Source organism: Stenotrophomonas sp. CS3K5 (assembly GCF_059515225.1).
The window spans coordinates 1-55,347 of the sequence record NZ_JCAKRX010000014.1 but is presented as its reverse complement, the minus strand read 5'-3'; the positions used below and the strand labels follow the sequence as shown (position 1 = coordinate 55,347).

53 protein-coding genes and 1 tRNA gene (1 of these 54 only partly in view) are annotated in these 55,347 nt (G+C 66.4%); 33 read left to right on the top strand and 21 right to left on the bottom strand.

Annotated elements, in window-relative coordinates:
* Positions 1–520, top strand: the 3' end of a protein-coding gene (locus AC5YGJ_RS17940; protein ID WP_496187317.1) for a SulP family inorganic anion transporter. 1,091 nt of this gene lie to the left of the window's left edge; only the last 520 of its 1,611 coding nucleotides appear in the window; its start codon lies off the left edge, out of view; its stop codon occupies positions 518–520.
* A 107-nt stretch (positions 521–627) separates the two neighbouring features.
* On the opposite strand, the gene AC5YGJ_RS17935 is transcribed toward AC5YGJ_RS17940, so the two are convergent.
* Positions 628–1,338 carry a glutathione S-transferase gene (locus AC5YGJ_RS17935; RefSeq protein WP_496187316.1) on the bottom strand — a complete coding sequence of 237 codons (711 nt, stop codon included), beginning with the start codon at positions 1,336–1,338 and terminating at the stop codon, positions 628–630.
* A 162-nt stretch (positions 1,339–1,500) separates the two neighbouring features.
* On the opposite strand from AC5YGJ_RS17935, the gene AC5YGJ_RS17930 reads away from it, so the two are divergent.
* Positions 1,501–2,322 (top strand): DUF3014 domain-containing protein, encoded by an 822-nt coding sequence (locus AC5YGJ_RS17930; RefSeq protein ID WP_496187315.1) that lies wholly within the window; start codon positions 1,501–1,503, stop codon positions 2,320–2,322.
* 181 nt (positions 2,323–2,503) lie between these two features.
* Entirely contained in the window at positions 2,504–5,089 is a 2,586-nt protein-coding gene (gene clpB / locus AC5YGJ_RS17925) for an ATP-dependent chaperone ClpB (RefSeq protein WP_496187314.1), read from the top strand.
* 73 nt (positions 5,090–5,162) lie between these two features.
* On the opposite strand, the gene AC5YGJ_RS17920 is transcribed toward clpB, so the two are convergent.
* The 3 genes from AC5YGJ_RS17920 to AC5YGJ_RS17910 all read right to left on the bottom strand — a co-directional run bounded on the left by AC5YGJ_RS17920 (position 5,163) and on the right by AC5YGJ_RS17910 (position 8,127).
* Positions 5,163–5,963: a MipA/OmpV family protein gene (locus AC5YGJ_RS17920; RefSeq protein WP_496187313.1), complete on the bottom strand. Its 801-nt coding sequence runs from the start codon at positions 5,961–5,963 to the stop codon at positions 5,163–5,165.
* Between the two features lie 140 nt (positions 5,964–6,103).
* On the bottom strand, positions 6,104–7,393 hold the full coding sequence (locus tag AC5YGJ_RS17915; protein ID WP_496187312.1) for an ATP-binding protein: 1,290 nt from the start codon (positions 7,391–7,393) through the stop codon (positions 6,104–6,106).
* Positions 7,390–8,127, bottom strand: coding sequence for a winged helix-turn-helix domain-containing protein (locus AC5YGJ_RS17910; RefSeq protein WP_496187311.1), 738 nt, complete (start codon positions 8,125–8,127; stop codon positions 7,390–7,392). Before AC5YGJ_RS17910 ends, AC5YGJ_RS17915 begins: the two co-directional genes overlap by 4 nt.
* A 180-nt stretch (positions 8,128–8,307) precedes the next feature.
* On the opposite strand from AC5YGJ_RS17910, the gene AC5YGJ_RS17905 reads away from it, so the two are divergent.
* A complete protein-coding gene (locus tag AC5YGJ_RS17905) occupies positions 8,308–9,594 on the top strand; it encodes an O-acetylhomoserine aminocarboxypropyltransferase/cysteine synthase family protein (protein ID WP_496187310.1) in 1,287 nt (428 codons plus the stop codon).
* Positions 9,595–10,108: 514 nt separating this feature from the next.
* Here AC5YGJ_RS17905 and ybaL read toward each other — a convergent pair.
* Both ybaL and AC5YGJ_RS17895 read right to left on the bottom strand, forming a co-directional pair.
* A complete protein-coding gene (ybaL, locus tag AC5YGJ_RS17900) occupies positions 10,109–11,806 on the bottom strand; it encodes a YbaL family putative K(+) efflux transporter (RefSeq protein ID WP_496187309.1) in 1,698 nt (565 codons plus the stop codon).
* A gap of 167 nt (positions 11,807–11,973) precedes the next feature.
* Positions 11,974–14,361, bottom strand: a complete 2,388-nt coding sequence (locus tag AC5YGJ_RS17895; RefSeq protein ID WP_249843114.1) for a TonB-dependent receptor plug domain-containing protein — start codon at positions 14,359–14,361, stop codon at positions 11,974–11,976.
* Positions 14,362–14,698: 337 nt separating this feature from the next.
* Between AC5YGJ_RS17895 and AC5YGJ_RS17890 the strand changes: the two genes are divergently transcribed.
* The gene (locus AC5YGJ_RS17890) at positions 14,699–16,564 is read left to right on the top strand and encodes an ABC-F family ATP-binding cassette domain-containing protein (protein WP_249843115.1); all 1,866 of its coding nucleotides are present in this window, start codon (positions 14,699–14,701) and stop codon (positions 16,562–16,564) included.
* Between the two features lie 30 nt (positions 16,565–16,594).
* Here the strand turns inward: AC5YGJ_RS17890 and ampR are convergent, their stop codons facing one another.
* Positions 16,595–17,461, bottom strand: a complete 867-nt coding sequence (gene ampR, locus AC5YGJ_RS17885) for a LysR family transcriptional regulator AmpR (protein ID WP_249843116.1) — start codon at positions 17,459–17,461, stop codon at positions 16,595–16,597.
* A gap of 174 nt (positions 17,462–17,635) precedes the next feature.
* On the opposite strand from ampR, the gene blaL2 reads away from it, so the two are divergent.
* The 3 genes from blaL2 (at position 17,636) to AC5YGJ_RS17870 (ending at position 20,542) form a co-directional block, all read left to right on the top strand.
* On the top strand, positions 17,636–18,547 hold the full coding sequence (blaL2, locus tag AC5YGJ_RS17880) for a L2 family extended-spectrum class A beta-lactamase (RefSeq protein WP_496187308.1): 912 nt from the start codon (positions 17,636–17,638) through the stop codon (positions 18,545–18,547).
* Between the two features lie 85 nt (positions 18,548–18,632).
* Positions 18,633–19,847, top strand: a complete 1,215-nt coding sequence (locus AC5YGJ_RS17875; RefSeq protein ID WP_249843118.1) for a cation:proton antiporter — start codon at positions 18,633–18,635, stop codon at positions 19,845–19,847.
* Between the two features lie 53 nt (positions 19,848–19,900).
* Positions 19,901–20,542, top strand: coding sequence for a hypothetical protein (locus tag AC5YGJ_RS17870; RefSeq protein WP_496187307.1), 642 nt, complete (start codon positions 19,901–19,903; stop codon positions 20,540–20,542).
* Between the two features lie 133 nt (positions 20,543–20,675).
* On the opposite strand, the gene AC5YGJ_RS17865 is transcribed toward AC5YGJ_RS17870, so the two are convergent.
* Positions 20,676–21,419, bottom strand: coding sequence for a DUF3011 domain-containing protein (locus AC5YGJ_RS17865; protein ID WP_496187306.1), 744 nt, complete (start codon positions 21,417–21,419; stop codon positions 20,676–20,678).
* A 158-nt stretch (positions 21,420–21,577) separates the two neighbouring features.
* Between AC5YGJ_RS17865 and aspS the strand changes: the two genes are divergently transcribed.
* The 18 genes from aspS (at position 21,578) to queC (ending at position 37,709) form a co-directional block, all read left to right on the top strand.
* Complete coding sequence (gene aspS / locus AC5YGJ_RS17860; RefSeq protein ID WP_496187305.1) at positions 21,578–23,329, top strand: aspartate--tRNA ligase; 1,752 nt, start codon at positions 21,578–21,580, stop codon at positions 23,327–23,329.
* A 16-nt stretch (positions 23,330–23,345) separates the two neighbouring features.
* Positions 23,346–23,669 carry a DNA primase gene (locus AC5YGJ_RS17855; protein ID WP_249843122.1) on the top strand — a complete coding sequence of 108 codons (324 nt, stop codon included), beginning with the start codon at positions 23,346–23,348 and terminating at the stop codon, positions 23,667–23,669.
* A gap of 31 nt (positions 23,670–23,700) precedes the next feature.
* Positions 23,701–24,222: a GNAT family N-acetyltransferase gene (locus AC5YGJ_RS17850; protein WP_496187304.1), complete on the top strand. Its 522-nt coding sequence runs from the start codon at positions 23,701–23,703 to the stop codon at positions 24,220–24,222.
* 75 nt (positions 24,223–24,297) lie between these two features.
* The gene (locus AC5YGJ_RS17845) at positions 24,298–24,930 is read left to right on the top strand and encodes an esterase/lipase family protein (protein WP_107231776.1); all 633 of its coding nucleotides are present in this window, start codon (positions 24,298–24,300) and stop codon (positions 24,928–24,930) included.
* A gap of 176 nt (positions 24,931–25,106) precedes the next feature.
* Positions 25,107–25,838 (top strand): YebC/PmpR family DNA-binding transcriptional regulator, encoded by a 732-nt coding sequence (locus AC5YGJ_RS17840; RefSeq protein WP_496187303.1) that lies wholly within the window; start codon positions 25,107–25,109, stop codon positions 25,836–25,838.
* Positions 25,839–25,943: 105 nt separating this feature from the next.
* Positions 25,944–26,465, top strand: coding sequence for a crossover junction endodeoxyribonuclease RuvC (gene ruvC / locus AC5YGJ_RS17835; protein ID WP_249843124.1), 522 nt, complete (start codon positions 25,944–25,946; stop codon positions 26,463–26,465).
* Between the two features lie 13 nt (positions 26,466–26,478).
* Positions 26,479–27,072, top strand: coding sequence for a Holliday junction branch migration protein RuvA (gene ruvA / locus AC5YGJ_RS17830; RefSeq protein ID WP_010481591.1), 594 nt, complete (start codon positions 26,479–26,481; stop codon positions 27,070–27,072).
* Between the two features lie 49 nt (positions 27,073–27,121).
* On the top strand, positions 27,122–29,041 hold the full coding sequence (locus AC5YGJ_RS17825; RefSeq protein ID WP_249843126.1) for a potassium transporter Kup: 1,920 nt from the start codon (positions 27,122–27,124) through the stop codon (positions 29,039–29,041).
* Positions 29,042–29,393: 352 nt separating this feature from the next.
* Complete coding sequence (gene ruvB, locus AC5YGJ_RS17820) at positions 29,394–30,434, top strand: Holliday junction branch migration DNA helicase RuvB (RefSeq protein WP_107231780.1); 1,041 nt, start codon at positions 29,394–29,396, stop codon at positions 30,432–30,434.
* Positions 30,424–30,855 carry a tol-pal system-associated acyl-CoA thioesterase gene (gene ybgC, locus AC5YGJ_RS17815; RefSeq protein ID WP_309334290.1) on the top strand — a complete coding sequence of 144 codons (432 nt, stop codon included), beginning with the start codon at positions 30,424–30,426 and terminating at the stop codon, positions 30,853–30,855. Before ruvB ends, ybgC begins: the two co-directional genes overlap by 11 nt.
* Positions 30,856–30,865: 10 nt before the next feature.
* Entirely contained in the window at positions 30,866–31,645 is a 780-nt protein-coding gene (tolQ, locus tag AC5YGJ_RS17810) for a protein TolQ (protein WP_006438802.1), read from the top strand.
* A 24-nt stretch (positions 31,646–31,669) separates the two neighbouring features.
* Positions 31,670–32,098, top strand: a complete 429-nt coding sequence (gene tolR / locus AC5YGJ_RS17805; RefSeq protein ID WP_008265776.1) for a protein TolR — start codon at positions 31,670–31,672, stop codon at positions 32,096–32,098.
* On the top strand, positions 32,088–33,143 hold the full coding sequence (gene tolA / locus AC5YGJ_RS17800; RefSeq protein ID WP_249843129.1) for a cell envelope integrity protein TolA: 1,056 nt from the start codon (positions 32,088–32,090) through the stop codon (positions 33,141–33,143). The genes tolR and tolA overlap by 11 nt, the downstream gene beginning before the upstream one ends.
* 187 nt (positions 33,144–33,330) lie before the next feature.
* Positions 33,331–34,650, top strand: a complete 1,320-nt coding sequence (gene tolB / locus AC5YGJ_RS17795; RefSeq protein ID WP_057496973.1) for a Tol-Pal system beta propeller repeat protein TolB — start codon at positions 33,331–33,333, stop codon at positions 34,648–34,650.
* A 64-nt stretch (positions 34,651–34,714) separates the two neighbouring features.
* On the top strand, positions 34,715–35,233 hold the full coding sequence (gene pal, locus AC5YGJ_RS17790) for a peptidoglycan-associated lipoprotein Pal (protein WP_496187302.1): 519 nt from the start codon (positions 34,715–34,717) through the stop codon (positions 35,231–35,233).
* Positions 35,234–35,236: 3 nt separating this feature from the next.
* Complete coding sequence (ybgF, locus tag AC5YGJ_RS17785) at positions 35,237–36,055, top strand: tol-pal system protein YbgF (RefSeq protein WP_107231783.1); 819 nt, start codon at positions 35,237–35,239, stop codon at positions 36,053–36,055.
* 208 nt (positions 36,056–36,263) lie between these two features.
* Positions 36,264–36,965, top strand: a complete 702-nt coding sequence (gene queE, locus AC5YGJ_RS17780; protein WP_496187301.1) for a 7-carboxy-7-deazaguanine synthase QueE — start codon at positions 36,264–36,266, stop codon at positions 36,963–36,965.
* 78 nt (positions 36,966–37,043) lie between these two features.
* On the top strand, positions 37,044–37,709 hold the full coding sequence (gene queC / locus AC5YGJ_RS17775) for a 7-cyano-7-deazaguanine synthase QueC (RefSeq protein ID WP_014038216.1): 666 nt from the start codon (positions 37,044–37,046) through the stop codon (positions 37,707–37,709).
* 67 nt (positions 37,710–37,776) lie between these two features.
* Here the strand turns inward: queC and AC5YGJ_RS17770 are convergent, their stop codons facing one another.
* Positions 37,777–38,772, bottom strand: coding sequence for a DUF2268 domain-containing putative Zn-dependent protease (locus AC5YGJ_RS17770; protein ID WP_496187300.1), 996 nt, complete (start codon positions 38,770–38,772; stop codon positions 37,777–37,779).
* A gap of 168 nt (positions 38,773–38,940) precedes the next feature.
* Between AC5YGJ_RS17770 and AC5YGJ_RS17765 the strand changes: the two genes are divergently transcribed.
* A tRNA-Lys gene (locus AC5YGJ_RS17765) sits at positions 38,941–39,016 on the top strand.
* A 166-nt stretch (positions 39,017–39,182) separates the two neighbouring features.
* On the top strand, positions 39,183–40,160 hold the full coding sequence (locus AC5YGJ_RS17760; RefSeq protein WP_496187299.1) for a DUF2971 domain-containing protein: 978 nt from the start codon (positions 39,183–39,185) through the stop codon (positions 40,158–40,160).
* A gap of 54 nt (positions 40,161–40,214) precedes the next feature.
* Here AC5YGJ_RS17760 and AC5YGJ_RS17755 read toward each other — a convergent pair whose 3' ends face one another.
* Entirely contained in the window at positions 40,215–40,538 is a 324-nt protein-coding gene (locus tag AC5YGJ_RS17755; protein WP_496187298.1) for a tyrosine-type recombinase/integrase, read from the bottom strand.
* 196 nt (positions 40,539–40,734) lie between these two features.
* Between AC5YGJ_RS17755 and AC5YGJ_RS17750 the strand changes: the two genes are divergently transcribed.
* Both AC5YGJ_RS17750 and AC5YGJ_RS17745 read left to right on the top strand, forming a co-directional pair.
* Positions 40,735–41,010 (top strand): hypothetical protein, encoded by a 276-nt coding sequence (locus tag AC5YGJ_RS17750; protein ID WP_496187297.1) that lies wholly within the window; start codon positions 40,735–40,737, stop codon positions 41,008–41,010.
* Positions 40,994–41,362 (top strand): hypothetical protein, encoded by a 369-nt coding sequence (locus AC5YGJ_RS17745; protein ID WP_496187296.1) that lies wholly within the window; start codon positions 40,994–40,996, stop codon positions 41,360–41,362. Before AC5YGJ_RS17750 ends, AC5YGJ_RS17745 begins: the two co-directional genes overlap by 17 nt.
* Positions 41,363–41,381: 19 nt before the next feature.
* Here AC5YGJ_RS17745 and AC5YGJ_RS17740 read toward each other — a convergent pair whose 3' ends face one another.
* The 4 genes from AC5YGJ_RS17740 to AC5YGJ_RS17725 form a co-directional block, all read right to left on the bottom strand.
* The gene (locus AC5YGJ_RS17740; RefSeq protein ID WP_496187295.1) at positions 41,382–41,663 is read right to left on the bottom strand and encodes a hypothetical protein; all 282 of its coding nucleotides are present in this window, start codon (positions 41,661–41,663) and stop codon (positions 41,382–41,384) included.
* Positions 41,664–42,743: 1,080 nt separating this feature from the next.
* The gene (locus tag AC5YGJ_RS17735; protein WP_496187294.1) at positions 42,744–43,472 is read right to left on the bottom strand and encodes a DUF4760 domain-containing protein; all 729 of its coding nucleotides are present in this window, start codon (positions 43,470–43,472) and stop codon (positions 42,744–42,746) included.
* A 505-nt stretch (positions 43,473–43,977) separates the two neighbouring features.
* Positions 43,978–44,295 carry a hypothetical protein gene (locus tag AC5YGJ_RS17730; protein ID WP_496187293.1) on the bottom strand — a complete coding sequence of 106 codons (318 nt, stop codon included), beginning with the start codon at positions 44,293–44,295 and terminating at the stop codon, positions 43,978–43,980.
* A gap of 83 nt (positions 44,296–44,378) precedes the next feature.
* Positions 44,379–44,735: a hypothetical protein gene (locus AC5YGJ_RS17725; protein WP_496187292.1), complete on the bottom strand. Its 357-nt coding sequence runs from the start codon at positions 44,733–44,735 to the stop codon at positions 44,379–44,381.
* An 834-nt stretch (positions 44,736–45,569) separates the two neighbouring features.
* Between AC5YGJ_RS17725 and AC5YGJ_RS17720 the strand changes: the two genes are divergently transcribed.
* Positions 45,570–46,421, top strand: a complete 852-nt coding sequence (locus AC5YGJ_RS17720; protein ID WP_496187291.1) for an alpha/beta hydrolase — start codon at positions 45,570–45,572, stop codon at positions 46,419–46,421.
* Between the two features lie 86 nt (positions 46,422–46,507).
* The gene (locus tag AC5YGJ_RS17715) at positions 46,508–47,446 is read left to right on the top strand and encodes an alpha/beta hydrolase (protein ID WP_409460378.1); all 939 of its coding nucleotides are present in this window, start codon (positions 46,508–46,510) and stop codon (positions 47,444–47,446) included.
* Between the two features lie 47 nt (positions 47,447–47,493).
* Here the strand turns inward: AC5YGJ_RS17715 and AC5YGJ_RS17710 are convergent, their stop codons facing one another.
* Together AC5YGJ_RS17710 and AC5YGJ_RS17705 are read right to left on the bottom strand one after the other, a co-directional pair.
* Positions 47,494–47,916 carry a response regulator gene (locus AC5YGJ_RS17710; protein ID WP_496187290.1) on the bottom strand — a complete coding sequence of 141 codons (423 nt, stop codon included), beginning with the start codon at positions 47,914–47,916 and terminating at the stop codon, positions 47,494–47,496.
* Positions 47,917–48,008: 92 nt separating this feature from the next.
* Positions 48,009–48,776 carry a CPBP family glutamic-type intramembrane protease gene (locus tag AC5YGJ_RS17705; protein ID WP_496187289.1) on the bottom strand — a complete coding sequence of 256 codons (768 nt, stop codon included), beginning with the start codon at positions 48,774–48,776 and terminating at the stop codon, positions 48,009–48,011.
* Positions 48,777–48,926: 150 nt separating this feature from the next.
* On the opposite strand from AC5YGJ_RS17705, the gene AC5YGJ_RS17700 reads away from it, so the two are divergent.
* Positions 48,927–49,244 (top strand): TFIIB-type zinc ribbon-containing protein, encoded by a 318-nt coding sequence (locus AC5YGJ_RS17700; RefSeq protein WP_496187288.1) that lies wholly within the window; start codon positions 48,927–48,929, stop codon positions 49,242–49,244.
* Between the two features lie 118 nt (positions 49,245–49,362).
* On the opposite strand, the gene AC5YGJ_RS17695 is transcribed toward AC5YGJ_RS17700, so the two are convergent.
* The 5 genes from AC5YGJ_RS17695 to recQ all read right to left on the bottom strand — a co-directional run bounded on the left by AC5YGJ_RS17695 (position 49,363) and on the right by recQ (position 55,216).
* Positions 49,363–49,875 carry a GNAT family N-acetyltransferase gene (locus tag AC5YGJ_RS17695; protein WP_249843139.1) on the bottom strand — a complete coding sequence of 171 codons (513 nt, stop codon included), beginning with the start codon at positions 49,873–49,875 and terminating at the stop codon, positions 49,363–49,365.
* 81 nt (positions 49,876–49,956) lie between these two features.
* Positions 49,957–51,012, bottom strand: coding sequence for a copper resistance protein B (locus tag AC5YGJ_RS17690; protein WP_496187287.1), 1,056 nt, complete (start codon positions 51,010–51,012; stop codon positions 49,957–49,959).
* The gene (locus AC5YGJ_RS17685; RefSeq protein ID WP_496187286.1) at positions 51,009–52,808 is read right to left on the bottom strand and encodes a copper resistance system multicopper oxidase; all 1,800 of its coding nucleotides are present in this window, start codon (positions 52,806–52,808) and stop codon (positions 51,009–51,011) included. The genes AC5YGJ_RS17690 and AC5YGJ_RS17685 overlap by 4 nt, the downstream gene beginning before the upstream one ends.
* 75 nt (positions 52,809–52,883) lie before the next feature.
* Positions 52,884–53,267 carry a CopL family metal-binding regulatory protein gene (locus AC5YGJ_RS17680; RefSeq protein WP_496187285.1) on the bottom strand — a complete coding sequence of 128 codons (384 nt, stop codon included), beginning with the start codon at positions 53,265–53,267 and terminating at the stop codon, positions 52,884–52,886.
* Between the two features lie 143 nt (positions 53,268–53,410).
* Positions 53,411–55,216 (bottom strand): DNA helicase RecQ, encoded by a 1,806-nt coding sequence (gene recQ, locus AC5YGJ_RS17675; RefSeq protein WP_249843143.1) that lies wholly within the window; start codon positions 55,214–55,216, stop codon positions 53,411–53,413.
* Positions 55,217–55,347: the final 131 nt, after the last annotated feature.

The window sequence follows — 55,347 nt, the reverse complement described above, 5'->3', positions numbered from 1 at the left end:
GCTGGCGCCGATCATCGTATACGTGGCCATCGACATCACCACGCAGGCCTTCCAGGCCACGCCGCGCCAGCACGCCGGTGCGATGGTGTTTGGTTTCCTGCCGTCGGTGGCCTACCTGCTGGCGATCAAGGCACCGGGCTGGATCGCACCGGACCAGTTGCCGCAGCTGCTGACCAAGCTCGATGGGCATGGCCTGCCGGAACTGGCGGTGATCTTCACTCTCGGCAACGGCTTCATTATCACCTCGATGCTGTGGATTTCGGCGGTGGCGGCGATGGTGGACGGCCGCCTGCGCCGGGCCTGCGGCTTCCTGCTGGTGGCGGCGCTGCTGACCCTGTTCGGTCTGATCCATTCGGTGGACCCGCGCGGCGGCATCTACCTGCCGTGGGACCTGGAAGGGCTGGCGCGCATCATCAGCTGGCAGTTTGCCGGCGCCTATGTGGCGCTTGCAGTTCTGCTGGGGCTGCTGTCGTTGCAGAAGCAGCCGGTGAAGCCGCTGGGTGACGGCACCGATCATTGACCGGGGACGCCGGGCATGGCCCGGCGCTACCCCTCTCTTTCCGCCTCGGGCGTGTCGTAGAGCCGAGCATGGCTCGGTTCTACATAGGGACGTTGTATGCGGCGGTATCAGCGTTCGGCGTCCAGCTCCGGGTAGTGGCGGAAAATGCCATGGGTGTTGAATGCCAGGCGCCGTTCCGAGCCCAGGTAGGCGGCGATGTTCGGTCGTTTCGCCACCCGCTCCTGCACGGCACGCAGCAGGGGCAGGGTGGCTGCCAACGCCTGCATGCGGCGCGGAAACATGTAGTCCAGCCCGCTCATCAGCTGGAACAGCGACAGATCCACGTAGGAATGCTCGTGCAGTGCATGGCGGCCACCATTGGCTGCCAGCACCTGCTCGAAATAGCCCAGATACTTCGGAAGCCGTTCGCTGCGCAGCGATGCAGCCCGCGCCAGCGCCTCGCTCTTCTGATCCTCGTAGTACTTCGAGGCGGCAATCGGGTGATGGGTGTCGTGCACTTCGGCCACGAGGTCGGCGATGGTCAGCTGCAGCTGCAACGCCTGCATCCGCCGCGAGGCTGCCTGCGGTACCAGATCCAGCGTCGGGCCGAGGAAATCGAGGATGGCCGCGACCTGCGCGATCACCTGTCGTCCCGCCTTGAGGAATGGCGGCGCGAACGGTTGCGCGCCTTCGCTGCCACCGTCCAGGAACGGCTGCATGACCGCATCGCCGTGGACCCGCGCCATGTCCACGTAGTCGGCGCCTGCGTCTTCCAATGCCAGGCGCACGAACTCGCCACGGCCTTGGATGCCGGTCCAGTAATACAGCGCGTACTGCATGGCTGCGTCTCCACACGATGAGATCCACAGCCTCGCGCAGCCGGTGCAAAGCAGGCGTGAGTGCGCGGGCTGAACCCGAACGCCAGCAGAACACGCGGGGAACCGGCTGCCATCGGCAGGGTCACACCCTGTCCATGCAGGTGAAAAACGAGGGACTGCATCATGCAGAGTGGAAAGGCGATCTGGCCCTGGGTGCTGGGTGTGGTGGTGATCGGTGGCGCGGGTGGCTGGCTGTTCCGCGATCAGCTGAAAAGCCTGGCAGACGGTGTCCCGGTGCCGGTGCAATCGAGGCCTGCCTCTACCAGCGCACCGTCGCAACCGACGGCGGCCACAGAGACCACGCCAGCACCACCGCCGATCCGGCATCCGCTGGATACCGAGGCTGCCGCCGACCCGGCGCTGCCGAAGCTGGCTGACAGCGATGCCGCTGCCTGGGGCGCACTGAGCCAGCTGTTCCAGAGCGAGGGCCCGCTGACCCTGCTGCTGCGCGACCACCTGATCCAGCGCCTGGTCACCCAGATCGACAACCTGGACAAGCCCAGCGTGCCGCCGACCGCGCTGGCCGCGCGGCCGCTGCCGGGCAACCTGCAGGTCGAGCCCGGCGAGGGTGGCGAACGCATCGCCGCCAGCAACGCGGCGCGCTATGCGCCCTACGTGCAGGCCTTCACTGCGCTCGACCCGGCGGCCACGGCCACTGCGTACAAGCGCTTCTATCCGCTGATCCAGCAGGCCTACGTCGAGCTCGGCCGACCCGAGGGCTATTTCAACGATCGTCTTGTCGCAGTGATCGACCATCTGCTGGACACCCCGGACCTGGCCCAGGCGCCGACGGTGCAGCGCGATGAACGCGGCCGCTACCGCTTCGTCGATGGCGCCCTGCAGTCGCGTTCGATCGGCCAGAAGGCCCTGCTGCGCATGGACCCGGCGCAGGCCCGTGCGGTCAAGCAGCAGCTGCGGGCGATCCGCAGCGCGATCACCCATTGAGCCCCGCCGCCCGGGCGATCTGATCGGGATCAACGCGCCGACCACACCCGTTGCGGCATGCTGGCCGCAGGCTGACTGGCCTCGGGGTGCAGTCGCAGTCACCCTTGAAACGGGGTGGGGCAACCGCATCTTTCCAGCATCGCCGGCGCGGGCCGGCCCTGATGACCGATGAGGTTTCGCAATGCGGATGGACAAGCTCACCTCGCGTTTCCAGCAGGCGCTGGCAGACGCACAGTCGCTGGCCGTGGGCCGCGACAACAGCATCATCGAACCGGCTCACCTGTTCAGCGCGCTGCTGGACCAGCAGGGCGGCAGCACGCGCCCGCTGCTGGCCCAGGCCGGCGTGAACGTGCCAGTGCTGCGCGAGCGCCTGACCGAAGCGCTGGACGCACTGCCCAAGGTCTCGGGCCAGGCAGGCAACGTCTCGATGGGCAACGACCTCGGCCGCCTGCTGAACCAGACCGACAAGCTGGCCCAGCAACACGGCGATGCCTTCATTGCCAGCGAGTGGTTCGTGCTGGCGGCGCTGGACGATGGCGGCACGCTGGGCATGGCGCTGCGCGCCGCCGGTGCCGACAAGACCCGCCTGCAGGCGGCCATCGACAAGCTGCGTGGCGGCGAGAACGTGCAGTCGGAAAATGCCGAAGAGCAGCGGCAGGCGCTGGAGAAGTACACCATCGACCTGACCGCGCGCGCAGAGAGCGGCAAGCTCGATCCGGTGATCGGCCGCGATGAAGAAATCCGTCGCACCATCCAGGTGCTGCAGCGCCGGACCAAGAACAACCCGGTGCTGATCGGCGAGCCCGGCGTGGGCAAGACCGCGATCGTCGAAGGGCTGGCCCAGCGCATCATCAACGACGAAGTGCCTGAAGGCCTGCGCGGCAAGCGCGTGCTGTCACTGGACATGGGCGCGTTGATCGCCGGTGCCAAGTTCCGTGGTGAATTCGAGGAGCGCCTGAAGGGCGTGCTCAACGACCTGGCCAAGAGCGAAGGGCAGATCATCCTGTTCATCGACGAGCTGCACACCATGGTCGGCGCCGGCAAGGCCGATGGCGCGATGGACGCCGGCAACATGCTGAAGCCGGCGCTGGCACGTGGCGAACTGCACTGCGTGGGCGCCACCACCTTGGACGAGTACCGCAAGTACATCGAGAAGGATGCCGCGCTGGAGCGCCGCTTCCAGAAGGTGTTCGTGGGCGAGCCGTCGGTGGAGGACACCATCGCGATCCTGCGTGGCCTGAAGGAAAAGTATGCGGTGCACCACGGCGTGGAGATCACCGACCCGGCGATCGTGGCCGCTGCAACGCTGTCCAATCGCTACATCACCGACCGCCAGCTGCCGGACAAGGCCATCGACCTGATGGACGAGGCCGCCTCGCGCCTGCGCATGGAGATCGACTCCAAGCCGGAGGAACTGGACCGTTTGGAACGCCGGGTGATCCAGCTGAAGATCCAGCGCGAGATGCTGAAGAAGGAAAAGGACGAAGCTTCGCGCCAGCGCCTGGCCGACCTGGAGAACGAGATCGAAGCGCTGGAGCGCGAGTTCTCCGATCTCAATGAAATCTGGAAGTCGGAGAAGGCCGCGCTGCAAGGCGCAACCAAGATCAAGGAACAGCTCGAGCAGGCCAAGCTGGAACTGGAAGCCGCGCAGCGCCGCCAGGATTTCGCGCGCATGAGCGAGATCCAGTACGGCCTGCTGCCGCAGCTGGAAAAGCAGCTGGCCGCGGCCCAGGAAGCCGAGCACAAGGACTTCAAGCTGGTGCAGGACAGGGTGACCGACGAGGAGATCGCCGAGGTCGTTTCGCGCTGGACCGGCATTCCGGTCAACAAGATGCTCGAAGGCGAGCGTGACAAGCTGCTGCGCATGGAAGAGGTGCTGCACAACCGTGTGGTCGGCCAGGAGGAAGCGATCAAGGTCGTCTCCGATGCGGTGCGCCGCTCGCGCGCCGGCCTGTCCGACCCGAATCGCCCGGCCGGCTCGTTCCTGTTCCTCGGCCCGACCGGTGTCGGCAAGACCGAGCTGTGCAAGTCGCTGGCCGAGTTCCTGTTCGACAGCGCCGACGCGATGATCCGCATCGACATGAGCGAATTCATGGAGAAGCACAGCGTCGCCCGCCTGATCGGTGCACCTCCGGGCTATGTCGGCTACGAAGAAGGTGGCTACCTGACCGAGGCCGTGCGCCGCCGCCCGTATTCGCTGATCCTGCTCGACGAAGTGGAGAAGGCGCATCCGGATGTGTTCAACATCCTGTTGCAGGTGCTGGACGATGGCCGCCTGACCGATGGCCAGGGCCGTACCGTGGACTTCCGCAACGCCGTCATCGTGATGACCTCGAACCTGGGCTCGCACCAGATCCAGGACATGAGTGCCGACGACAGCCCGGAGGCCTACACGCAGATGAAGGCGGCGGTGATGGGCGTGGTGCAGGCGCACTTCCGCCCGGAGTTCATCAACCGCCTGGACGACATCGTGGTGTTCCACCCGCTGGACAAGCAGCAGATCAAGCAGATCGCGCGCATCCAGATGCGCGGGCTGGAGAAGCGCCTGGCCGAGCGCGGGCTGAAGCTGGCGGTCTCCGACGCAGCGTTCGACCTGCTCGGCAACGTCGGCTTCGATCCGGTGTATGGCGCGCGGCCGTTGAAGCGCGCAATCCAGGCACAGCTGGAGAACCCGCTGGCGCAGCAGATCCTGTCCGGCGCCTTCGTCAACGGCGATACCATCGAAGTCGGCAACGACGGCGGCCATCTGGTGTTCGCCAAGGCGTGACCCCCAACGGAGCGCTGCCTGAGCGCAGCGCTCCGTTGTTCGCGGGCTGCGCCGGGCCATGCCCGGCGATCACTCAGAAGCGGTGCGTGTAGCCGCTCATCAGTCCGAACTGGTTCGGCTTCTGTACGATCGGGCTGTCGGCGGCGTCACCGAGCAGGCGCGTGCCTTCGGCCGCGATGTACCAGTTGCCATTGCGACCCACGCGGTGGCTCCACTTCAGGCCGACACCCGCGCTGACCAGGCCGGCCTTCGGTGTGTGTTCGGCAAAACCGGTGCGCGCGGCCTGTTCCGGACTGACCCCGTACCAGGTCTGCATGTAGCCACGGTTGCCGTAATCGGTGGAGACGCTGCCGCTGACCACGCCACCGGCCAGGTCGAACAGCGGCATCGTCAGATTCAGGTGCACCTGCTGGGTGGCCAGACCGTTCTCGGCCTTGTCCTCATCCTTGCGGGTGAACTGCCAGGAGCCGCTCAGCACGGCTTCGCCCAGCGTATAACCAGCCGAGATGCCGACCAGGGGACGGGCATCGATGTCGCCCATGCCGCGCAGGAAGTCCGAACCACCGAGCAGCGAATCCTTGTCCTTGCGGACGCCGCTGGCACCGACATAGGCGCGCACGCGGGTGTGCTCGCCGATGGACGTGCCCCAGCCGATGCCGCTGGTGCCCAGAAACCAGCCACCCGGCGAGGTGACATCGAAGGACAGCATGGGCGATGCCTGGTACTCCTTGCTGCCACTGTAGCGCGGGGTCGCACCGGCGCCGGCGGCGACTTCGAAGGTCCAGTGGTCATCCTTGGCGTGGGCGATCGGGGCGGCGAACAACGGCAGCAGGGCCAGGCAGAGCAGGGTGGGGGAACGGCGAAGCTGGGACATGGAAACTCTCGGCAATGGGAGGAAAGCAGCGCGCGCATCCGGCGCGTGCTGCAGGGTTGCCAGCGTGGCGATACGCCGGCGACCGATCCGTCCGCAGTTGTGCGGGAGTTGTAAGCAACTGTAATCGCGCCCGTGGGCGTTCAGCTGGTAGCCAGCGGCCAGTGCATTTCCAGGCGCGCGCCGCCCAGCGTTGCGCGGCCGATGCGCAGCTCGCCGCCATGGCGCTGGGCGATACGGCTGACGATGGCCAGGCCCAGCCCGAAGCCACCGGTATCGCGGCTGCGGCTGTTGTCCAGGCGGGTGAACGGGCGCATCACCTTCTCGCGATCCGCTTCGGCAATGCCGGGGCCGTCGTCGTCCACGCGCAGGCAGGCGCGTCCGCCCACCCCCACCAGCGACACCTCCATCTGCGAGCGCGCATGGCGCAGGGCATTGCCGACCAGATTGCTCAGAGCCAGCTGCAGCAGGCGTGGCTCGGCCTCCACCCGCGGCAGTGCACTGGGCTGCACGCGCAGCACCAGGCCGGCACGTTCGGCATCACGGCGCGCATCGGCCAGGCAGGCCTGCAGCCAGTCGTCGGCTTCAATCCGCTGCATCGGCTCGCCCTCGCTGGGATGCTCCAGCCGTTCGTAGGCCAGCAGTTCGCTGACCAGCCGGTTGAGTTCGGCCAGGTCGCCGTGCAGGCCCTGTGCCAGCCGTGTACGGCGTTCGCGATCGTCACTGTCCTGCATCAGGTCCAGGCCGAAGGCCACGCGCGCGATGGGTGTGCGCAGTTCGTGCGAAATGGCATGGGTGAGGTCGCGCTGGCGCTGCACCAGTTCGGCCACGCGTGCGGCCATGCGGTTGGAGTGGTCGACAATGACCCGGATCTGCGAACGCGGCGAGACCTGCGCGCGTGCCTGCAGATCGCCGGCGCCGATGCGGTCGGCATGCAGGCGCAACGCTTCGAGATCGCGCCACAGCAGGCGCACCCAGGCATACAGGCAGGCACCGACCAGCAGCAGGATGCTGAGATAGGCCGCGATGGTCATGTACGTCGTCATCTGCACCGCGCCGGGCAGGCGCAGGTGCAGCCAGCGGCCGCCGATGCCGTCGATGGGCAGCAGCACCTGCTGGTACTGATCGCGCACGATGAAGCCATCGGCCTTCACGGCCGCCTGTTCCTGCGCGTCGAGTGCGGGAGGTTTGTCGAGCAGGGACAGGGCGATGCCGTAGTAGGGCTGCCACTGCTGGAGGCGCTCACGCTGCTGCTCGGCATCCAGGCCGGCCAGGCCACTGCGCAGGGCGTACACCTGACCACGCACCTGCTCGACGAAGACGCGATCCTGCACGGGCGTGTAGAGGCCGTCCAGAAGGTGGTTGAGGAAGAATACCGACACCAGGAAGCAGGCTCCGGTCACGAACCAAAGCCACAGGAACAGCCGCTTCATTCCGACCAGGCCGCGGGATTGAACTGGTAGCCACGGCCCCACACGGTCTTGATCCGACGTGGCTCGCGTGCGTCGTCGCCGAGCTTGCGGCGCAGCTTGCCGATGCAGACGTCGACGCTGCGGTCCAGGCCATCGAAGCCGATGCCGCGCACCGCCTGCAGGATCTGGTCGCGTGACAGGATCTGGCCGGGCTGGCTGGCCAGCAGCCACAGGATCTCGAATTCGGTGGTGCCCAGCTCGACCGGTTGGCCATGCAGCTGTACTTCGCGCTGCATGCGGTCGATCAGCAGTTGCCCATGCATCAGCCGGCACGGCGTGCCTGTGTTGCTGCTGCCGTGGCGGCGGCGCAGCAGGGCGCGCAGGCGGGCCAGCAGCAGGCGCGGCTCGATCGGCTTGTGCACGTAGTCATCGGCGCCCGATTCCAGGCCCAGCACCTGCTCGATATCGTCCTCGCAGGCGGTCAGCATCAGGATCGGCACATCGGAGAAGCTGCGGATCTGCCTGCACACGTCGATGCCACCCAGGCCGGGCAGCATCAGGTCCAGCACCACCAGCTCCGGCGCCTGCTGGCGGCAGGCCGCGCCGGCCAGGTCGCCACGGGCCACGTGCTGCACCGCAAAGCCATGTTCGCCCAGGTAGTCGCTGACCAGCTCGGCCAGGCGACGGTCGTCTTCGACAAGCAGCACCGGGGTGGGCGAGCTGTGGGTGGGGATGGTCCAGGGCAATGGCTGCATGAGCAGGGCTTCCGTGCCCGGGCAGGAGCGCCCGGCGGCGCAGCCTAACAACGGCCCATGATGGCTGCCTGAATCGCGGCCAACCTGATAACCGGCGGTACGTACGTCATCGCCAGTGGCTCTCAGTGCCAGGCCGTGGCTGGCCTATGGTGGCGGTTTCCCCGGATGGAGCCTGGTGCAATGAGCGACCCGCAGTGGCAACTGGAAACCCTGGCCGTGCACGGCGGCTACCGTCCCGACCCGACCACCCGCGCGGTGGCGGTGCCGATCTACCAGACCGTGGCGTATGCGTTCGATGACACCCAGCACGGCGCCGACCTGTTCGACCTGAAGGTGCCGGGCAACATCTACACGCGCATCATGAACCCCACCACCGACGTGCTGGAGCAGCGTCTGGCTGCGCTGGAAGGCGGCATCGGCGCGTTGGCGCTGGCCTCTGGGCAGGCCGCGATCACCTACGCGATCCAGACCATCGCCGAAGCCGGTGACAACATCGTCGCCTCCAGTGCGTTGTATGGGGGCAGCCTCAACCTGCTGGCGCACACGTTGCCGCAGTACGGCATCCAGGCGCGCTTCGCTGATCCGTCCGATCCGTCCGCGTTCGCCGCGCTGATCGACGCGCGCACCAAGGCGGTGTTTGTCGAATCGATCGGCAACCCGCGCGGCAACGTCACCGACATCGCCGCAATCGCCGAGGTCGCGCATGCTGCGGGTGTGCCACTGATCGTCGACAACACCGTGGCCACGCCGTTCCTGCTGCGCCCGTTCGAGCACGGCGCCGACATCGTGGTTCATTCGTTGACCAAGTACCTGGGCGGCCACGGCAACAGCCTCGGCGGTGCGATCATCGACTCCGGCCGCTTCGACTGGACGGCACAGCCCCAGCGCTTCGCCCGCCTCAACCAGCCCGACCCCAGCTACCACGGCGTGGTCTACACCGAAGCCCTGGGCCCTGCCGCCTACATCGGCCGCGCGCGGGTGGTGCCGCTGCGCAATACCGGTGCGGCGCTCTCGCCGTTCAACGCGTTCCTGATCCTGCAGGGCATCGAGACGCTGGCGCTGCGCATGGAGCGGATCAATGCCAATGCGCTGTCGGTGGCGCAGTTCCTGAAGGCGCACGCCAAGGTGGCGTGGGTGCGTTACGCCGGGCTGGCCGATGACCCCGAGCATGCCGCCGCGCAGCGCTACCTCGGTGGTCACGGCTCGGGCGTGCTGACCTTCGGCCTGCCGGGAGGGCGCGAGGCGGGCGCACGTTTCCTGGATGCGCTGAAGCTGTTCACGCGGCTGGTGAACCTGGGGGATGCCAAATCGCTGGCCACCCATCCGGCGTCCACCACCCATCGCCAGCTGGACGCGGCCGAGCTGGCCAAGGCCGGCGTCAGCGAGGACACCGTGCGGCTGTCGATTGGCATCGAGCACATCGGTGACCTGCGTGCGGATCTGGAGCAGGCGCTGGCCGGCGCCTGATAGCCGCGCGCTTGGTGCATATCGCTACAGGCGATCACCACCGGCCACGCGATGCGCTACGGTGGAACTGCCTCTCCAAGGCGTGGCAACGTGGCGATCCAGATCCCCGGTCGATGCGGGTCGACCGGGGATTTTTTTGTTTCCGGGGTCAGATCCGTTCTCCTGTGGAGAACGGATCTGACCCCATGTGCCGACGGTCGGCATCAATCCTGGTAGATCCACGCCATGCGTGGATGGATCACCATCGGAATCGAACATTCCGACAGTTCTTCAAACAGCATCCACGCATGGCGTGGATCTACTGCAGATCGCGGGAAATTGTCGAAGGCGGGGTGGGTCCGGTTGCGGGAGTGTCCGCGGCATGGATGCCGCGGCCAAGCCCCCAGGGACGGGTTTACGGCGTCTCCCGCTACCGGACCCGCCGCGCCATCCCACGGAATGCCAGCTTTTGCTTTTGCCGTTGCCGTTGCCGTTGTTTCGGCAGGGTGCAGGGCGCAGCCCTGCCGCACCACCCTCACACCACCGGGATGCTGTGCTGCCCCAGATTCCGGTACGGCGGCGTGGACATGATCATCTCCGCCAGCGAATAGGCCAGCTCGCGCTCGGCCATCACCGTGCCATCGGCACCATGCTCCAGCAGATGCTTCACTTCGGCATCGCTGTGCGCGCGCGCCAGCAGGGTCAGGTCCGGGTTGATCGCCCGCAGCTTGGCCAGCGCCTCACCGGCCTCCAACGGCTGCGGAATCGCCAGCACCGCGATCTTGGCGCGCTCCGGATGGGCCTCGGCCAGCACCCGGTCGGCAGCGGCGCTGCCGCGGATCGCCGCCAGGCCCTTGGCGTGCGCCTGCTCGACGTGTTCCTTGTTGTCATCGATCACCAGCACCGGCACGCCGCGATCACGCAGCACCTGCGCCAGCTCGCTGCCGACCCGGCCGTAACCGATCACGATGGCATGGTCATGCAGGTCGCGCGAGGGGCCGGTCGCCTCTTCGGGCTCGGCGGCCTGGGGCGACTGCTCCTGCTTGGCCTGCCAACGGTCGAGCAGGCCGAACACCAGCGGATTGAGCATGATCGAGACCAGCGCGCCAGCGAGCACCAGCGATTGCCCTTCCTTCGGCAGGATCTGCAGCGCTACGCCAAGGCCGGCGATGATGAAGGCGAACTCACCGATCTGCGCCAGGCTGGCCGAGATGGTCAGCGCGGTGCTGGTCGGGTGGCCAAACGCACGCACGATGAAGAACGCGGCCGCCGACTTGCCGAACATGATGATCAGCACTGTGGCCAGCACCTGCCAGGGATGCTGAACGAGGATGTTGGGGTCGAACAGCATGCCGACCGAGACGAAGAACAGCACCGCGAACGCATCACGCAACGGCAGCGAATCGTGCGCGGCCTTGTGGCTCAGCTCCGATTCGTTGAGCAGCATGCCGGCGAAGAAGGCGCCCAGTGCGAAGGACACACCGAACAGCATGGCCGAACCGAACGCCACGCCCAGCGCGATCGCCAGCACCGACAGGGTGAACAGTTCGCGCGAACCGGTACCGGCGATGCGCTCAAGGATCCACGGAATGACCCGGCGGCCGACCACCAGCATCACCGCCACGAACAGGCCCAGCTGCACAAAGGTCCAGCCGATGTCGGCCAGCACGCTGCCCAGCGAATGCGATTCCTTGGCCGCATCGGGGCCGAACACGCCGGCCAGCACCGGCATCATCACCAGTGCCAGTACGCAGGCCAGGTCTTCCACGATCAGCCAGCCGACTGCGATCTTGCCGCGCATGGTTTCCAGCAGGCGCCGTTCTTCCATCGCCCGCAGCAGCACCACGGTACTGGCGGTGGCCAGCGAGAAACCGAAGATCACGCCATGCAGGGCCGGCCAGCCCATCAGCCAGGCCACGCCCCAGCCAAGCAGGGTGGCCACGGCGATCTGGCCGATGGCACCGGGAATGGCGATGGCCTTGACCGCCATCAGGTCCTTCAGCGAGAAGTGCAGGCCAACACCGAACATCAGCAGCATCACGCCCAGTTCGGCCAGCTGGTTGGCCAGTGCCTGGTCGGCGACGAAGCCGGGGGTGAACGGGCCTACGCAGATGCCAGCAACCAGGTAACCGACCAGGGGAGACAAGCGGAGCTTGTTGGCCAGCGCGCCGAAGATGAAGGCGAGCCCCAGGCCAACGGCCACGATGTTGATCAGGTCGGTGTCATGGTGCATCGGCACTCGCAGGAAATCGGGGGTGTCCCGATTTTCACCGATGAGGCCAGATACGGCAAACCTTAAATGCGAATGGGGTCAGATCCCTTTTCCCGCAGGAAAAGGGATCTGACCCCACCAGGGAGTTGCCGGCCAGCGGCCGGCACTACCGAAGCGCCGGGCCCTGCTTACCAGGTGTACTTGATGCGGCCGTACACATAGGCGCCGTTGAAGCCGAACGGCGAGTAGTTGCTGTACGGCAGCATGCCGAAGGTGGAGTTCTGCAGGTCTTCGGTGCGGTCCGGGTACTTGTCCAGCAGGTTGTCGGCGCCCACGGTCAGCGTCCAGTTGCTGCTGGGCTTATAGCTGGCCGAGGCATCCACCACCCAGGCATCGCCGTAGGTCTGGTCACGCAGCGCGGTAGCCGAGTTGCGCACGGTGAACGTGCCGTAACGGGTAGCAGCCAGGCCCAGTTCCCAGTGGTCCGAACGCCAGGTGCCGCTCAGGATCGCCTTGTCGCGCGGGTAGCTGTCCTCGATGCGGCCGATCTCATCGCGGCCGATCAGCGACTGGGTCAGGCCCAGCGTGCCGAACACCGCCGGGGTGCCGCCGACGCGGCGCACTTCGGTGTCGTTGTAGCTGTAGGCCGCAGTCAGCTCCAGGCTGCTGGCCGTGAACGGCACGGTGTAGCTGGAGACGAAGTCCACGCCCCGCGTACGCGTATCCAGGCCGTTGGTGAAGTACGAGAACGCGGTCACCTGCGGCAGGCCCAGGGTGCCCAGCAGCGCGCTGGTGGCGGCATTGGTGGTGATGCTGGACGACAGCGCGATGCGGTCATCGATGTCGATCTGGTAGGCATCGACGGTGATGTACAGGCGGTCGACCGGCTGCAGCACCAGGCCCAGGCTGTAGGAGGTGGAGGTCTCGGCCTTCAGCGGCGAGGCACCCAGTGCCTGCGCAGCCTGGCTGGTGGTGGGGAAGGTACCGCGCTCGACGAATACGCCATTGAGGAACTGGCTGGTCACTGCCTGGTAGCCCTGCTGCGCCAGCGAGGGCGCGCGGAAACCACTGGAGGCGGTGGCCCGCAGCGCGACCTTGTCGGTGAACGCATAGCGCGCCGACAGCTTGCCGGAGAAGCGGTCGCCGAAGTCCGAGTAGTCCTCGTAGCGGCCGGTGATGCCGGCCGAGAACTTCTCGGTCAGGTCCGCTTCCAGGCCGGCGTAGACCGCGTAGTTGTGGCGGTCGGCATGCACCTCATTGGTGGGGGTGAAGCCGCCGAAGCCCTGCGCGCCACTGCCGGTATACGAGTTCAGTTCGCCCGGGTTCTGGTCCCACTTCTCCTTGCGGTACTCACCACCGAAGGACAGCGTGACCGGATAAGCCAGGCCCCAGTCCAGCGACTTGGTCAGGTCAGCATTGAAGATGTCCTGCTGGTACTTCAGCGTGCCGTCGTAGAACGAGCGCGGGCTGGTCGCGCCCAGGCTGTAGTTGATGCTGTTGCGGGTGTGGAAGTCCAGGGTGTTCTCGCCGTGGTTCAGGCTCAGGTCCCAGGTCCAGCCGCTGTCGGTATTGCCCTTGACCCCGGCCACCAGCGAGCGGTCCTTGGAATACTGGTTGATTTCCGGCACGTAGCCGTCCGGGTAGGTCTGCGCCAGCAGCGCGCTCTGCCCGCTGTGGTTGCGCGAGCGGTAGAACGCGAACGAGGTGATGTCGCGGTTGCTCAGCAGCGCGCTGGCATAGCCGGTTACGTGGTCGCTGAAATCGAAGCTGGCATTGGCCGACGCCGCCGTGGCATCCACGCGCGGATCGCCGACGATGAAGGTGGTCTGGCCGATGCTGGGGAAATTGCCGGTGTTCGGCGTGGTGCCGCGGTACGGGCCGGCGCGGTTGCTTTCGTCCTGCTGGCTGATCTGGCCGGCCACGTGCACGCGGCCACGGCCGTTGCCGAACTCGACGCCGGTATCGCCCGAGAGCTGGTACTTGTTGCCGTCGCCGGCCGAGTACTGGCCGTAGTCCACTGCCAGGCTGCCGCCGCTGCCGCTGCCCTTGAGCACGATGTTGATGACGCCGGCGATGGCGTCCGAGCCGTACTGCGCCGAGGCGCCGTCGCGCAGCACTTCCACCCGCTCGATGGCGGCGATCGGGATCGCGTTGATGTCCACCGCCGAGGAACCACGGCCGATGCTGCCGTTGACGTTGATCATCGCCGAAGTGTGGCGGCGCTTGCCGTTGACCAGCACCAGCACCTGGTCCGGCGACAGGCCGCGCAGCTGCGCCGGGCGCACGCCACTGGTGCCGTCGGTCAGGGCTGGGCGCGGGAAGTTCAGCGAGGGCAGGGCGCGCGACAGTGCGGTGGCCAGTTCGCTGGTACCGGTCGACTGCAGCACTTCGGGGGTGATGATGTCGATCGGCGACTGCGATTCGGCGACCGTGCGGTCGGCCACGCGGGTGCCGGTGACGATCACCGTATCCAGGGTATTGGCAGCGGTGCCGGCCTGCTGGGCAGCGGCAACGAACGAAGAGCCACCGAGTGCGACAGCGACGGCGGCGGCGATCAGGCTGGTCTTGCGGGTCATCGGGATGGGGCTCCGGTTGGCGGGGGTGGCACCGGAATCGACATCACGGGGGTGAGGCGGACGGCGGTTGTTGCGGTGCGCAATACAGGAATTAACGGGATATTCAGTGCCTGTCAAATGCCGGTCATCGGAAAAAACGTTGCAGCAGCAACCATTTAGCCGTGGCCGGCACTGACCTGGGGAGGGGGCCCGGGACGCGCGCGGTGAGGACGTGGGAGAGAGGAACGTCGGCCGCCGCGCATCCCGGGGCGCGTCAAGTATTCGTTAACGCTAGAATTGCGTCGCAGGAACAGTGCTCACCAGCACATTCCATCCGGTTATATGGACCCCACCCCCGATGATCTCCCTTCGTAATTTCGCCTTGCGCCGCGGCGAGCGGCTGCTGTTGTCCAATGTCGACCTGACCCTGCACGCCGGTTACCGGGTGGGTGTGGTCGGCCGCAACGGTGCTGGCAAGTCCAGCCTGTTCGCGGCGGTGAAGGGCGAACTGGAGGCCGACAAGGGTGACGTCGACCTGCCCGGCAAGGTCCGTATCGCCAGCGTCGCCCAGGAAACGCCGTCACTGCCGGACCCGGCGCTGAGCTTCGTGCTGGGCGGTGACATCGAGGTGGCCGCGGTGCTGGCCGCCGAGGCCGACGCGACCGCCCGCGAGGACTGGGAGGCGGTGGCCGAAGCCCATACCAAGATGGCCGAGCTCAATGCCTACGATGCCGAAGCGCGCGCCGGCAAGCTGCTGCACGGCCTCGGCTTCCCGGCCGAGACCCACCACCGCGCGGTGTCCTCGTTCTCCGGCGGCTGGCGCGTGCGCCTGAACCTGGCCCGCGCGCTGATGATGCCCAGCGACCTGCTGCTGCTGGACGAACCGACCAACCACCTCGACCTGGACGCGGTGTACTGGCTGGAACAGTGGCTGCTGAAGTATCCGGGTACGCTGCTGCTGATCTCGCATGACCGCGAGTTCCTCGACAACGTCGCCACCCACACCCTCCATCTGCACGGTGGTGGCGCCAAGCTCTACCCGGGTGGCTACACCGATTTCGAGCGCCAGCGCGCCGAACAGCTGCGCCAGCAGCAGATCGCGCACGAGAAGGAGCAGGCCGAGCGCGCCCACCTGCAGAGCTTCATCGACCGCTTCAAGGCGCAGGCCAGCAAGGCCGCGCAGGCGCAGAGCCGCATGAAGCGCCTGGCCAAGCTGGCCGGCACCGAAGCGGTGCGCGCCGAGCGCGAGTTCCGCATCGAGTTCGCGCCGCCGGCCAAGCTGCCGTTCTCGCTGATCCGCCTGAACCACGTCGAAGCTGGCTACGGCAAGGACGCGGTGATCCTGCACAACGTCGGCTTCGGCCTGGAAGCGGGCCAGCGCATCGGCCTGCTCGGCCCGAACGGCGCCGGTAAGACCACCCTGGTGAAGACCCTGGTGGGCGAGCTGGCGCCGATCGTCGGCGAGCGCATGGCGCACCCGGACCTGAAGATCGGCTACTTCGCCCAGCACACCGTGGAGTCGCTGCACGAAGGCCAGTCGCCGATGGAGCACTTCCGTGAGATCGCCCCGGACGCACCGAACCAGTCGTTCCGCGATTTCCTGGGCAAGTGGAACTTCCCCGGCGACCGCGCATTCGAGCCGGTCGATGGTTTCTCCGGTGGCGAGCGCGCGCGCCTGGCGCTGGCGCTGATCGCCTGGCAGCAGCCGAACGTGCTGCTGCTGGACGAACCGACCAACCACCTTGACCTGGAAATGCGCGAAGCGCTGGCCGAAGCACTGGCCACCTTTGAAGGCGCGATCGTGATGGTCTCGCACGACCGCCACCTGATCGGCCTGGTCTGCGATACCTACTGGCGCGTGGCTGATGGCGTGGTCGAGCCGTTCGATGGCGACCTCGACGCCTACGCTGCATGGCTGCGTACCCGCCCGCAGGCGCAGGGCACCAAGGCGCGCATGGAGCAGGTGGAAGAGCCGGTGGTGGTCAAGACCGCGCCGGTGGCGCAGGTGGTGCAGAAAAAGCCGGTGAACCCGCACAAGCTGGCCGCCGCCGAAGCCAAGGTGGCCGAGCTGGAAGGCGCCCTGGCCGAGCTGGACCGGCAGTTGGCCGACCCGGCCAATTACGCCGATGCCACCCGCATGGCGGTGATCGGTCGTGACCGCGAAACTGCCGCTGCTCAGCTGGAAAAAGCCGAAGCGGTGTGGATGGAACTGCTGGAATCCTGACCGGTAGTGCCGGCCCGCGGCCGGCACTACCTACGCGCCCTGGGCCTGCAACCATTCGCGGAAGCGCTTGGCCGGCTCACGCTCGGTCCGCGAGCGCAGCCGAGTCAACCAGTAGCGGCCCAGCTCCAACGTGGTGCCGAATGGCTGCAGCAGACGGCCTTCGGCCAGTTCCTGCTCGAACATGCGCAACGGCAGCAGCGCTACGCCGGCACCACCGGCGGCGGCCATTGCCACCGTCAACGAGGAATCAAATACCGGCCCGCGCGCTTCCACGCCGCTGACACCCGCCGCCTGCAACCAGCGTGGCCACTCGTCACTGCGGTAGGAACGCAGCAACGGCAGCGCGCTCAGATCGCGTGGCTGCTTCAGCCGTCGCGCCAGTGCCGGTGCGCACAGTGGCGCGAACGGCGCGTCGAGGATCGCGGTGCAGGCCTGGCCCTGCCAGTCGCCATCGCCGAAGCGGATCGCCAGATCCAACCCTTCGCCGGCCAGATCGATGCGGTTGTTGTGGGTCTGCAGGCGCAGCTCGATGTCCGGGTGCGCGGCCTCGAATGCGGCCAGCCTCGGCAACAGCCAACCGGTGGCGAAGGTGCCGACCACGCCAAGGGTCAGCACCTCACGCGCCGGGCCGCCGGTGTAGCGCGCGATGCTGGCCGAGATGCGCTCGAACGATTCGTTGAGCACCGGATACAGCGCCGCGCCTTCATCGGTGAGGGCAACACCGCGCGGCAGGCGATGGAACAGGCGGATGCCGAGACGGTCCTCCAGGCCACGGATCTGATGGCTCAGTGCCGCCTGGCTGACGCACAGCTCCAGCGCGGCGCGGGTGAAATTCTGGTGGCGCGCGGCGGCCTCGAAGGCGCGCAGGGCGTTCAGCGGCAGGGTAGGGTGCAGCATGGCGCAGTCGTGAGCTGGAATGATGGCTGATCGTAACGCGACAACGGGCAATTCCGGAAAATTAAGGGGTTGGATGCGACAGGCATGAATTCAATTAATGTCTGGCGCTGATTTTTTGCGCTGGTCGTCCCCGGAGGGGGCGCCAATAATCGATCGGTCCCCAGGAGAACCCCTATGCTCGCCCGCCGCCGATTCCTGCAGTTCAGTGGTGCCGCCGTTGCTTCCTCGCTCGCCCTGCCGTTGCTGGCACGCGCGGCGGCCGCGACGACTACCGCCACCCCGGCCGATGCCGCCATCAGTGCCGCCACTGATTTCGCCGCGCTGGAAAAGGCCTGCGCCGGCCGTCTGGGGGTGACCCTGCTCGATACCGCCAGCGGCCGCCGCGTCGGCCATCGCCAGGATGAGCGCTTCCCGATGTGCAGCACCTTCAAGAGCATGCTGGCCGCCACCGTGCTCAGCCAGGCCGAGCGCGCCCCCGCGCTGCTCGACCGGCGCGTGCCAGTGCGCGAGGCCGACCTGCTCTCGCACGCACCGGTCACCCGGCGCCACGCCGGCAAGGACATGACCGTGCGCGATCTGTGCCGGGCCACGATCATCACCAGCGACAACACCGCCGCCAATCTGCTGTTCGGCGTGGTCGGCGGCCCGCCGGCGGTCACTGCGTTCCTGCGTGCCAGCGGCGATACGGTCAGCCGCAGCGATCGGCTGGAGCCGGAAATGAACCGCTTCGCCGAAGGCGATCCGCGCGACACCACTACGCCGGCGGCGATGGCCGGTTCGCTGCAGCGTGTGGTGTTGGGGCAGGTGCTGCAACCGGCATCACGGCAACAGCTGGCCGACTGGCTGATCGACAATGAAACCGGCGATGCGTGCCTGCGCGCCGGCCTGGGCAAACGCTGGCGGGTGGGTGACAAGACCGGCAGCAATGGCGAAGACGCGCGCAACGATATCGCCGTGCTGTGGCCGCGTGCCGGTGGTGCGCCCTGGGTGCTGACCGCGTATCTGCGCGCCGGTCAGATCAGCTACGAGCAGCAGGCCGCGGTACTGGCGCAGGTGGGGCGCATCGCCGATCGGCTGATCAGGTGAGGTAACCGGGAGCCATTCATCGGCGGCTTGCCGGATCGGTCATGGACGCGCATCCTGCGCGCGTTCCAACCCCACGGAAGACCCCATGAGCCATGAACTGATCTACCTGCTGCTGATCTTCGCGCTGCTTGTGATCCCACGCGCATTGCAGCGTTTCAGCCTGCCTGCCCCGTTGACCTGCCTGTTGTTCGGCATCATCGGCATGCTCTGGCTGGGTGATCAGGCCCATGATGCGGTGATCGGACTACTGGCCACGCTGGGCATTTCCTCGCTGTTCCTGTTCGCCGGCCTGGAAGTGGACCTGCAGGCGCTGCGCCGGGGCATGTGGCCGCTGCTGGCGCATCTGGTGATCCGCAGTGCAACGTTGTTCGGCGTGGGCTGGCTGGCCTGGCGCTACGCCGGATTGCCCTGGCAGGCCGCCGGCCTGCTGGCCCTGGCGCTGCTGACCCCCTCCACCGGTTTCATCATGGATTCGCTGTCGCGGCTGGGCTTGAGCGAGGACGAGCGGTTCTGGGTCACCAGCAAGGCCATCGCCGGCGAGCTGCTGGCGCTGGCGGCCTTGTTCGTCGTGCTGCAGGCCGGCGATCCGGGCCACATGGCGCTGTCCAGCCTGGCCCTGCTGGCGATGATGATCGGCTTGCCGCTGCTGTTCATCGCGTTGGGCCGCTGGGTGGCGCCGCACGCGCCTGGTTCGGAGTTCTCGCTGCTGGTGATGGTGGGCATGGTGGCGGCCTACATCACCTACCTGCTGGGCGTGTATTACCTGGTCGGTGCGTTCATCGCCGGGCTGGTCGCGCGCCTGCTGCACCAGCGCATGCCGCTGCTGGCCTCGCACGAGAACCTGCATGCGCTGCGCCTGTTCGCCTCGTTCTTCGTGCCGTTCTATTTCTTCAATGCCGGCACCAAGGTGCCCAGCGAAGCGCTCAGCTTCGAGGCGCTGGGGCTGGGCATCGTGATCACCCTGGTGGTGCTGCCGCTGCGCATCGGTGTGGTCTGGCTGCAGCGCCGGGTGATGTTCGGCGAAAGCTTCCGCAGCAGCCTGCGGGTGTCGCTGGCGCTGGCGCCAACGCTGATCTTCACCCTGGTGCTGGCGGCGATCATGCGTGAGCGTTTCCAGATTCCGGCGGTGCTGTTCGGCGCGCTGCTGCTGTATGCCGCGCTGACCACACTGCTGCCGTCGCTGGTGTTCCGCACCCCGTTCGATGTCGATCCGGTGGAACAGGAGCCGGCGGGCGAGGGCGGGAGTGCGCCGGTAGCGGCCACCGAAGCATTGCCGGCAGCGCCGTCTGCCGACCGTTGATCGGGGCAGGGGCACGGTTTGCGCCCATCGGTCATGGCCGTTAGGGTTGGTGCATGAGACTCAATGCCGTTGCCTCCGCCGCCGTCCTCCTGCTCAGCCTTGCGGCCTGTTCGCAGCCTGCCGAGACGGTCACCCATGATCTGGCCACCGCGCCTGCCGATGCCTTCCTGGCGGCGATCGCCGCCCACTGCGGGCAGGCCTATGAAGGCAAGGTGGTGCAGGACACGCCCGCGCCGACCGGCAAGGATCCCTTCGCCGGCCAGCGCCTGGTCATGCACGTGCGCGGCTGCGCAGACCCGGCCCACGAGCTGCGCATCCCCTTCCATGTGGGCGATGACCACTCGCGGACCTGGGTGCTGACCCGCACCCCGGCCGGGCTGCGGCTGAAGCACGACCATCGCCATCAGGATGGCAGCGCCGACGCGATCACCCTGTATGGCGGCGACAGCACGCCACCGGGGACCGCCGGGCGCCAGCAGTTCCCGGCCGATGCCGATTCGGTGGCGATGTTCCGCAGGGCCGACATGCTGGCCTCGACCCACAACACCTGGGCGATGGAGATCGATCCGGACCAGACCTTCGTCTACGAGCTGACCCGTCCGGACGGCCGCCGTTTCCGTGTGCAGTTCGACCTGGCCAAGCCGGTCGACCTGCCGCCCCCGCCCTGGGGCGACGAGAAGATCCCCGCTCAATGAATTCACGCCGGGCGTGGGCGGGGCGTCTGTACGGGTAGCGCCGGGCCATGCCCGGCGGCCGTTGGTCAAACGCTGTGCTCGCCGGGCATGGCCCGGCGCTACCGATGGGAGGGGCGCACCCGCGCCCATTCCCTCAGCGCACGCCGAAGCGCGCGCGGCAACCGTTGCTCACCCACACCTGGCCGCGTGAATAGCCCCAGCTGCGGCCTTCCTGACAGGCGCTGCCGGACAGCTGCTGCTGCAGTACCGGGCGGCCCTGGCGCTCATCCCAGTCGCAGTTCTGCGTGCGGTTGTTGTTGCTGCTGCAGGTGATCGAGTAATTGCTGTTGCCACCGCCCCAGCCGCCACCACCGCCGCCCCAGCCGCGGGCTTCGGTGAACTCGGCGCGGCAACCATTGCTGACCCAGACCGCGCCGTTGCGCACGCCCCAGGTGCGGCCCTCGTCGCAGGGGCTGCCGGAAAGCTGGCGCACCAGGCGCGCATTGCGCCAGCCGACCGGGCAGCTGCGCTCGCGGTTGTTCTGGCTCTCGCAGCGGATCGTCTGGCCCGAACCGCCGTTGTTGCCACCCCAGCCGCCGCCGTTGCCACCGCCCCAGCCGCCACGGGCCTCGACGAACTCGGCCCGGCAGCCATTGGTGACCCAGATGCTGCCGTTGCGGCTGCCCCAGGTGCGGCCTTCCTCGCAGGCCGAGCCGGACAGCTGGCGGACCAGCTGCGCATTGCGCCAGCCGGTGCTGCAGACCCGTTCGCGGTTGCTCTGGCTCTCGCAGCGGACCACGCCGTTCTGGGCGTGTGCGGCGGGCGCGGGCAGGGCGGCGCTGGCAAGGCAGCCCAGGCTGAGGGTCACGGCCAGGCTGGCCAGGGATGGCAGGTTCATGGCAAATCCCCATACGGTAGGTGGTGGGCGACTATAAGGACCAGACGGATAAAGCCGGTGTGACTGAGCACATTTGCCCCGGCCGGGGCCTCGGCCGCAGAATACGGGGCTTTCCGGTCCCCTTCGGTGCCGGCGTTCTCCAGCGGAGCTTTCCCCCCATGCGTACCCACTTCTGCGGCCTGGTCGACGAGACCCTGATTGGCCAGACTGTCACCCTCGCCGGCTGGACCGACGTGGCCCGTAACCAGGGCGGCGTCTGCTTCATCGATCTTCGCGATCATGAAGGCATCGTGCAGGTGACGGTGGAGGTGGACAACGCCGAGGTGTTCGCCGTGGCGGCCTCGCTGGGTTATGAGGACGTGCTGCAGGTGGAAGGCGTGGTGCGTGCGCGCCACGCGGTGAACGACAAGATCGCCACCGGCAAGGTGGAAGTGATCGCCACCGCCATTACCGTGCTGAACAAGGCCGCGCCGCTGCCGTTCCACGCCCATGAGAACCCGGGCGAAGACACCCGCCTGAAGTACCGCTACCTGGACCTGCGCCGCCCGGAAATGCAGCGCATGCAGCGCACCCGCATCAAGCTGGTGCAGGCTCTGCGCCGCCACCTCGATGCGCGCGGCTTCCAGGACATCGAAACCCCGATCCTGACCAAGGCCACCCCGGAAGGCGCCCGCGACTTCCTGGTGCCGGCACGCATGCACCCGGGCGAGTTCTACGCCCTGCCGCAGAGCCCGCAGCTGTTCAAGCAGATCCTGATGGTGGCCGGCTTCGACCGCTACTACCAGATCGCGCGCTGCTTCCGCGACGAAGCCCTGCGTGCCGACCGCCAGCTGGAATTCACCCAGCTGGACATGGAATTCGCCTTCGTGCGCGAGCGCGACGTGCAGGATTTCGTCGAGGACATGATCCGCGCCATCTTCAAGGAAGTGGTGGACGTGCAGCTGGCGGCCAGCTTCCCGCGCATGACCTGGGCCGAGGCCATGCGCCGTTACGGTTCGGACAAGCCGGACCTGCGCATCGCGCTGGAGCTGGTGGACGTGGCTGAACTGGTCAAGGACAGCGAGTTCCCGGTGTTCACCGGCCCGGCCAATGATGCCGAGGGCCGTGTGGCCGCGCTGCGCATTCCGGGCGGCGCAACGCTGTCGCGCAAGCAGATCGACGAGTACGCCGCGCATGCCGCCAAGTACGGCGCCAAGGGCCTGGCCTACATCAAGATCGGCGACAACGGCGAAGTCAGCTCGCCGATCCAGAAGTTCTTCAGTGAAGCGGGTTTCGCTGCGCTGGTGGCCCATGTCGGCGCCGGCAACGGTGACATCGTGTTCTTCGGCGCCGGTGGCTACAACAAGGTCTCCGACTTCATGGGCGCGCTGCGCCTGAAGGCCGGCAAGGACTTCGGCCTGGTCGCCGACGGCTGGGCACCGCTGTGGGTTACCGACTTCCCGATGTTCGAGTGGGACGAGGAAGAACAGCGCTACGTCGCCCTGCATCACCCCTTCACCGCGCCGGCCGTGGACGATATCGCCGACCTGCGCGCCAACGCCCGTACCGCCGTCTCGCGCGGTTACGACATGGTGCTCAACGGCAATGAAATCGGCGGCGGCTCGATCCGTATCCACCGCCCGGACATGCAGAGCGCGGTGTTCGAACTGCTCGGCATCGGCGCCGAAGAAGCCCGCGCCAAGTTCGGCTTCCTGCTCGACGCGCTGAACTACGGCGCGCCACCGCACGGTGGCATCGCCTTCGGCATCGACCGCATCGCCGCGCTGATGGCCGGCACCGAGTCGATCCGCGACGTCATCCCGTTCCCGAAGACCACCGGTGCACAGGATCTGATGACCGACGCGCCGTCGCCGATCGTCGACACGCAGCTGGCCGAAGTGCACATCCAGGTTCGCCCCAAGACCAACTGATCAGGAGATCCAGGCAATGACCGAGTTTGCGTTTTCGCTGGAGTGGGAAAAGCTGGGCAATGAAGGCTCCGAGGCCACCCTGGTCACCGAGCGTGCACGTGTGTTCGGGGGTTGGCTGGTCCGTGTCGGAACCAACCCGGCGGCGATGGCCCTGACCTTCGTCGCCGACGGCGAAGGCCGCTGGGACGGTGAAGACTTCGGCGTCGAGGATTACGAGGACGACGAAGAGGAAGAGTACGACGAGGACGAGGAAGGCGAGGAAGAAGAGGACGAGGACGAAGAGGAATACGAGGAAGAGGACGAGGAAGACGAAGCAGCGGAATCGCCGGAAAAGGCTTGACCCGCCCTGCGAGCTGACGTCAACTTCCTGCATGTATTCGATCCGCCTCGCCACCGTGGACGACGCGCCGACCCTGTCGGCGCTGGCCGCGCGCACGTTCACTGAAACGTTCGGCCATCTGTATCCGCCGCAGGACCTGCAGGCCTTCCTTGAGGAGGCCTACACGGTCGAGCGCCAGCGCACGATCCTGGCCCACCCCGATTACGCGGTGTGGCTGCTGGAACTGGACGGGGAGGCGGTCGGCCATGCCGCCGCCGGCCCCTGCGGGCTGCCGCATCCGGAAGTGAAACCCGGTGATGGCGAGCTCAAGCGCCTGTACCTGATCAAGACCCAGCAGAGCTGTGGCTGGGGCAGCCGCCTGCTGGAAACCGCACTGGCCTGGCTGGAACACGACGGCCCGCGCACGCTTTGGCTGGGCGTGTGGTCGGAGAACTTCGGCGCGCAGCGCTTCTATGCCCGCTATGGTTTCGAGAAGGCCGGCGAATACCTGTTCCCGGTCGGTGACACCCACGACCTTGAGTTCATCCTGCGCCGCGCACCGCGCGCGTCCTGACGTTCACCGCCGCTTGCCACCCACGCGTGTCCAATCGTCCTACGTTCCTGCCCCGCTGACTGCCAGGCTGTCTGCATGACTCCCCCCGTACTGCTGCTGCATGGCATCTGGAACGCCCGCGCGTGGGTCGGGCCGCTGGCCTGGCGTCTGCGCGCGCGCGGCTTCCAGGTGCACACCTTCGGTTATTCCTCGGTGTTCGGAGGGCCGGAGGTGGCCGTGCCGCAGTTGCTGGAGCGGCTGGCCGACGCCGGCCCGTTGTCGCTGGTGGGGCACAGCCTGGGCGGTCTGCTGGCGCTGGAAGCCCTGCGCCGCACCCCGCAGCTGCCGGTGCAGCGCGTGGTCTGCCTGGGCTCGCCGCTGCGTGGCAGTGGCACCGCACGCTCGCTGTCCGAGCACGGCTGGGGCCTGGCGCTGGGGCGCAGCAGCGAACTGCTGCTCGATGGCCTGCCGGACTGGAAGGGCAGGGCCGAGGTCGGGCTGATCGCCGGCTCGGTGCCGCATGGGCTGGGCAGCCTGCTGGGCGCCATCGACGATGCCTCAGATGGCACCGTGGCGCTGGCCGAGACCCGCCTGCCGGGGCTGGCCGACCATTGCGTGGTGCGTACCAGCCACAGCGGCCTGGTGGTATCGCCCGATGCCGCGCGGCAGACCGCGCATTTCCTGCGCCACGGCCAGTTCGACCACAGCCGCGACGCCGCCGCCGCATAGGGGCAGGGGGGGGGGGGGCGCGCTGTAGAGCCGAGCCCATGCTCGGCTGCATTCCGTCGGGCCCATTGAGCCGAGCATTGGCTCGGCTCTAGAACAATACGGGCCTAGACACGGTTGCCGCCCCCGATCAGGTAGAATCCGCGCCTTGATCCTGAAGCAGCCAGACGGTAGCACCCATGGGTAGAGGCCCCTCCATCGAAGCCCGCAAGAACGCGTCCGACGCGAAGCGTGGCAAGATTTTCACCAAGATCATCCGCGAGATCGGCGTGGCCGCGCGCGGCGGTGGAGGCGACCCCAACAACAACCCGCGCCTGCGCGTGGCGATGGACAAGGGCCTGGCCGTGAACATGTCCAAAGACGTGATCGAGCGCGCCATCAAGAAGGCCACTGGTGAACTGGAAGGCGTCGATTACGAGGAAATCCGCTACGAGGGCTACGCCCCCGGTGGCGTGGCCGTGATCGTCGACTGCCTCACCGACAACCGCGTGCGCACCGTGGCCGATGTCCGTCACGCGTTCAGCAAGTGCGGCGGCAACATGGGCACCGAAGGTTCGGTGGCTTTCATGTTCAAGCGCCTGGGCGTGCTCAGCTTCGCCCCGGGTGCCGACGAAGATGCCATCACCGAGGCGGCCATCGAGGCCGGCGCCGACGACATCGTGGTCTATCCGGACGACGGCTCGATCGATGTGGTCACCAGTCCTGACGCGTTCAACACGGTCAAGGACGCGATCACCGCCGCCGGGCACGTTGCCGACCACGCCGAGATCACCTTCCGCGCGGACAACGACATCAAGGTTGAAGGCGAGGTTGCCCAGCAGGTGAAGAAGCTGCTGGACATGCTCGAAGACCTGGACGACGTGCAGGACGTGTATTCCAACGCCGAACTCGGCGCCGACGCCTACGCCTGAGCCGTCACCGACGGCCTGGGCGCGGGCCGTTGAACGGTCATCGCGGACAGTCATGAGCCTATACGCCTGCCAGCGCCTCCCGTTCTGCCCCGCCAGGAGTGCGGCATGACCCGCATCCTCGGCATCGATCCCGGTTCGCAGCGGACCGGGGTCGGCATCATCGATGTCGATGCCGCCGGCCGCGTCAGCCACGTGCACCACCAGCCGCTGGTGCTGCTGGGGGCGGACGATTTCCCGCAGCGCATGAAGCTGCTGGTGCTGGGCCTGGCCGACCTGTGCCGCGAGTACCAGCCGCAGGAAGTGGCCATCGAAAAGGTCTTCATGGCGCGCAACCCCGATTCGGCACTGAAGCTGGGCCAGGCCCGTGGCGCGGCGATCTCGGCCGTGGTGCTGCGCGACCTGCCGGTGCACGAATATGCCGCCAGCGAGATCAAGCTGGCGGTGGTGGGCCGCGGTGGCGCCGAAAAGCAACAGGTTCAACACATGGTTGGGCTCATGCTCAACCTGAAAACCAAGCTGCAGGCCGACGCGGCCGACGCGTTGGCGGTGGCGATCACCCATGCCCACGTAAGGGCAACGGCCAACCGCCTGGGGCTCAGTGCCCGCCAGGCGTGGGGCCGCAAATGAGGAGCTGCACGCAATGATCGGTCGACTGCGCGGCATCGTCGCCTACAAGGCGCCGCCGTGGCTGGTGGTGGATGTGAATGGCGTGGGCTACGAACTGGAGGCGCCGATGAGCACCTTCTACGACCTGCCCGAACTCGGCCGCGAGGTCACCCTGTACACCCATTACGCGCAGAAGGAGGACAGCGTCTCGCTGTACGGCTTCCTCCGCGAGGGCGAGCGCCGCCTGTTCCGCGATGTGCAGAAGGTCAGCGGCATCGGCGCGAAGATCGCGCTGGCCGTGCTGTCCGGCGTCACCGTCGAAGAGTTCGCGCGCATGGTCCAGGCCGGTGACATCACCGCGCTGACCCGCATCCCGGGCATCGGCAAGAAGACCGCCGAGCGCATGGTGCTGGAGCTGCGCGACCGCGCGGCCCAGTTCGGTGCCGGCGGCGCGCTGCCCACCGGCAGCGGCCCGGCCCCGGCCGACCCGCTGTCCGATGCCACCGTGGCGCTGCAGCAGCTGGGCTACAAGCCGGCCGAAGCGGCGCGCATGGCCCGCGACGCCTTCAATGAAGGCGACGAAGTGGCCACCGTGATCCGCAAGGCCCTGCAGTCGGCCCTGCGCTGAGCCGCTTTCCCTCCCTTCAACGAACCGCCTGAGCTTCGCCAGGAGTCCCATGTCCAGCAGTCAAACCCCGCACGCAACCGCCCCCGGCGGCCACGGTCACGCCCCTCCGGCCGGAGGCATGGCGCTGATCATCGGTGCGATCGGCGTGGTCTTCGGCGATATCGGCACCAGCCCGCTGTACACCCTGAAGGAGGCGTTCTCGCCGCACTACGGGCTCAACAGCGACCACGACACCGTGCTGGGCGTGCTGTCGCTGGCGTTCTGGGCGCTGAACATCGTGGTCACCCTGAAGTACGTGACCATCATCATGCGCGCCGACAACGATGGCGAGGGCGGCATCATGGCGCTGATGGCGCTGACCCAGCGTACGCTGCGCAACGGCTCGCGCTCGGCGTATGTGGTGGGCATCCTGGGCATCTTCGGGGCCTCGCTGTTCTTCGGCGACGGCGTGATCACCCCGGCCATTTCGGTGCTGGGCGCGGTCGAGGGCCTGGAGGTGGCGGCCCCCGGCCTGCATGCCTTCATCGTGCCGATCACCGTGGTGGTGCTGCTGATGGTGTTTGCCGCGCAGCGCTTCGGCACCGAGAAGATCGGCAAGGCGTTCGGCCCGATCACCTCGGTCTGGTTCATCTCGCTGGCGGCGATCGGCATCTACAACATCGTCGATGCGCCGGAAGTGCTGAAGGCGTTCAACCCGTGGTGGGCGATCCGCTTCTTCATGGAGCACAGCTGGCACGGCATCTTCATCCTCGGTGCGGTGGTGCTGGCGGTGACCGGCGGCGAAGCGCTGTACGCCGACATGGGCCATTTCGGCGCCAAACCCATCCGCCACGCCTGGTACTTCTTCGTGCTGCCGTGCCTGGTGCTGAACTACCTGGGGCAGGGCGCACTGGTGCTCAACCACCCCGAGGCGCTGAAGAACCCGTTCTTCGAAGCAGTGCCGTCGTGGGCGCTTTACCCGATGATCATCCTGGCCACGATGGCGGCGGTGATCGCCTCGCAATCGGTCATCACCGGCGCGTTCTCGGTCTCGCGCCAGGCCATGCAGCTGGGCTACATCCCGCGCATGCGCATCAAGCACACCTCGCACGACACCATCGGCCAGATCTACATCCCGGGCATCAACTGGGGTATCGCGGTGATGGTGATCGGGCTGGTGCTGGCCTTCCGCAGCTCGTCCAACCTGGCCGTGGCCTACGGCATCTCGGTGTCGGCCACGATGCTGATCGACACCCTGCTGCTGGCCCTGGTGGCCCGCTCGCTGTGGCCGAAGGCCCGCGCCTGGCTGCTGCCGCTGTGCGTGGTGTTCTTCATCATCGATCTGGGCTTTGTCATCGCCAACGGCGCCAAGCTGCTGCAGGGTGCCTGGTTCCCGGTGGTGCTGGGCATCTTCCTGTTCACCATGATGCGCACCTGGCGCCGTGGCCGCGAGCTGCTGCGTGATGAGATCCGCAAGGACGGCATCCGCCTGGATACCTTCCTGCCGGGCCTGATGCTGGCACCGCCGGTACGCGTGCCGGGTACCGCCGTGTTCCTCACCGCCGACCCGAGCGTGGCCCCGCATGCGCTGATGCACAACCTCAAGCACAACAAGGTGCTGCACGAGCGCAACGTGTTCCTGCACGTGGTCACGCTGCCGGTGCCGTATGCACCGGAAGGGCAGCGGCTGAAGATCGAATCGGTGGGTGATGAGTTCTACCGGGTGTACGTGCGCTTCGGCTTCATGGAGACCCCGGACGTGCCGCTGGCGCTGATGCGCTCGTGCGACCACGGCGGCATCTACTTCGACCCGATGGACACCACCTTCTTCGCCAGCCGCGAAACCATCGTCGCCACCGCCAACCGCGGCATGCCGATCTGGCGCGACAAGCTGTTCGCGCTGATGCACCGCAACGCCGCCCCGGCGACGGGCTTCTTCCGCATTCCAGGCAACCGCCTGGTGGAACTCGGTGCCCAGGTCGAGATCTGACCCCATGTCCTGAGTCATCCACCCATCCATCCACGCGCGGCGTGGATGGATGAATGTCGACCAAGGTCGACACCCACCAAGAGCAGGCAGAGCAGGCCACGCCATCCAGACAGATCGCAGAAATCTGTCGAAGGCGGGGTGGGTCCGGTTGCGGGGGCGTGAGCCGCATGGATGCGGCGACCGAGCTTACATGGACGTACTTGCAGCGTCCCCCGCAACCGGACCCACCCCGCCATTCCCCAGGAAGCCCGCTTCGGCTGTTGCTGTTGAGGTTGCCGGCCAGCGGCCGGCACTACCGCGGGTGCCGGGCGCAGCCCGGCCGAAACCCGTACTTTTGCCGCATAATCAGCACATGACCGACGACCGCATCATCGGCGCCGGCGCCACCCGCGAGGATGACGCCGCCGACGCCAGCATCCGCCCCAAACGCCTGGCCGACTACCTTGGCCAAGCCCCGGTGCGCGAGCAGCTGGAGATCTACATCGAAGCGGCCAAGGCCCGTAGCGATGCGCTCGACCACGTGTTGATCTTCGGCCCGCCGGGCCTGGGCAAGACCACCCTCAGCCACGTCATCGCCAACGAGCTGGGCGTGGCGCTGCGGGTCACCTCCGGCCCGGTGATCGAGAAGGCCGGCGATCTGGCCGCGCTGCTGACCAACCTGCAGCCGCACGATGTGCTGTTCATCGACGAGATCCATCGCCTGTCGCCGGTGGTGGAGGAAGTGCTGTACCCGGCGATGGAAGACTTCCAGATCGACATCATGATCGGCGAGGGCCCCGCGGCGCGCTCGATCAAGATCGACCTGCCGCCGTTCACCCTGATCGGCGCCACCACACGCGCCGGCCTGCTGACCGCGCCGCTGCGCGACCGCTTCGGCATCGTCCAGCGCCTGGAGTTCTACAGCGTCGAGGAGCTGACCCGGATCGTGCGCCGTTCGGCCGCCATCCTCGGCATCGACTGCACCGCCGATGGCGCCGGCGAGATCGCGCGCCGCGCGCGGGGTACCCCGCGCATCGCCAACCGCCTGCTGCGCCGCGTGCGCGACTACGCCCAGGTCAAGGCCGGTGGCCACATCGACGAGCCCGTGGCCCAGGCCGCCATGAAGATGCTCAAGGTCGACCCGGAAGGCTTCGACGAGCTCGACCGGCGCCTGCTGAAAACCATGGTGGACTACTTCGATGGTGGCCCGGTCGGTATCGAATCGCTGGCCGCCGCGCTGTCCGAAGAGCGCGGCACGCTGGAAGACGTGGTCGAGCCGTACCTGATCCAGCAGGGCTTCCTGGTGCGCACCGCGCGCGGCCGCATGGCCACCCACAAGGCCTACCGGCACATGGGCCTGAAGCCGAAGAACCCGCCGCAGGACCTGTTCGCGGAGGTTCCCGATGTCGGTTGAGCCGCGATTCAGTTGGCCGACACGCATTTACTGGGAAGATACGGACGCAGGCGGGGTGGTTTACCACGCCCGCTACGTGGCCTTCATGGAACGGGCCCGGACCGAATGGATGCGCGCGCTGGGCTACGGCCAGGAGCGCATGCGCGCCGAGCACGGGATGATCTTCGCGGTGCGCTCGATGCAGATGGATTTCATCAGGCCGGCACGGCTGGATGACACCCTGCAGGTGAGCGCCACCCTGGTCCAGCTGAAGAGGGCCAGCATGGTCTTCAACCAGCAGATCCTGCGCGACGGCGAGCTGCTGCTGTCGGCGCAGGTCCGCATCGCCGCACTGGAAGCGGCCAGTTTCCGCCCGCGTGGCATGGACGACGCCGTCCTTGCCATGCTGCAACCCCACCTCCACCCCGAATCCGAACTTTGAGGAACAACGGATGATCGCAACGCTCCTGGCCCTGCAGGCCACGGTCACCGAGGCACTGCCGGCCGATGTCAGCAATGCCGCGACCCAGACCCTTGCCCAGGCCACCACCGGCGGCGGCATCAACTACCTCGAACTGATGGCCAAGGCCAGCCTGCCGGTGAAGATCATCGTGCTGCTGCTGCTGGTCGGCTCGTTCGTCAGCTGGGTGATCATTTTCCGCAAGGCCCGCGTGTTCAAGCAGGCCACCCGTGAAGCCGACGAGTTCGAGAACCGCTTCTGGTCCGGCGCCGACCTGGGCAAGCTGTATAGCTCGGCCACCGACCGCAGCCGCAATGTCGGCGGCCTGGAAGCCATCTTCGAAGCCGGCTTCCGCGAATACACCCGCCTGCGCGACAAGCGCCGGCTGGATGGCCGCGCGCAGCTGGAAGGCGCGCAGCGTGCCATGCGCACCACCTACACCCGCGAAGTGGACCAGCTCGAACGCAACCTGGAACTGCTGGCCAACATTGGCTCCACCGCGCCGTACGTGGGCCTGGTCGGTACCGTGTTCGGCATCATGGTGACCATGCACGACATGATCAGCAGCGGTGCGCAGGCCGGTATCGCCGCCGTCGCCCCGGGTATCTCCGAAGCGCTGTTCGCCACCGCCATCGGCCTGTTCGTGGCCATTCCGGCGGTGTGGGCCTACAACCGCTTCACCACCCGCGTGGAGCGCATGTCGGTGCGTTTCGAGACCTTCGCCGAAGAGTTCAGCTCCATCCTGCAGCGCCAGAGCGCTGGCGACGAGTAAGCGCCTGACCCGGGAGTCCAAGCCATGTCCGCTGCCATCGGTCGCCGCAAGCGCCGCAAGCTGAAATCGGAAATCAACGTCGTTCCCTACATCGACGTCATGCTGGTGCTGCTGATCATCTTCATGGTCACCGCGCCGCTGCTCACCCTGAGTTTCGACGTCGATCTGCCGCAGTCCAACGCCAAGGCGCTGGAAAGCAAGCAGGACCCGGTGATCGTCTCGGTGCGCCAGGACGGCCAGCTGAGCCTGAAGCTGCCCGACGCCAAGGAACCGGCCGCGGTGTCGGCCGAGGAGCTGGAAGGGCGCCTGGCCGGCATCGTCGCCCAGGACAAGGGCGTGCGCGTGATCGTCGCCGCCGACCGCGCCGTGGCCTATGACAAGGTCATCGCCGCCATGGATGTGATCAAGCGCGCCAAGGTAGACAAGGTAGGCCTGGCCACCGATGCACGCTGACGCCCTGCCACCCCCGCAGCAGCGCGAACCCGGCTGGGGCCTGCCCCTGGCGCTGGCCGTGCTGGTGCATCTGCTGGTCGCGCTGATCTTCATCGGCGCCTGGCTGTGGTCGCCCGAACGCAATACTGATGCCGCCGCCGGCGATCCCTCGGTCGAAGCCAGCCTGGCGCTGTCCGCGTCCGAGGCCGCCGCCGCGCGCCAGGCCCTGCGCCAGTCGGAAAAACTGGAAGACCTGCCACCGCCGGTGGCCGAGCCGATCCCGGTGCCGGAAGACACCGTGCCTCCGCCGCAGCCGATTCCCGAACCGCGCCCGCAGGACGCGCCGACGCCGCAGCAGCAACAGGCGCAGGAGCGTGTCGCGCAGCCGGATACCAAGGACCAGGAAGCGGCCAACGCACTGGCCATCTCGCAGGAGAAGGCCAAGCAGGAGCAGGAAGCCAAGCGCCGCCAGGAGCAGATCGACCTGACCGAACGCAAGCGCCAGGAAGAAGCGGAGCAGAAGCTGCGCCTGGCCAAGCAGCAGGAAGAGGACGCCAAGAAGAAGCTGGCCGACCAGGCCCGCCAGGCCGCGGACAAGGCCGAGGCGGAAAAGCAGAAGAAGATCGCCGAGATCCGCGCCAAGCGTGAGCAGGCCGAGAAGGAAGCCAAGCTGGCCGAGCAGAAGCTGCGCCAGGTGGCTGCCGCGCGCAATGCCGCCGGTACCGCCGCTGCCGGCGCCAGTGGTGCTGCGCAGCCGGCCGCCGGCGGTGGTGGCAACAGCGACGATCTTTCGGCCAAGTACGCCGCGGCGATCCAGGCCAAGGTGCTGTCGCAGTGGGTGCGCCCGGATACGGTGCCGCTGGGCCAGCGCTGCCAGATCACCATCACCCAGATCCCAGGTGGCACGGTGATGCAGGCCAAGGTCAGCCCGAGCTGCCCGTACGACGAGGCCGGCAAGCGCTCGATCGAGGCCGCCGTGCTCAACGCGCAGCCGCTGCCGTACCGCGGCTTCGAGTCGGTGTTCGCGCGCACGCTCAACTTCACCTTTACCGCCCAGGATCGCTGAGGCGGGGCAGGGCGGCCGCCCGGTCGCCCCTTGCCCAGGCCACCCCAGGGTGGCCGCGACGTTAACGGTGCGTGAGAACACGGGCTGGAACTGACCCGGAATTCACGTACCCTTGGTTCATGATTGCGAAGCGGTTCACTTCCGCTTTGCTATCCCTCGTTCCGGTTTCCCCCCTATTGAGCGCTCCATGAAAAAGATGCCTCGCTGGCTTGCCGTGTTTGCGGCCCTGTTGCTGCCCTTTGCTGCCGTCGCGCAGCAGAAGGGGCTGGATATCGACATCATCGGCGGCAATGCCTCCGCGCTGCCGATCACCATCGTGCCGATGCCTTACCAGGGCTCGGCGGCTGCCCCGCAGACCGACGTCGCCGGTGTGGTGCGCGCCGACCTGGAACGTTCGGGCCAGTTCCGCACGCTGCCCGAAGCGCAGATCGTCGAAAAGCCGGTGCGCGGCGGCGACATCCAGTTCGCCACCTGGCGCGCGCTGAAGCAGAACTACATCGTGGTCGGCCGCGTGCTCGACGCCGGTGCCGGCGCCTACCGCGTCGAGTACGAACTGTTCGACGTGCCCAAGGGCGAGCGCCTGCTGGGCCTGGCGATGACCGCCCGTGGCAATGCCATGCGCGATGTCGCCCACCAGATGGCCGACGCCATCTACGAGAAGATCACCGGCATCCGCGGCGCCTTCTGGACCCGCATCGCCTACGTGACCGCCAGCGGCAAGGGCGACGCCATGCGCTATGCGCTGATGGTGGCCGACTCTGATGGCTACAACCCGCAGACCATCGTGCGTTCGGCCGAGCCGCTGCTGTCGCCGTCGTGGAGCCCGGATGGCGGCAAGCTGGCCTATGTCAGCTTCGAGCGTGGCAATTCGGCCATCTACATCCAGAACATCGCCACCGGCGCGCGTGAGCTGGTCACCAGTTTCCGTGGCATCAACAGCGCCCCGGCGTTCTCGCCGGATGGCCGCAAGCTGGCCCTGACGCTGTCACGTTCGGGCAACCCGGAAATCTACGTGATGGATCTGGGCAGCAAGCAGCTGACCCAGCTGACCAACCACTTCGCCATCGATACCGAGCCGACCTGGGCGCCGGACGGCAGCGCGGTGTACTTCACCTCCGACCGCGGCGGCCGTCCGCAGGTCTACAAGGTCGGTGCCGGCGGCGGCAGCGCCGAGCGTGTGACCTTCCAGGGCAACTACAACGCCAAGCCCTCGGTGTCCTACGACGGCAAGAAGATCGCCGTGGCACAGGGCTCGGGCAACAGCTACAAGATCGCGATGATGGACAGCTCGCTGGGCTCGCCGCGCTGGAGCACGCTGTCCCCGGGTTCGCTGGATGAATCGCCCAGCTTTGCGCCCAACGCAAGCATGGTGCTGTACGCCGCCCGCGAAGGTGGCCGTGGTGTGTTGTACGCCGTTTCGGCCGATGCGCGGGTTCGCCAGCGCCTGGTCCTGGCCGATGGTGATGTGCGCGAGCCGGCATGGTCCCCATACCGTACCCAGCGCTAAAAGAGTGTTAATATTTTCGCTGTCTTGAACCCCTCATCGGCCTAGGAGCCACAAAGGTATCGCCATGAACAAGTCCACCCGCGTTCTGCTTGTTTCCCTGCTGTCTGTGGCCGTCCTGGCCGGTTGCTCGAAGAAGGTGAAGGAAGAGCCGCAGGCTCCGGTCGACACCGGCACCTCGACCACCAGCCCGACCGGTCCGTCGACCTCCGGCCTGTACGGCCCGGGCGACCTGGACACCGACGCCTGCCTGCGTCAGCGTGTTGTCTACTTCGACCTGGACAAGGAAGACGTGAAGCCGGAATTCCAGGCCATCATGGCTTGCCACGCCAAGTACCTGCGTGACCGTCCGTCCTCGCGCATCACCCTGCAGGGCCACACCGACGAGCGCGGTTCGCGCGCGTACAACCAGGCCCTGGGTGAGCGTCGTGGCAACGGCGTCAACTCGGCCCTGCAGGCCAACGGTGGCTCGGCTTCGCAGCTGACCGTCGTGTCCTACGGTGAAGAGCGTCCGGTCTGCACCGAGTCGAACGAGTCCTGCTGGTCGCAGAACCGTCGCGTCGAAATCGTCTACACCGCGCAGTAATCCATGCGCATTGGCATCACATTGATGCTGGTCGTTGCGGCAGCCCTCGTGGCTGCCGCACCGGCGCATGCACAGCGACAGAGCCTGGCCGATCGTGTCGGCGCGCTCGAGCAGCAGATGTACAACAACAGTGCCAACCAGGACCTGTTGAACCAGATCAACCAGCTGCGGCAGCAGGTCACCAGCCTGCAGGCCTCGATCGAGCAGTTGCAGCACGACAACGCCCAGCTCAAGCAGTCAGCCCAGGACCAGTACCTGGATCTGGACAGCCGCCTGAACCGGTTGGAAGGGGGCAATGCCGCCCCGGCCCTGCCGCCCGTTCCGGCGAGCGCGCCGAAGGCCGCCCCGGCCCCGGCAAAACCCGCAGCGGCGGCCACTTCCGAGCGGCCGCCTTCGGTCCATGGCGATGCCGGCAGCCTGGCCGCCACCGGCGACGAGCGCACCTCCTACAACGTCGCCTTCGATTCGCTCAAGGCCGGCAAGTACGATGACTCGGCGCAGCTGTTCCTGAGCTTCCTGCAGCTGTACCCGAACGGCGTGTACGCGCCGAACGCGCTGTACTGGCTGGGCGAGAGCTATTACGCCACCCGCAATTTCCCGATGGCCGAGACCCAGTTCCGTGAACTGCTCTCGCGCTATCCAACCCACGACAAGGCCGCTGGCGGCCTGCTCAAGATCGGCCTGTCGCAGTATGGCGAGGGCAAGGTCGACCAGGCCCAGCAGACGCTGGAGACCGTCGTGGCGCAGTACCCGGGATCGGACGCCGCGCGTACCGCCCAGGACCGCCTGCAGTCCATTCGCCTCGGCAAGCAGATCCGCTGATCCGCTGATCGGGCGTACAATTGTTGCCCTGTAGAGCCGAGCCCACGCTCGGCTGCTTTCGTTTCCGGAACGGCAAACCCGCCCGGATCCGGCAGCGCCGGGCCATGCCCTTCCGGTTGCTGTGTTGTAGAGCCGAGCCATGCTCAGCTGCGTTCGTTACCGGCCACGGTAGCCCACCCGCCACGTGTCCCACCAAGAAGTGCCCGCCATGACCGCCGTTACCCCGTCCAACGCCGTCGCCACCCCCAGCGACATCGTGCAGTCGCCGCTGCCGCGCCTGAAGATCACCGAGATCTTCACCTCGCTGCAGGGCGAAGCCGATACCGCCGGTTGGCCGACCGTGTTCGTGCGCCTGACCGGCTGCCCACTGCGCTGCCAGTACTGCGATACGGCCTACGCCTTCCACGGCGGTACCTGGTGGGACATCGACGACATCGTGACCGAGGTGCTGGCCCAGGGCGTGCGCCACGTCTGCGTGACCGGCGGCGAGCCGCTGGCGCAGAAGCGCTGCCTGGTGCTGCTGCAGAAGCTGTGTGATGCCGGCATGGACGTCTCGCTGGAGACCTCCGGCGCACTGGACGTCAGTGCGGTGGACCCGCGCGTATCGCGCGTGGTCGACATCAAGACCCCGGGTTCGGCCGAAGTGGCGCGCAACCGCTGGGAAAACCTGCCGCTGCTGACCGCCCGCGACCAGATCAAGTTCGTCATCTGCAGCCGAGAAGACTACGACTGGGCCAAGGCCCTGCTGGCCGAGCACGATCTGGTCAAGCGCTGCACCGTGTTCTTTTCGCCCAGCAAGGGCGAGATCACCGCGCGCCAGCTGGCCGACTGGATCGTCGAAGACCGGCTGCCGGTGCGCTTCCAGATGCAGTTGCATAAAATCCTGTGGAACGACGAGCCGGGTCGATGAGCCCGCGCAGCGTTCCCTGATGTAGCTCCGGCGCGGGACAGCGTGCTGGCTTTCCCCTCCCAACCGGATGTTTTACCCATGAAGAAGGCAGTCGTGCTTCTCTCCGGCGGCATGGATTCAGCCGCCGTCATCGCCATGGCCCAGGAACAGGGCTTCGCCGTGCATGCCCTGAGCGTGCGCTACGGCCAGCGCCACACCTCCGAACTGGACGCCGCCGCCCGCGTGGCCAAGGCCCAGGGCGTGGTCGCGCACAAGACCGTGGACGTGGACCTGCGCAGCATCGGCGGCTCGGCACTGACCGACGACATCGACGTGCCCGAGGCCGGCGGTGCCGGCATCCCGGTCACCTACGTGCCGGCGCGCAACACCATCATGCTGTCGCTGGCGCTGGGCTGGGCCGAAGTGCTCGGCGCCAACGACATCTTCTGCGGCGTCAACGCCGTGGACTACTCCGGCTACCCGGACTGCCGCCCCGAGTTCGTGGCCGCGTTCCAGGCGCTGGCCAACCTGGCCACCAAGTCGGGCGTGGAAGGCGCCGGCATCAAGGTGCATGCCCCGCTGCAGTTCCTCAGCAAGGGCCAGATCGTCAGCGAAGGCGTGCGCCTGGGCGTGGACTTCGGCCTGACCGTGTCCTGCTACAACGCCGACGCCAACGGCGCCGCCTGCGGCCACTGCGACGCCTGCCGCCTGCGCGCGCAGGGCTTCGCCGAAGCCGGCGTGGCCGACCCCACGCTGTACGCCTGAGGTGATGGGGGGTGATGCCCCCCTCATGGTGGGTGCGAACCGTTGGTTCGCACTCTCTGTCCCGCCGCTACCGGCGGCTGGAGTCTGGTAGTGCCGGCCGCTGGCCGGCAGCCTCATCAGGCAACCATCCCGATGCTCCGATGAAGGCCCGCACCGCCTTCGGATCGTCATAGTCCAACTCGATCATCCGCGCGATCCCCGCCTTCTCATCCGGCTGCCGCCGCATGTATTCCTGCGCGATGCGATACCCAGCGTAGTACCCCAGATCACTCACCCCGAACGGATTGTGGGCGCTGTTGTACAGCCAGTTGTCGAGGTCGTCCCCGTCCATCTCGGCAATGAAGCGCGTGCGGATTTCCGCCTCGTGCGCGGGCCCGTAGGCATACAGCGGCAAGGCCGGCCGACGCCCGCTCAGCCGCTCGGCCACGTACTCGGCCACACCCTCGCGCACCGCGTACTGGGCCAGGCTGCCGGTGGTCTCGCGCTGCTGCGTGTGCACGTACTCGTGCAGGTTGTTCTGCGCGTTGTTCGCACCCGGCCGGCTGTCGTAGAAGATCCGCAGGCGGTCGCGCATCTTCTCCGGCAGCTCGCTCACGTCCACGCGCTCATCGCCCAGCGCCATCTCCGCGCCAATCAGCACCTTGTCGCCCAGCGTGGTGCCACCGGTGCGCAGCACGCCCACCGCATAGGTGATGGTGGCCGGGCGCAGGGCAGGGTAGAGCGAACGGAACGCGACCAGGTCGCGCTCCAGCGTGGCGCTGGCCTGCTGCGCGTTGGCGGTGAGCGGCCGCACCGAGGTCCAGAAGCGTGGCCACGCATGCATGGCTTCGGCGTACTCGCGGGCGGTGTAGCGGCGCACCTGCATCAGTGCATGCAGTCCGGGGCTGCCCGGGTCGATGTAGTGCTGCTGGACCAGCGCCACCCGGCGCTCGGCATCGGGCTCGGCGCGCACCGCATCGTAGGTGGCCCAGAAGCGGGCGATGTCGTCGGTGACGACCTGGGACGGGGCGGCCAGGGCCGCACAGGGCAGCAGGGCGGCAAGCAGGCTGACGATCAGACGCATCCATGGCTCCGGGGAAGGATCACAGATGGGATGCGCCGATGGCCCGAAAGGTTTAAGCCCACTGGTCGTGCCGGCCGCTGGCCGGCAACCTCGACACACCGGGGTTCCACGCGACCGGCCAAAATAGGGTAGAATGCCCACCCCGCCGAAAGGCCGGGGCAGTGCAATGGGCCGTTAGCTCAGTCGGTAGAGCAGAAGACTTTTAATCTTTTGGTCGTAGGTTCGAATCCTACACGGCCCACCATTGCTGCATAAGGGTTTCGGAGCGATCCGGAGCCCTTTTTGTTTTTCCGCAATCGCCGATCTTTTCCGCAAATCCCTGCGGCTCGGCGCTTAGGCGCCCGGTTAGGGCTTGTCTGGCAGCAGCCGCTCTGCGAAAGTCTGGGCTCCAAGTAGGCCGTGAGATTCGCATGAGCGCTAGTCCAGCTGACTCGATCCTCAACGCCCTGTGGGACAGGCTTTATTCCGATATCGATCCCTCGCAGCACTTCCCCGACGTCAGGCCGAAGCTGGCGCATTACACAAACCTCTTTACGGCTGAAGCGATTTTTAAGGGCGATGAGTTCTGGATGTCGCATCCTTTCCTTATGAATGATCATGAGGAGCTGCGCTGGGGAATTGAGAAAGGAACGGACAGGTTCCTTGAAAGCAAAGCGATCTCGGACGCGGTAGCTTCGGAAGCCCAGCATCGGGTCGTGGTTGATGCCTTGCAGGCAGCGAAAGATGTCGATGGCAGCATGTATTCGTATGACACCTACATCGCTTGCTTTAGCAAGCATGATCCAGGAGACAAAGACGGCCTCCTGTCGATGTGGCGTGCATATGGCGCTGACGGGGCTGGCGTAGCTATCGTCTTCGACTCTGCCAAGCTCGCGGAGGAAGCAAACTCACCACTGATCATTGCTCCGGTCGAATACCGCACAACAGCAGATCGCTTCATTTGGATGGATTGGGCAATCAAGCAGACGGCAGATGCAATCAAATTGCTCGGACCATCGGCTGATCCAGATGATCTAAGGCGAGCAGTGTATTACTACTATGCCCGCTTGCGGAGAGCCGCGCTGTTCTCTAAGCACAAGTCTTTCAGCGAAGAGAAGGAGTGGCGAATTGTCTATGACCCAACTGCCGACGAGTCAGGTGGCAAGTACGACCAGCTAATGAGCTATGCGATTACGCCCAAGGGTATCCAGCCGAAGCTGAAGCTTCGACTAGGTGCAAGATCTATCGACAAGCCATTGCATCTAGAGGATATTGTTGAAGCGATAATTCTCGGACCGACCGGTGGTTCGCTCATTGCCCAGCATGCGATGAAACGTTTGTGTGTTGCTGCCGGCAAGCCCAAGTTGGCCCCGAAGGTCTTTAGCTCGAGCACTCCCTATAGGCCGTAACGGGGGGGTGATTCGCCTCTGCAGGATAGTTCGTTGAGTACGGCTGCTCATTGGTCACTTGGTCTGCGACATTTTGTCGCCCTTCCTTTTTCTCGTGTAGCTCTCGGTCATCACCACGGAACGGTGACCGAGCTGTCTCTGCGCTTGACGAATATCGCTGGCAGAATCAGCCTTGTCCGTACCGGCCTTGGCTCTTAGGTCGCGGAACTGAGAAGCGTCTTTAGGCACGCCAGCACGTGCGCGCGCTGCGTCGAAGCGGCTCCGTAGTTGGCCCTTGCTCAGTGGCTGGCCGTATTCGTCAAGCAGCAGCGCCGCATGCACGATCACCGCGCCATTCTGCTTGCCTCGCCGATTGAATGTCCTGGCGCCGAAGCGCACCAGCAGGTCGGCCAGCTCGCCTTCGATGGCAATGCGCAGCTTGTGCTTGGCTTGCTCTGGCTGATATGCAGGAAGCCATCGCGCACGTCCCTGCGATCCATGCTGGGGGCATCGGCGGGGCGTTGGCCAGTCAGGTAAGCCAGATCCAGCGCATTGCGCAGCGGCTGATCGGCTGCATTCCACATAGCCCGGCACGGTGGCGGCGCTGGGTTTGGGCCAGGCGATGTCGTCGACGCCGAGTTCGCTGTCGACGACTGAGCCGCTGAGCGAGGCTCAGTCGGCCTATCTGTGGGAGTTCTGGAAGCAGATGACGGCCATGTTCCCGGGGAAGTGGGAGCGCGAGAACGGCGTTGCGCCGTTCAAGAAGGGCGGCAGCTTGACCATCGCCGCCGGCACGTGGTTTCAGGTTTTGAAGGGCCGCAGCCGGGCACAGCACGCGCGGAATGGCCTGCTGCTTGAGCGAGAGGCGTGAGTGGCCGCCGAACCCGCCGGGGTTCCTGACGATGTGCCTGGACATTCCAGTCATGGCGGCGGTGCAGCGGGAAATGGCGCCGGGGCGGCCGCAGAGCGGTTTCACCGTGCTGGTGCGCTCGCTGCTGGACCTGCACGTCTACGCCTCGGTCGACCACGGATCGCAGCAGCGCCGCATGCTGGAGGAGGCCTACTCGCGCGCTGTCCAGCACGTGGTCGACGGCAAGCCGCTGCCGCACCCGGTGCAGGCGATCGAGCAGGAGAAGGATGGCGTGCGGCCGGCGTGTGACCGCGAGTCTGCGCGCGCTGCAATGGAGCGCGCGGCGGCCGAGCTGAACTTCGCTGGTGACTAAACCAATGACCCCTGCTAATTCACCTCGATGCACGCCAGTCGTCGATCAAACGACGAATCGGTGATTTTTCTCTACGCATCAATCCGGAAATCTCTTTGACGCTGATGCTGACCAGATCCCGCAAGCGCTGCACTTCTTCGTGAGCCTTGTTGGGAATGCCTGCAAAGCGATTCTGGTCGTTGTGCCAGCTGTCGCCGTGTCTGGTGAGTTCCACGCAGCGCAGTTCCAAGTAGATACGAGCGTGCCTCACTTCCCACTTGATGAGCTCATGGGCGGGGATCTGCCGCAGGGCCTGCAGCATGTCTTGCCCAGCGCCCCCTGAAGTACTTGTACTTTATGGGCTCCGGGTCACGCGAGACCGCGGCGTCGGAAGCCTGCAAGAACTGGAAAGCTGTAATCCCGCAAAGCGTAAGAGCAGAAGAAATTCGTCGGGTCGTCTGTGCCTGCGTGATGCGCCACGGCACATAGATCGCAGCGAAACCTATGGCGACTGCCACAAATACCTGAGCCCAGGCCGCCCATTCGCTGCTAGGTATGCATGGCCATTTGAGGATGGCTGGGCAGTAGATAAATGGTTGGGCCATCGCGAAGGTTCCAGTTCGGCTGTCTCGAGCATAAGCGCCATCCGGAATGGAGCGAATAGGCGATGAGATCGAAGGCACCACCGCCGACGAGGGAAGAAGCGGCTCGGATCGAGCTGGCCAAGTGGGCAGCAGCATGAAGACGACGAAGGACCTGGCGCCGAGGTTGAATCCCCAGGTGGCTCCCCGAGAGCGGCGCATGGATCACAACACCGTTTCCCGCCCCTAGCGGGCAAAGCCCGGCATCACCTTCCGCAGCCCGGCCGAGACGGTGGAGGAGTTCAAAGCGCGCGGTGGCCAGGTGCAGCGCCTGGCGGCCAGGCTGGCGGGTGGGGCATGAGAGCTGACACCTTCGGCGCTTACGTACGCGCAGAGCTAGACCACTGGGCCACGAATTCGCCCTTCACCGGGATCTGAATTTCCTCGGCCACCGGCTGCTGCCTCAGCCGGTGGCGTTCGCGTGGCCTGAGAAGGTGGAGCTGCCGCTGGACATGGGCGATACAGAACGCATCGGATAGTTCGTAGGGATCTTCACCCGTCACCCGTCAGCCGCTGCGGCTGACGCTACCTGAGTTCGGTGGTTGGTATTCATCGAGCGCCATGCAACGTCGCTCCGAAGCTCTATTTCGCAGGCAATCATGACGATTGCTCAACCAAAAAACAGAAGCCCCGCTATGGCGGGGCTGTCAGTGTGGAAGGGATGAAGGACGAAAAAAGGCTTACCAGCCGTTCTTGTCGTTCATGTTGCTCTCCAGTAGGTGCGGGGGATGATTCACGGCCCAACTATACACATAAATTGTTCAAAAAATGTTAGTCATCCCTGAAGGCTGCTTCATCTTACGCTCGTGCTTCTCGAGGCGCGTCTGGTGCCTCATGTCCTCGTCCTGCTTCCGAATGTTCCAGTGCCGAGCCCTGTGCTGGAGTTCTTCGTACAGTTTTCTGCTGGAAATTCCATCCTCACGACACTTCGCGATGTACTTTGCGAAGCAGGTGTTGACCCTAATAAGTCGAGCTCCTTCAAGCTTATAGGCATACTCATCATCGACTACGCCAGCATTCACTGCAGTGCAAAATTCTTCGAATTCGTTGAGATAGCAGCTAACTACAGCGTCATGTTCGGCGCTGGCGAGAATCTTCTCAACGTGTTCGTCCTCAAGGGCCTCGTACTTCGCTAAGCGCTCCTTGAACTCACATGCTTCCGCTGTATCCATGAGTGATTTCAGCGCATCCGGCGTGATCAAGTCGCCAAAGAATGTGTGATACGAAAGCACCTTGTTCCAAGTTGCGTTCACGCGGACTTGAAGGGCCGCCATGAGAACTGAGAACAGTCCAAGAACGACCGCGCCTGCTTGTACCACGGTTGCTTTTGTCGCCAAAGCCGTTGGCCCGGCAGGAACCTGCCGAACGAAATAGTAGGTTCCGAGACCAACTGCTACCGCTGCTATGCCAAAGAACAAGTGCGAGCCGACGATTCGCCAAGTTATGCCTAGGCACAGATTGTAGACGCCCACGATCCTATACCACTTCATTTCGCTGAACATCCCTGTTTTAACGGTGAATGAATTGTGAATTATAGACTAAGAGCGGTCGCCGCAGCCTGCCGATGTAAACGGCCTCTCCGGTGATATCGCAGGATCTGCGACCGCCGGCCGTATCCTTCCGCCCATTCTTCCCTCGCACGGCTATCAGGGCTTCCGAACCGCCCTCTGGCTGGGCCCAGATTGGGGAGATCTGGGTGTTGTGGTGGAGCGGCCGACAGATCGCCAACGTCAGCTGCGGCGGGGTGTCTGAGCGGCCGAACGGCGTTCCGCAAAACTTCCTAACCCGTTGCGCCACAGTGCTTTGAAGCGCTCGTTTTGATCTTGAATACGGAACGGAGATTGTCGTAGGTCATTGAAAGATAAAGGGCTGGCCTGTGACCTTTAATCTTTTGGCCGAAGGTTCGAATCCTTCACGGCCACCATTGCATCAATGACCCTGGTCATTCAGAAAGGCACCGCCAAGCGGTGCCTTTTTTGTTGCTTGCGCCAACCCCTACTTAGCCTTGGCACCCTGCGCTCGCGCCGCCTCGCGTTCCGCCGCTGCCTGTGCAGCAGAGGCTGCTGCATTCGCAGCTCGCTCCCTTGTTGCACGATCCGCATCGAACCGCGCCTGCCGCTGGGCGCTGTAGGTGCGTTCCAATTCCAGCGAGGCAAGGAAACTGTCTGGATGCTTTGCGGCACACGCCTGCTGTACCAGTTGCACAGCATGATCGGACAGCCCGGGCTGGATATTGCCCAGCAGGCAATCGGCATACGGTACGGACGCCGCGGGGCCAGCAGCCAGCGCGGCAACGATCACAACATTCAACATGCAAACCTCCTTGTAGGTTTCGATGGGACCCGGTACCGGCCGGTGCGGACCCAGTATGGCCCGGTTTGCGGTACAGGGTGAGGCTACTCCGGCCGCACATCCCGGCACACCAGCTCGGCCAGCCCGCGGCAGGCAAAGAACAGCCCTTCAACCACGCCGGCATCCAGATGCCGGTCCGGCGTGGCCATGGCCCGGCAGCGGTCGGCGGCGTGCAGCATTTCCGCCACGGTTAGCATGCCGATGGCGGCCCGTTCCACCCGCGACAGGGCAACGCCGCGCCCTGCAGAAAGGCTGGTTTCAGGCCAAGGCAGGCCATCGGCGCCTTCGCTCGCGCGGATGCGTTTGAGGCAGCCCAGAAACGTGCTCAGTTCGGGCGAAGGGTTGTCGTCGTCATCGTTGATGCTGGCGGTATCTGAAGCATAGGGCGGACGTTCGGTCATCTCGGCTTCCTCGGCTCTGGAGTGGGCGTGCCACCGCGCAGGGCGGGTGGCGGGCGATGCGTGGCTGCAAGCCGGGATGACATCAAGCAATTGACCGGCGGGTCCGGAGACCCCCACGCAGCGCCCGCCATGAAGGCCGACGGATCACCCGCCGGCACCATCCAGTAATGATGCCGACGGGCGAGCGCAAACAACATGCTTGAAATTCATCATGGGCTTGCAGGCCCGGTGCCACCCGTTGTCGGTGGCGCTGCATGATGTTTACGTACGCGCTTGGATTTCAATGAGGATTCTCCGAAGAGAAATGCGGAAACCAGGCGCGCGACGATGGTGGCGCAGGCGCATCTGGTGCAGCAAGCGACAGCACGCGACGTGTTCGTTCTAGTGCTCAGTCAATCGCGTTGGAGAATGTCGGAAACTGCTGGCGACGGTGAGTATATCGTGATGTGGTACGTGGGAAGTGGGCTCCACTTTCTTCAGTCGTGGTGGCTCGGAACAGCGGTTCATGCGCCAAAAAATCGGTGCATCTGCGACGGCCGGGGTGTTGTAGAGCCGAGCGCTGCTCGGCTGCGGTTTGGGCGGTCGGCCAAGCCGAGCGTGGGCTCGGCTCTACAGCGATCCATCCATGCGTCTGCGACAGCCGAGGTGTTGTAGAGCCGAGCCATGCTCGGCTGCGATTTGCATGGGAAACCGAGCCGTACCCGGTTGCGCGCGGAGAGGTCATCCACGCATGGCGTGGATCTACGCATCTGGCAGGGGTGTTGAGCGTGCCGAAGCCGCCAATGCCTGCGGCTGGGCGGTATCCTCGGCATCTTTCCCAGGATGGGTTTTCCCATGCGTCTCATCGTGCTGTCGCTGTTGTTGTCCGCTGTCTCCGCTACGCCGTTGATGGCCGCCGAACCGGCGCCGTCCGCACAATCAGCGGCCGCAACCCCGCTGGTGATCGGCGAAACCTTCACCATCGAATCGAAGGCGCTGGGCGAGACCCGCCGCATCAACGTCTATCGTCCGCAGCCGTGGGGCCTGGACCCCAAAACACCGCTGCCGGTGCTCTACATGCCCGACGGCGGCATCGGCGAGGACTTCCTGCACGTGGCCGGGCTGGTGCAGGTGCTGAGCGGCAACGGCAGCATGCGCCCGTTCATGCTGGTCGGCATCGATAACACCGAGCGCCGCCGCGACATGACCGGCCCCAGCAAGGACCCGCAGGACCAGAAGATCGCGCCGCGCATCGGCGGTTCGGCAGCCTACCGCACGTTCCTGCGTGATGAACTGATGCCGCAGGTGCGCCAGCGCTACCCGACTACCGACGAGCGCGCGCTGATCGGTGAATCGCTGGCCGGCCTGTTCGTGGTGGAAACGCTGCTGCAGGAGCCGACGCTGTTCAACAGCTACATCGCGCTGGACCCGAGCCTGTGGTGGAACCGGGGCACGATGCTGGGCGCTGCGGCCAAGCAGCTGCCGGCGGTGACGCGTGCGCAGCCGCGCGTGTTCCTGGCCAGTAGCGGGCAGCCTCAGCTGGCTGCTTCTGCCGCGCAGTTGGCGGCCGTGCTGCAACAGGCGTCGCCGTCGCCGCTGGTGAAGTACCTGCCGCTGCCGGAGGAAACCCACGCCACGATCTATCACCCGGCCGCATTGCAGGCGCTGCGCACGCTGTTCCCGGCGCCGCCGCCGGCCTCGCCGTAAACCGAAGGATTGGCGTGCAGCCGCATGCCATGTGAGGATGCGGCAGCGGCGCCATCCGGTGCGCCGCCCGTAACGGGAGCGTGTGGATGCAGCGTGTGCGTGGATGGAGTGTGGCGGCCTGCCTGGCCGTGAGTGGCTGTGCGATGTCGGTGGCGCCACCGGCAACGCAGAGTGAAGCGAAGGAGAGCCCGGCCGCCGCTGTGTCGGGCGTGGTATTGCCGGATACCGAAGCGCTGCGTGTGCACGATCCGGTCGGCCGCGATTATCCGGTCTGGGTGGCACTGCCGGCCGACTACGCCGCACATCCGGAAAAGCACTATCCGGTGCTGTACGTGACCGACGCGCTGTACAGCTTCCCGCTGGTGCGCAGCGTGCGCAACCTGGTGGGGCAGAAGGGCGTCAACCTGGAGGATTTCATCCTGGTCGGGCTGCCGCCGCAGGAAGGCCTGACCTCCAAGCAGAGCCGCTCACGCGATTACACGCCCAGCGACCCGGCGCGTACCGATCCGCGTGACTACAGCGATGACGTCAGCTACGGCGGCGCGGCGCATTACCGCGATTTCCTCGCCGAACAGGTGCTGCCGATGATTGATGCGCGTTACCGCACTGATCCGGCGCGGCGCGCCTATGCGGGTCATTCGTATGGCGGCCTGTTCGGCGCCTATGTGCTGACCACGCGCCCGGACATGTTCCGCACCTACATCCTGTCCAGTCCATCGCTGTGGTTCGACGACCATCGGGTGCCGCGCATGCAGGCCGAGGCCAAGGCGCCGGCGCAGCCGATTACGGTGGTGCTGTCGGTGGGCAGCTTTGAAACGGTCAAGCCCGAACCGCGCTATTTCACCCGCAACGACATGCTGCGCCACAACGCCGAATTCGCCGAGCAGCTGCGCAGCAGTGGGCGATCGTTGAAGGTGGAGAACATGGTGATCGATGACGAGGATCACTTCACGGTCTACCCGGACATGATCACCCGCGCGCTGCTGAAGGTGTTTCCGGGTACCGGGCCGTACAGCAGCGGTTGATCGTGGGTGCCATCCACGCCATGCGTGGATGCGCGTGGATGAAGGCCTCAGGCTGCCTGTGCGTCCGGCCCGGTCAACATGCCCACATCGGCGTGCCGGAAGCACAGCCGGATGGCATCGAGCAGCTCGCTCATGTTGTACGGTTTGGGCAGGAAATGGATGCCATCGCGCAGCTGCGGCAGCACCTGGTGCTGGTCCATCCCCGAGGTCACCAGGATCGGCAGGTGCGGGTACAGCCCGCGCACCTGGTTGGCGGCCTCGATGCCGCTCACGCGGCCCAGATTGACATCGGTGAACAGCAGGTCGAAACGCTCACCAGCCGCCAGCAGGCCCAGTGCCGCTTCGGCCGAGCTCACGCCCACCACGTGGCAGGCCTGGCTTTCCAGCGCAAGACGGCTCAGCTCGCGGGTTTCCTCGGCGTCCTCGATCAGCAGGACGCGGGGTTCAACGTGGCGCTTGGACAGCAACATGACGCTACAGCTCCGGAAAGCAGCAATGAAAAGGCGCGCAAGTATGCGCAAGCCGGGGGTGATCCCGGCGTGCACGCCAGGCTAAGTGGGCGTTACAGCGGGCGCTGGCGCCGCTGGCGTACCTGCCAGGCCAGCACCGCCACTGCCAGCAGGGCAGTGCCGATACGCAGGCTGGTGGCCTGCCAACCGAGCGCGACGGCGTCAGCGAGGCTGAACACATTCCAGGCCAGGTTCATCGATACGTGCAGCACCAGGCCGCACCACAGGGTGTCGCCGTCCAGATGGTCGAGCCAGGCGAAGATGAAACCGCCCAGCGCGATCACCGCGCCGACGAACAGGGCGGTGCCACCGCCGTCGAAGCCGCCGAAGCCCAGCCAGTGCACCCAGCCGAACAGTAGCGCCTGCGGCAGCGCCAGCAGGGGCCACGGCCCGCGCATGATCTTCACCAGCAGCACGAAGCCGAGGCCGCGGAACAGCACTTCCTCGGCCAGCGGGAACAGCACGGCGAGCATCGTTGCATCCAGGGTGGTCAGTGCGGTGTTGGGCGTGCCCAGCACCGCCAGGCCCAGCCAGCAGGGCAGGCTGGCCAGCAGCACCCACATCGGGCCGCGCCAGCCGTTTCCGGGCAGCCCCAGGCTGGCCATCAGGCCCACCCCACGGGGGCGCAGCAGTGCGGCCAGCAGCAGCGCCAGCACCACGGCCAGTGCATTGTCCAGCAGGCTGCCGCCGTAGGGCATGGGCAAGGCGGGAATCGGCGCGCCTGCGGCCGCAGCGACATCGCGCAGATTCAGGCCCAGGCCGACGCCGAGCAGCACCAGCAGCAGGCGCGCGGCGTTGGGCAGGCGGGACAGGACGGTCATGCACGCACTCCCTGCGGAACCAGCGTGCAGTGTGGAAGGCGGCCGGGGACGCTCGCACGCGCCGGAAGTCCCTGTGCCATCGGTCATGTGTTGCCGCACAGTCATCCGTGGGCAGGTAGAGTCGTTGCCAGACCTTCAGGAGCCCTGCCCATGCTGTGCCCCGTGTGCAAGACCCAGACCCTGCAGATGGCCGAGCGCCATGGCATCGAGATTGATTACTGCCCGAGCTGCCGAGGTGTGTGGCTGGATCGTGGCGAGCTGGACAAGATCATCGAGCGCGCCACCGAGGGCGCCGCCGCCGTACCGCCGCCCGCGCCGGTGCAGCCGCAGCAGGTACCACCGCCGGTGATGCACCGTGATACCCGTCATCTGGGCCAGCGCTATGAGGACAACCGCGGCCGGCAACATGGCCACGGTTACAAGAAAAAGAAGAAGGACAGCTTCCTGTCCGAACTGTTCGATTTCTAGCTTTCTGTGGAGTCGAGCCATGCTCGACTATTGGCGGCAGGAGTCAGTCGAGCATGGCTCGACTCTACAAGGAGCGGAACGCAGTCGAGCATGGCTCGACATTGCATGCGCCGCATGATCACGGGCGGCGCAGGATGAATTCCCGGTCGTGGGTGTCGCCGACGATGAAGTCGTACTCGCCCACCTTGCTGCAGCCATAGCGCGCGTAGAAGCGCTGCGCACCGAAGTTCTCTTCCCACACGCCCACCCATAGGGTGCGGCGCTGCGGCTGGTCCAGCCAGTCCATGAACGCCTGCATCAGGCGCGCGCCGTGGCCGCCGTTCTGATAGTCGGCCAGGATGTAGAAGCGCTTCAGTTCGATGTCGCCTTCGCGGGCTTCGGCATGCGGCAGGGTGTTGGCACCGGCGGCCAGGTAGCCGACCACGTTGTCGCCGTCCAACAGCAGCCAGATCGCACTGCGCGGGTCGGACAACTCGGCGCGCTGCGGTTCGCGGCTGTAGTGCGCCTGCAGGAAATCGTGCAGTTCCTGCGGCGGGTACGAGTCACCCCAGGTTTCGTTGTAGGTGGCGATGGCGGTGGCCGACAACGCGTCGACATCGGCAAGGGTGGCGCGGCGGATAAGCAGCGACATGGCGGGGCCTGCAATGGAACGAGGCGCAGTGTAGCCGGCCCCGGCGTTTGCCGGGGCTGGCCGTTGCTCACGATCCGCTGCTCAGAACCACATCCGCACGCCGGCCACCCAGCGCGTGTCACGGGCGTGGTCACCGGCGTAGTCGGCGGTGTCGCCAAACGTGCGCTCGTGGCTGATGCCGATGTACGGGGCGAAGCGGCGGCTGAACTCATAGCGCAGGCGCAGCCCGGCTTCGACCTTGTTCAGGCCGCGGCCGATGCCGTACTCCGGTTCATCCTTGGCTGCTACCGTCGCTTCGAGCAGCGGCTGCAGGATCAGCCGGTTGCTCAGCAGCACGTCGTACTCGACCTCGGCCTTGGCCAGCACCTGGCCACCGGAGCCCAGGTACAGCGTGGCCGAGCTTTCGAACTTGTACGGCGCCAGGCCCTGGATGCCGACCGCCGCCCAGGTGCGCGAGTCGGCGGGGCGGAAGTCCTCGCGCACGCCGACCAGCACGTCCCACCACGGCGACACGCTGCGGCCATACAGGGCTTCAACCGCCGATGACTCGGTGCGGCCCTTGCTGCGTTCTCCATCGGTGCGCAGCCACAGGCGGTTGATGTTGCCGCCGATCCAGCCGGTGGCTTCCCAGGCCTGGCCGTTGCTGCTTTTGCCATCCCAGTGTTCGAGGCGGTCGATCAGCAGCAGGCTGTTGATCTCCGGCGCGTGCTCCATCGCGCCATGCGCGATCGGCGGGAAGGCGGCGGCGCGGTCGGCGTCAGTCGGGACCGGGATTGGCTCGCGCGGTTCGGTCGGCGCGGGTGCGCCTTGGCCCATCGCCGCGTGATCCATGCTGGAGTGATCCATCTTGGAATGGTCCATCGCCGCTGGCTGCATCGCGCCATGGTCCGTCTTCGAGTGGTCCATCGTGGAGTGGTCCATGTCGGCCTGATCTGCCGCACCCATGTCCATCTTCGAATGATCCATCTTCGAATGATCCATCTTCGAATGATCGACCGGTTCGGCCGGCGTCGTCGCAGTCTTCGCCGGCGCGTCCATCGTGCCCATGTCATGCCCGGCATGCGATCGCGCGAACACCGGCAGTGCGGTGGCCAGGCCCAGCGCCAGCAGGCTGGGGGAAAGCAGTGAGCGGCTCATTCTTCGATCCTCACTTCGCGCATCATGCCCGCTTCCATGTGGTACAGCAGATGGCAGTGGTAGGCCCAGCGGCCAAGTGCATCGGCACGCACGCGGTAGCTGCGGCGGGTGCCCGGTGGCATGTCGATGGTGTGCTTGCGGACCTGGAATTGGCCCTGCGCGTTTTCCAGATCGCTCCACACGCCGTGCAGGTGGATCGGGTGCTGCATCATGGTGTCGTTGACCAGCACGATGCGCATGCGCTCGCCGTAGTTCAGCCGTAGCGGCTCGGCGCTGGCGAACGGAATGCCGTCGAATGACCAGGAGAATTTCTCCATGTGACCGGTCAGGTGCAACTCGACTTCGCGGCTGGGCTCACGGCCATCCGGGTCTTCGAACAGGCTGCGCATCGCGCCGTAGGTCAGCACCTGGCGGCCGTTGTCACGCAGGCCGATGCCGGGGTCGTCCAGTTTCGGTTCGGTGGCCGCGCTCTGCATGTCCACCAGCGGGTTGTTGCGCTCGCTGGCCGGGTGTTTCGGTGCCTTGCTGGCGGTAATGCCGCCGCCATGCGCGCTGTGGTCCATACTGCCGTGGTCCATGCCCATCATCGCGGACATGTCGTGCCCCGCATGTCCGCCCCCCATGTCATGCCCCATGTCGCTCATCGTCAGCAACGGGCGCGGGTCGCGCGCAGGTATCGGAGCCTGCAGCCCGTGGCGTACCGCCAGCGTGCCGGCGGCAAAGCCGGTGCGGCCCATGTCCTGGCAGAAGATGGTGAACGCGTCCTGCCCGGTCGGTTCCACCAGTACATCGTAGGTTTCGGCCGGGGCGATGCGGAACTCGTCGATGCTGACCGGATGGATGTACTGGCCGTCGGCGGCGACCACGGTCATCTTCAGGCCGGGAATACGCACGTCGAAGTAGGTCATCGAGGCGCCGTTGATGAAGCGCAGCAGCACCTTCTCGCCGCTGCGGAACAGCCCGGTCCAGTTGCCGGCCGGCGCGGTGCCGTTCATCAGGTAGGTGTAGGTGTGCGCATTGATGTCGGAGATATCGGTGGGCGTCATCCGCATCCGGCCCCACATGCCACGGTCGGACAGCGCGGCCGACCAGCCGTCGCGCTTCACGTCACGCAGGAAGTCGGGCAGGGTGCGCTTGTAGTAGTTGTCGTGCTCGGCGAGCTTCTTCATGCGCCGGAACAGCGCGCCCGGATCCATGTCGGTCCAGTCGGACAGCATGATCACGTGCTCGCGGTCGTGGTGGTAGGGCGCCGGTTCGGCCGGGTCGATGATCAGCGCGCCGTACAGGCCGGCCTGCTCCTGGAACATCGAATGGCTGTGGTACCAGTAGGTGCCCGACTGCTTGAGATCGAAGTGGTAGTGGTAGGTCTCGCCGGGGCCGATGCCGTTGAAACTCAGGCCGGGCACGCCGTCCATGTTGGCCGGCAGCAGGATACCGTGCCAGTGGATCGAGGTCGGGTGGCGGTCCAGCGTGTTGCGCACGAACAGATCCACCGTCTGGCCTTCACGCCAGCGCAGGATCGGCGCGGGCAGCGAGCCGTTGACGGTGATCGCCGGACGGGTGCGGCCGGTGAAGTTGGCCAGCGATTCGCCGATGGCCAGTTCCAGACGGGTATCACTGAGCACGGCCGGGGCGCCGGCCAGGCGTGGGGTGGCTGTGGCCGCGGCAAGCGCGCGCTGCGGCACGCCGACGGCGGCGATGCCGGCAACCACGCCACCGGCCGCCAGGCCCTGTACGAACAGGCGGCGCGACGGCATGGGCAGGGCGCCCGGGCCGGGGGGATTACGGGTATTCATGAGGATGACTCCAGACACGGAAAGACGCCGGCAGGTCGCCGGCTCCGGTGCGCAGCGCGCACAGTGCGTGGGGAATCAGCCGATGGGAGGGCGTGAGATGGGCGGCAGTGGCGGCGCCGGGCGGCCAGTGGCCGGCATCGGCTGCGGTGCCAGCGACAGGCCCGGACCGGCCAGGTACGGCAACGGCTGCACCACCAGCAACGGATGCTGCGCGCAGCTGCGCACGCAGTCCTTGATCTGGCAGTGGGCGTCGTGGGCCTGGGCCTTGGCCTGCGGCGCTTCCTCGGCCTGCATGCTGGCGTGGTGGTGGCAGTCGGCGTCGCCGCCGTCCACGGCGGCCGCGACGGCGTGAGCCATCCGCCCCATGTCCTCGTGTCCGCTGGCCATGGCCGCGTTCAGCCCGTTGAGCAACAGGCTGAGCATGAGCACAACGCGGAGCAGGGTCGAGGCGAGGGACATGGCGTCAATTTAGCCGCAAGCGGGCGCGGATGCACTTCTTGCTGAATGGCGTGTTCAAGGTTGGAGCGGCACCAATGTAGAGCCGAGCCCACGCGTCGTTGGGGCCATGCCCGGCGAGCGCACAGCGCGGCACCGCATTACCGTCAGCCCTCTTCGCGCACGATCTCCACCAGGCGCGGGCCGTAGCGGCTCAGCTTGGTGCCGCCGATGCCACCGACCCGGGCCAGTTCGTCCAGGCTGGTCGGGCGCTGTTCGGCGATGTTGCGCAGGGTGCTGTCGTGGAAGATCACGAAGGCCGGGACGTTCTGCTCGCGTGCCAGCTCGGCGCGCAGGCCGCGCAGGGCGTTGAACAGGGCCAGGTCCTGCGGCAGCACCGACAGGCCGGTGCGCTGCGCACTGCGCTCGCGCCCGGTGCTGCTGCTGGCCGGATCGCGGCGCATGCTGATCTGCCGGCGGCCGGTGAGCACGGCGCGGCTGGCATCGGTCAGACGCAGGCCACCGTGGCCCTCGCTGTCCACTTCCAGCAGGCTGGCAGCGACCAGCTGGCGGAACACGCTGCGCCAGGTGCGTGCATCCAGGTCGCGGCCGATGGCATAGGTACTCAGCTTGTCGTGGCCCTGCTGTTTGATCTTCTCGTTCTCGCTGCCGCGCAGGATGTCGATCAGGTGGCCGACGCCGAAGCGCTGGCCACTGCGGTAGACGCAGCTCAGCGCCTTCTGCGCCGCAATGGTGGCATCCCACGAAGCCGGCGGGGTCAGGCAGTTGTCGCAGTTGCCGCAGGGCTGGGGATAGGTCTCGCCGAAGCCGGCCAGCAGCACCTGGCGACGGCACTGCATGGATTCGCAGTAGCCCAGCAGGTGGTCGAGCTTGGCCCGCTCCAGCTGCTTGCGTTCTTCGCCGGCCTCGGACTGCTCGATCATCTGCTTGAGCAGCACCACATCGCCCAGGCCGTAGCACAGCCAGGCTTCGGCGGCTTCGCCATCACGGCCGGCGCGGCCCGTCTCCTGGTAGTAGCCTTCCATCGACTTGGGCAGGTCGGTATGCGCAACGAAGCGCACGTCCGGCTTGTCGATGCCCATGCCGAAGGCGATGGTGGCGCACATCACGATGCCGTCCTCGCGCAGGAAGCGGCGCTGGTTGTTGGCGCGCACTTCCGGTGGCAGGCCGGCATGGTAGGGCAGGGCGTTGAAGCCCTGGCCGCACAGGAACTCGGCGGTTTCCTCCACCTTGCGCCGCGACATGCAGTAGACGATGCCGGCCTCGCCCCGGTGGCCGCGCAGGAAGTCGGTCAGCTGCTTGCGCGCGTTGTCCTTCTGCACCACGGTGTAGCGGATGTTGGGCCGGTCGAAGGAACTGACGAAGTGACGCGCGTCCTGCAGGTCCAGCCGCTCGGCGATCTCGCGCTGGGTCGGCGGGTCGGCGGTGGCGGTCAGTGCGATCCGCGGGATCTGCGGCCAGCGCTCGTGCAGCACCGTCAGCTGGCGGTACTCGGGGCGGAAATCGTGGCCCCATTGCGACACGCAGTGCGCTTCGTCGATGGCGAACAGGGCGATGTGGCTGCGCGACAGCAGCGACAGGAAGCGACCGGTCAGCAGCCGCTCGGGCGCGACATAGAGCATGTCCAGCTCGCCGGCGAGCAGTTCACGCTCGACGCGGCCGGCGGTCTCGGCATCCAGCGTCGAGTTCAGGTACTCGGCACGCACGCCGAGCTGGCGCAGGGCCTCGACCTGGTCCTGCATCAAGGCGATCAGTGGCGAGATGACAATGCCGCAACCGTCACGCAGCAGGGCCGGCACCTGGTAGCACAGCGACTTGCCGCCGCCGGTGGGCATCAGCACCAGGGCATCGTGACCGGCAGCCACATGCTCCACGATGTCCTGCTGCGGACCACGGAAATCGTCGTATCCAAAGACGCGTTGGAGCAGGTCGTGCGCGGGACGGGAAGCCATCCGGCTAGTTTACCCCGGCGGGGGAGTCTCGGCAGGGCTGCGCCCTGCACCTGCTACAAGCCACGGCAACGTCAAGGTCAAAAGCGGGCTATCCGTGGGGGGCGGGGCGGTGTCGGAGTGCGGGGACGCCG

Excerpts from the sequence above, each read along its gene's own strand:
- AC5YGJ_RS17935 (WP_496187316.1), bottom strand. The coding sequence starts at position 1,338 with ATGCAGTACGCGCTGTATTACTGGACCGGCATCCAAGGCCGTGGCGAG.
- AC5YGJ_RS17930 (WP_496187315.1), top strand. The coding sequence starts at position 1,501 with ATGCAGAGTGGAAAGGCGATCTGGCCCTGGGTGCTGGGTGTGGTGGTG.
- clpB (WP_496187314.1), top strand. The coding sequence starts at position 2,504 with ATGCGGATGGACAAGCTCACCTCGCGTTTCCAGCAGGCGCTGGCAGAC.
- AC5YGJ_RS17920 (WP_496187313.1), bottom strand. The coding sequence starts at position 5,963 with ATGTCCCAGCTTCGCCGTTCCCCCACCCTGCTCTGCCTGGCCCTGCTG.
- AC5YGJ_RS17915 (WP_496187312.1), bottom strand. The coding sequence starts at position 7,393 with ATGAAGCGGCTGTTCCTGTGGCTTTGGTTCGTGACCGGAGCCTGCTTC.
- AC5YGJ_RS17910 (WP_496187311.1), bottom strand. The coding sequence starts at position 8,127 with ATGCAGCCATTGCCCTGGACCATCCCCACCCACAGCTCGCCCACCCCG.
- AC5YGJ_RS17905 (WP_496187310.1), top strand. The coding sequence starts at position 8,308 with ATGAGCGACCCGCAGTGGCAACTGGAAACCCTGGCCGTGCACGGCGGC.
- ybaL (WP_496187309.1), bottom strand. The coding sequence starts at position 11,806 with ATGCACCATGACACCGACCTGATCAACATCGTGGCCGTTGGCCTGGGG.
- AC5YGJ_RS17895 (WP_249843114.1), bottom strand. The coding sequence starts at position 14,361 with ATGACCCGCAAGACCAGCCTGATCGCCGCCGCCGTCGCTGTCGCACTC.
- AC5YGJ_RS17890 (WP_249843115.1), top strand. The coding sequence starts at position 14,699 with ATGATCTCCCTTCGTAATTTCGCCTTGCGCCGCGGCGAGCGGCTGCTG.
- ampR (WP_249843116.1), bottom strand. The coding sequence starts at position 17,461 with ATGCTGCACCCTACCCTGCCGCTGAACGCCCTGCGCGCCTTCGAGGCC.
- blaL2 (WP_496187308.1), top strand. The coding sequence starts at position 17,636 with ATGCTCGCCCGCCGCCGATTCCTGCAGTTCAGTGGTGCCGCCGTTGCT.
- AC5YGJ_RS17875 (WP_249843118.1), top strand. The coding sequence starts at position 18,633 with ATGAGCCATGAACTGATCTACCTGCTGCTGATCTTCGCGCTGCTTGTG.
- AC5YGJ_RS17870 (WP_496187307.1), top strand. The coding sequence starts at position 19,901 with ATGAGACTCAATGCCGTTGCCTCCGCCGCCGTCCTCCTGCTCAGCCTT.
- AC5YGJ_RS17865 (WP_496187306.1), bottom strand. The coding sequence starts at position 21,419 with ATGAACCTGCCATCCCTGGCCAGCCTGGCCGTGACCCTCAGCCTGGGC.
- aspS (WP_496187305.1), top strand. The coding sequence starts at position 21,578 with ATGCGTACCCACTTCTGCGGCCTGGTCGACGAGACCCTGATTGGCCAG.
- AC5YGJ_RS17855 (WP_249843122.1), top strand. The coding sequence starts at position 23,346 with ATGACCGAGTTTGCGTTTTCGCTGGAGTGGGAAAAGCTGGGCAATGAA.
- AC5YGJ_RS17850 (WP_496187304.1), top strand. The coding sequence starts at position 23,701 with ATGTATTCGATCCGCCTCGCCACCGTGGACGACGCGCCGACCCTGTCG.
- AC5YGJ_RS17845 (WP_107231776.1), top strand. The coding sequence starts at position 24,298 with ATGACTCCCCCCGTACTGCTGCTGCATGGCATCTGGAACGCCCGCGCG.
- AC5YGJ_RS17840 (WP_496187303.1), top strand. The coding sequence starts at position 25,107 with ATGGGTAGAGGCCCCTCCATCGAAGCCCGCAAGAACGCGTCCGACGCG.
- ruvC (WP_249843124.1), top strand. The coding sequence starts at position 25,944 with ATGACCCGCATCCTCGGCATCGATCCCGGTTCGCAGCGGACCGGGGTC.
- ruvA (WP_010481591.1), top strand. The coding sequence starts at position 26,479 with ATGATCGGTCGACTGCGCGGCATCGTCGCCTACAAGGCGCCGCCGTGG.
- AC5YGJ_RS17825 (WP_249843126.1), top strand. The coding sequence starts at position 27,122 with ATGTCCAGCAGTCAAACCCCGCACGCAACCGCCCCCGGCGGCCACGGT.
- ruvB (WP_107231780.1), top strand. The coding sequence starts at position 29,394 with ATGACCGACGACCGCATCATCGGCGCCGGCGCCACCCGCGAGGATGAC.
- ybgC (WP_309334290.1), top strand. The coding sequence starts at position 30,424 with ATGTCGGTTGAGCCGCGATTCAGTTGGCCGACACGCATTTACTGGGAA.
- tolQ (WP_006438802.1), top strand. The coding sequence starts at position 30,866 with ATGATCGCAACGCTCCTGGCCCTGCAGGCCACGGTCACCGAGGCACTG.
- tolR (WP_008265776.1), top strand. The coding sequence starts at position 31,670 with ATGTCCGCTGCCATCGGTCGCCGCAAGCGCCGCAAGCTGAAATCGGAA.
- tolA (WP_249843129.1), top strand. The coding sequence starts at position 32,088 with ATGCACGCTGACGCCCTGCCACCCCCGCAGCAGCGCGAACCCGGCTGG.
- tolB (WP_057496973.1), top strand. The coding sequence starts at position 33,331 with ATGAAAAAGATGCCTCGCTGGCTTGCCGTGTTTGCGGCCCTGTTGCTG.
- pal (WP_496187302.1), top strand. The coding sequence starts at position 34,715 with ATGAACAAGTCCACCCGCGTTCTGCTTGTTTCCCTGCTGTCTGTGGCC.
- ybgF (WP_107231783.1), top strand. The coding sequence starts at position 35,237 with ATGCGCATTGGCATCACATTGATGCTGGTCGTTGCGGCAGCCCTCGTG.
- queE (WP_496187301.1), top strand. The coding sequence starts at position 36,264 with ATGACCGCCGTTACCCCGTCCAACGCCGTCGCCACCCCCAGCGACATC.
- queC (WP_014038216.1), top strand. The coding sequence starts at position 37,044 with ATGAAGAAGGCAGTCGTGCTTCTCTCCGGCGGCATGGATTCAGCCGCC.
- AC5YGJ_RS17770 (WP_496187300.1), bottom strand. The coding sequence starts at position 38,772 with ATGCGTCTGATCGTCAGCCTGCTTGCCGCCCTGCTGCCCTGTGCGGCC.
- AC5YGJ_RS17760 (WP_496187299.1), top strand. The coding sequence starts at position 39,183 with ATGAGCGCTAGTCCAGCTGACTCGATCCTCAACGCCCTGTGGGACAGG.
- AC5YGJ_RS17740 (WP_496187295.1), bottom strand. The coding sequence starts at position 41,663 with ATGCTGCAGGCCCTGCGGCAGATCCCCGCCCATGAGCTCATCAAGTGG.
- AC5YGJ_RS17735 (WP_496187294.1), bottom strand. The coding sequence starts at position 43,472 with ATGAAGTGGTATAGGATCGTGGGCGTCTACAATCTGTGCCTAGGCATA.
- AC5YGJ_RS17730 (WP_496187293.1), bottom strand. The coding sequence starts at position 44,295 with ATGTTGAATGTTGTGATCGTTGCCGCGCTGGCTGCTGGCCCCGCGGCG.
- AC5YGJ_RS17725 (WP_496187292.1), bottom strand. The coding sequence starts at position 44,735 with ATGACCGAACGTCCGCCCTATGCTTCAGATACCGCCAGCATCAACGAT.
- AC5YGJ_RS17720 (WP_496187291.1), top strand. The coding sequence starts at position 45,570 with ATGCGTCTCATCGTGCTGTCGCTGTTGTTGTCCGCTGTCTCCGCTACG.
- AC5YGJ_RS17715 (WP_409460378.1), top strand. The coding sequence starts at position 46,508 with ATGCAGCGTGTGCGTGGATGGAGTGTGGCGGCCTGCCTGGCCGTGAGT.
- AC5YGJ_RS17710 (WP_496187290.1), bottom strand. The coding sequence starts at position 47,916 with ATGTTGCTGTCCAAGCGCCACGTTGAACCCCGCGTCCTGCTGATCGAG.
- AC5YGJ_RS17705 (WP_496187289.1), bottom strand. The coding sequence starts at position 48,776 with ATGACCGTCCTGTCCCGCCTGCCCAACGCCGCGCGCCTGCTGCTGGTG.
- AC5YGJ_RS17700 (WP_496187288.1), top strand. The coding sequence starts at position 48,927 with ATGCTGTGCCCCGTGTGCAAGACCCAGACCCTGCAGATGGCCGAGCGC.
- AC5YGJ_RS17695 (WP_249843139.1), bottom strand. The coding sequence starts at position 49,875 with ATGTCGCTGCTTATCCGCCGCGCCACCCTTGCCGATGTCGACGCGTTG.
- AC5YGJ_RS17690 (WP_496187287.1), bottom strand. The coding sequence starts at position 51,012 with ATGAGCCGCTCACTGCTTTCCCCCAGCCTGCTGGCGCTGGGCCTGGCC.
- AC5YGJ_RS17685 (WP_496187286.1), bottom strand. The coding sequence starts at position 52,808 with ATGAATACCCGTAATCCCCCCGGCCCGGGCGCCCTGCCCATGCCGTCG.
- AC5YGJ_RS17680 (WP_496187285.1), bottom strand. The coding sequence starts at position 53,267 with ATGTCCCTCGCCTCGACCCTGCTCCGCGTTGTGCTCATGCTCAGCCTG.
- recQ (WP_249843143.1), bottom strand. The coding sequence starts at position 55,216 with ATGGCTTCCCGTCCCGCGCACGACCTGCTCCAACGCGTCTTTGGATAC.